Genomic DNA, 57,671 nt, shown 5'->3' on the forward strand with positions numbered 1-57,671 from the left:
ACCGGCGACAGCTACGACGGTTTCGACACCAAGGCCGCCGAAGAGCTCCGGCAGGACCAGTGCCTGCTGGGCGAGACGCTGCGGATGGGCGGGCCGGCCATGTTCGGCGTCGCGCAGGACGGGCTGAACCAGACTCCGGACAAGCTGCACACCGCGGCGAACCGGGAGTACTGGAACACCACTCCGCTGTCGACGGCGTTCCAGCAGGACCGGGACACCGCCGACAAGGAGGGCTCCGCGCTCTACGACCACATCCGGGACTTCCAGATCTCCGGGCTGCCCACGCCCAGCGGCTTCAAGTCGAAGGCCGACTTCGAATGGCCGCCCGGCACCAGCGGCGACGACCGACCGAACTTCTTCCAGCAGACCGGCATCTCCAAGTGGATCTGGGAGCAGTTCTGGAAGAGCGAGGGCGACTTCTACCATGACCTGACCCCGAAGGCCGACGAGACCGCGGTCAAGGCGGTCAAAGAACTGGGTGACCCGCTGTACGGCGGCGACCCCGACCCGAGCGCGCCCGACTGGAATCAGGAGTACGAGGAACACCAGGCCTACGACGGTCTGGTGAACTGGTCCATGGAGCCGACGGCCGCAGACAACGCGCGGCTCTTCCTGTCGTACGGCGGCTTCCCGCGCACCGCGCCCGAGCCCGGCAGCGTCGAATACCGCATCGCCGTGGAGGACCTGAAGACCCGGTTCGCCTCCTGTGCCTGGCGCACCCCGGTCGACCCGAACAAGGTGCTCGGCAAGGAGGTCGCCGCCGCGTCCGCCGAGTGGCAGCAGGAGATCGCCGCGCAGGCCACCCCGCGCAACCAGATCCTGACCGCCAACAAGAACGCCACCAAGGCCCTCGCCGCCGGCTCCAAGGCGCTGGGTGAACTCCTCGGGCTCTCCTGGCGGGCCGACCACCTGGTCCGCTGGCAGGACTACTGGTCGGCCGGCGGACCCGGCTGGATCGGCACCAGTCCCTTCGTCGTGCACGCCCACGGGGCGAGCGACAAGTGCCTGGACGTCGCGGGCGGCAAGAAGGACAACGGCACGCCCGTGCAGATCTACACCTGCAACGGCAGCGCCGGGCAGAAGTGGCAGATCGACGCCGACCGCCTGGTCAATCCCAACTCCGGCAAGTGCCTGACCGTCAAGGGCGGCGCGAGCGCCAACGGTACGGCGGTGCAGATCTCCACCTGTGGCACCGGGGCCTCGCAGAAGTGGGAGTACGGCACGCACGGCACCTCGCGGCTGTACAACCCGGGCACCGGCAACTGCCTCGACCTCGCCGACTACACCAACAGCCGGGACGGCCGGATGTGGGACTGCACGGGCAAGGCCCCGCAGCAGTTCGACATCGTCCCGTCCGGGCACCAGGGCACCGACGACCTCGACTACCCGACCAAGGCCCAGTTCGACAAGGCGGCCAAGGGCATCACGGACGCCCAGGCCGCGGCGAAGAAGCAGGTCGACCTGCTCAAGGCCCAGGCCACGGCGGCGAAGACGGCCGCCACCACGTCGGACACCGCGCTGACGGCGGCGTACGGCATCGCCGACAAGGCGGGTGCCCCGCGCGGCCGGGGGCTGCTCGTCGGGCAGCAGAAAGCGCAGGTCACCAAGGCGTCGTCGGCCGCGCTCGACGCCCTGGCCAAGGCCGGTGACACCGCCTACGCGGCCACCCGTGCCGCCGCCGGGGACAGCGCCACCATCGCCGCCCGTGCGCTGACACAGGCCGCGCAGTCGAAGGCCGCCTTCCGTACCGCGGCCGCGAACGAGGCCCGGGCCCAGGCGAAGGCCGCCGCCGACGCGGCCGCCGTACAGGCACAGACCGCCAAGGCCGCCCGCGACCTCGCGAAGGCCAAACTCGCCGAGACGCAGAAGGCCGAGGCCGACGCCAAGGCGGCGGCCGCCGACGCGCACGCCAAGCGGCTCGCGGCGGAGGCCGAGGCGGCGACGGCGAAGGCGGAGAAGGAGACCGCCACCGCCAAGCAGGCCGAGGCCGCGCAGCACAAGGAGAACGCGCAGGGCTACGCGAAGACCGCCGACGAGGCCAAGGGCCGGGCGGAGAACGCCGAGTCCACCGCCCGCGCCAAGCGCCAGGACGCCGAGGCCGCCCGGGACCGGGCCAAGGGCAAGCGGGACGACGCGTGGGACGCCGAGAGCCAGGCGAACGCCGCCCGTGCCAAGGCCGACGCCAAGGACGCCTACGCCGAGGCCCACGACGCGGACTCGGACGCCCAGGGGTCCCGGGCCGCCGCCGACGAGGCGGACGCAGCCGCCGACGACGCGGAGTCGGCCGCGCGCTCGGCCCGTTCGGAGGCGGACGCGGCGACCCAGGCCGCGGCCGACGCGGACGCCGCTGCCACGCGCGCGGAGGCCGCCGCCAAGAGGGCCCGCTCCGACGCGGACGCGGCCCAGGCCGCGAAGCTTCGGGCGGACGCGGCCGTCCGTACGGCGACCAGCGCCGCCGCCGACGCCATCAAGGCGTCCGAGGCCTCCGCCTCCGCCGCTCGGACCGCGGTCAAGCTGGCCGACGAGGCCGAGAAACACGCCGCCGACGCCATGAAGCAGGCCGACGCGGCGAAGGCCGAGGCCGCCAAGGCGGTCGCGGGCGCGGCGGACGCGGCCGGGCACGCCTACACCACCGCGCAGGCGGCGGAGGACGCCGGCAACGCGGCCCAGCAGGTGGCGGCTCCGGCGAACGACGCGATCCAGCTGGGCGCGCCGTACGTCACCACCGACTCGGCGGCGGGCCTGGCCGTGCTGTCGGGCCAGTCGTCCAAGACGATCGCCGAGCAGCAGCAGGCGGTCGCCGAGGCGCACGCGGCCAACGCGCAGAAGAACGCCGCCCAGGCGGCGAGCCTCGCTGCGGCGGCCACCGGTGACGCCAAGGCGGCGTACACGCTGGCCGCGGAGGCCGCCGGGTTCGCGGCGGACGCCCGCAGATCGGCGAAGGAGGCGCTGGGTTACGCCGCCGAGGCCGCCCAGTACGCGGCCGACGCGCAGGCTTCCCTCGCCCGTGCCAAGGAGTACGACCGCCAGGCCACCGAGGACGCGGCCGCTGCCGACCAGGCGGCCGACAGCGCCGAGAGCTACGCGGCCGACGCCCGCTCCTCCGCCGACCAGGCGGCCCTGGACGCGGAGGCCGCCCGCTCGGCCGCCGCGGAGGCCGAGCAGTCCGCCAAGGACGCCCGAGCCGCCGCCGACCGTGCGGACGCCGAGGCGACGGTGGCGGAACAGGCGGCGAAGGACGCGCAGAAGTACGCGGAGTCGGCGCAGGAAGCCGCCGAGCAGGCGGCCAACAAGGGGGCGAACGAGCAGGTCGCCAAGGGTGCGGCGACCGGCCAGGACAACACCTTCCTCGTCATCGACAAGATCACACTGACCGAGCAGCCGAAGCAGCTCAACGACTGCACCCTCACCGTCGACGGCTGCACGGTGCAGTTCGAGTTCCACTTCGACGCGATCGTCAGCTTCTACTACTGCGCCAACCCGGACGTACCCGCCACCGAGTCGGGCTGCCCGAAGGCGGACACCTTCTACCTCGGTTCACAGCCGCAGAAGGGACTGTCGAAGAAGATCACGTACCACTTCAGCTTCTGGGAGGTGGAGAAGGCCGGACTGCAGAGTCTGGGCCTGTTCGTCGCCAATCTCGCCTACGGCATCCTCGTCGAGGACTTCGTCGAGTGCTACCACAAGTTCACGCCCTCCGACGACGGAGGCGCCTCATCGGGATGTGCCTGGGCGGCCGCCACATTCATCCCCGGCGGGAAGATCGCCGAGGCGCTGAAGGCCACCAAGCTCGTCGAGGACGCGATCAAGACGGGACGGGGAGCGGAGAAGCTCCTCGGCGACCTGAAGAAGCTCTTCGGAGAGAAGCCGTCCGCCGCGGACCTGGCGGATCCCGACACCCTCGCGGGGATGGCGTTGCGTCTCTCGGAGCGCATGGCTGACCGGGCGAAGGCGGCGAACAGCGTCGACCTGGACCTGGTGCGCAAGCTGGAGGCGAGCGGTGCCAACTTCAACCGGGCGGACGTGGTGATGGCGGTGCGCTATCCGCGGCCCGGTGTGCCGGTGGCCTGGCTGGAGCTGGGCACCCACAAGTCGGGGCTCATCCACATCATCTTCCGGCACGCGGGGGAGTTCATCGAACACGGTGTAGCGTCCGAGGACATTCCCAAGCTTCTCAACAAGGCACTGAGCGAAGGCAAGATCGTGGGACAACAGGGAGCGGACGGCGGCCGGCCGATCTACGAGACCGTGTACAACGGCAGGACCCAGCGGGTGGCCATCACGGTGGGCAACAACGGGTTCATCGTGGGAGCGAACCCCGCATGACCTGGACCCCGGCTCCACGCCATCTGCTCGTCCGCGCGCAGGGCGATGACTCGCCGCTGTATCTCGCGGACGACGAGGGCGACGACGACCTCTCCCGGTTCACCCGCTCCGTTCCGCCGGACGACCCGGTGCTCGGGCTGACCGACTCCCTGGCCGACCGGCTGACGTCCTGGTCGCGGGCCCGGCCCGGGGCAGGGGCGTCCCGTCAGAACCTGCGCAGGCATGCGAAGCGGGGTCTGGAGGTCGCCCAGGCACTGGCCCGGTACCTCGGGCCGCAGTGGGTGGTGCGTTACTGGGACGACGCGTACGCCACCGACAAGTTCGTCTGCTGGGGGTGTCGGCGACTGCACTGGTCCCTGGACGAGCACGACACGCCGCCGTATCCGCTCCGCATCACCGTCGAGGGCGAGTACAAGTGGCACCCGCTCCGCGCGGGGGGGTTCGGGGACTTCGCTCCCGACGACCCCACCGCCGGACTCGACCTGTCCGACGAACTGGTCGCGGACCTGTACAAGTGGGCGGCCGACTTCAACGCCGGCATGGAGCAGTACCTCAACGACCGGGACGACGTTCGGGACGACGAGAGGCGCCGGGAACTGGACCTGCGGGGCCGTGACCTGGCAGCGCGAGTGGCACGGGAAGCGGGTCCGGCCAGGACCGTCACCTACGGGGGACTCGCCTAGCAGCTCCCCCCCCCCGGAGAGTGTGAGGGCCCGTACTCGACCGAGTACGGGCCCTCTGCGTACGCTCTTTGCCGAGGTCTCAGGAAACCGTCCGCCGCCCCGTGCTTGCCCGTTCCGTCATCCTCGGTGGCAGCAGGGTCGACTCCGGTACGGCGGTCCCGTGCAGCTTCTTCACCAGGAGCTGCACCGCCCGCGCGCCTAACTCCGCGGACGGCAGGGCGACCGAGGTGACCGGGACGCGGGCCGACTCGGCCACCTCGTCGGGGCAGATCGCGGTGACCGAAAGATCACCCGGCACTCGCAGCCCCAGCCGCTCGAAGGCGTCGACCAGCGGCTCAAGGAGGGCCTCGTTGTGGACGACCACACCCGTCAGCGCGGGCTGTTCGCGCAGCAGTCGCTCGGCGACCTCGCGGGCCGCGCCCGGCTCGCAGGGGTGGACGGTCGACGACATCCCGCTGCGGTCGGCGGCGTCCGTGAAGCCCTGGACCACCCGTTGGGCGAAGGCCGTGCGGCGCACGTACACCTCCGGAGGGGAACCGACCAGGGCCACCGACCGGTGACCCAGCCTCGCCAGATGCTCCACGCACGCCTCGGCCGCCGCCCTGAAGTCGAGGTCGACGCAGGTCAGGCCCTCCGAGGAGGCAGGGAGGCCGATCAGCACGGACGGCAGCTCCAGATTCCGCAGCAACGGCAGCCGGGGATCGTCCAGTTGGACGTCCATCACGATCAGCGCGTCGACCAGGGCCGTGTCCGGCACCCGCCCAAGGCCCTCCTCGCCCTCCTCCTGGGTCAGCAGCAGCACGTCGTGGTCGTGGCGCCGGGCCGTCGTCACCACCGACACCGCGAACTGCATCACGGTCGGGACGTGGATCCCCACCCGTAAGGGCACGACCAGCGCCAGCACGTTCGACCGTCGGCCGGCCAGGGCGCGGGCGCCCGCGTGCGGGCGGTAGCCCAGCTCGCGGATGGCGTCCTCCACCCGCTGCCGGGTCTCCTCGGAGATCGGACGCTTGCCGCTGAGGGCGTAGGAGACGGTGCTGGGGGAGACCCCGGCCCGCCGCGCGACATCCGTGATCTTCGCCATCAGCCCAGCTCCAGGGAGAGGAAGCCGGTCCCGGCCCGCGCCCGCGCCTCCCGGTCGCCCGCGACCAGCCCCCAGGGCGCCGAGGGGTCGGAGCAGGACGCCCGCAGCGTGTCTGCCTCGCGTACGACGGTGAAGGCGATCTCGCCGACCCGTACCGTGACCTGCTCGCCCCGCCCGAGACCGTGGGCCCGCAGGGTCACCCCGTCGGCGTGGTCGTAGTCGGGCCGGTCGTCCACCGCGCCGACCGGGAGCACCGCGCCCGGCCTGACCAGCAGCGGCACGCTGGTGAAGTCGTGCTTCTCGCGCACCCAGCGCGGCCCCGTCACCGTCTCGCCGGTCACGAAGTGGGTCCAGGTGCCGTCGGGGACGTAGTACGAGACCTCGCCCTCATCGCTGAACACCGGGGCCACCAGCAGGTCCGGGCCGAGCATGTACTGCCGCTCCAGATGCGCGCACCCGGGATCGTCCGGGAACTCCAGGACCATCGCCCGCATCACCGGCACGCCCTCGGCGTGGGCGGTGCGCGCGGCCTCGTAGAGGTAGGGCATGAGCCGCAGCTTGAGACGGGTGAAGTGCCGCAGTACGTCCACGGACTCCTCGTCGAACAGCCACGGCACCCGGTAGGAGGAGCTGCCGTGCAGGCGGCTGTGGGAGGAGAGCAGTCCGAAGGCCAGCCAGCGTTTGAAGAGGGCGGGCGTCGGGGTGCCCTCGAAGCCGCCGATGTCGTGGCTCCAGAAGCCGAAGCCGGACAGGCCGAGGGACAGGCCGCCCCGGAGCGACTCGGCCATCGACTCGTAGGTCGCCTCGCAGTCGCCGCCCCAGTGCACCGGGAACTGCTGGCTGCCCGCGGTCGCCGAGCGGGCGAAGACGACCGCCTCCTGCTCGCCGCGGTGCTTGCGCAGCACGTCGAAGACGGTCCGGTTGTAGAGGTAGGCGTAGTAGTTGTGCATCCGCTCCGGGTCGGAGCCGTCGGACCACTCCACGTCCAGCGGCACCCGCTCGCCGAAGTCGGTCTTGAAGCAGTCCACGCCCTGTGCGAGCAGCGCCTCCAGCTTGGACGCGTACCAGTCGCGGGCGGCGGGGCTGGTGAAGTCGACCAGGGCCATGCCGGGCTGCCACAGGTCCCACTGCCAGACGCTGCCGTCGGGACGCCTGAGCAGGTGACCGAGCGCCTTGCCCTCCGCGAACAGGGGGGACCGCTGGGCGATGTACGGGTTGATCCACGCGGAGACCCTCAGGCCCCGCGCGTGCAGCCGGGCGAGCATGCCCTCCGGGTCGGGGAAGACCCGCGGGTCCCACTGGAAGTCGCACCAGTTGAACTCACGCATCCAGAAGCAGTCGAAGTGGAAGACGGAGAGGGGCAGTTCGCGCTCCCGCATGCCCTCGATGAAGGACGTCACCGTCTCCTCGTCGTACGACGTCGTGAAGGACGTCGACAGCCACAGGCCGAAGGACCAGGCGGGCGGGAGGGCCGGGCGGCCGGTGAGGGCCGTGTACTTGCGGATGATCTCCTTGGGGGAGGGGCCGTAGATGACGTAGTACGTCAACTCCTGCGTCTCGGCGCTGAACTGCACCCTGGAGACCGCTTCCGAGCCGACCTCGAAGGAGACCTTGCCGGGGTGGTCGACGAAGACGCCGTAGCCCGCGTCGGTGAGGTAGAACGGGACGTTCTTGTAGGCCTGTTCGGTGGCCGTGCCGCCGTCGGCGTTCCAGATGTCGACGACCTGGCCGTTCTTGACCAGCGGCCCGAAGCGTTCACCGAGGCCGTAGACCGAGGTGCCCACGCCGAGGCCGAGCTGCTCGCGCAGGTAGTGGGCGCCCGACGCGTCCCGCATGATGCCCATGCCCTTGGGGCCGCTGCCGGTCAGCAGCCGGCCGTCCGCGAGGAAGTCGACCCGCCAGGTGTCCGTGCGGGCCACCCGGACCGACAGCGCGCCGGAGGTGAGGGTGGCGTGCTCCTCGTCGTACTCCGTGTGCGCCGTGAAGTCCTCCGTACGGACCTCGAACGCGGGGCCCTGCGGCTGCTCGCCCTCGAAGTGGGTGAAGGTGACGCCGATGACGTCGGGTATCGGGGCATGGGCGCTGATCGTCACGACCGGTCCCTTCAACAGGTCGCCGCGGCGGCGGATGGGCTGGGTCGGCGCGAGGATGTCCAGTCGGTCGTCCGACGCGCTGACCTCGTGGACCTGGGCCGGATGGGCCGCGGTCACGCCCTCGCGCAACAGCCAGTAGCCGTCGGTGAACTTCATCTGTGGGGGATCCTTACTTGACGGCACCCACGGCGATACCGCGGGTGAGGGTTCGCTGGAAGACGAGGAAGAACACGATCGCGGGGAGCACGCCGAGCAGGGCGGCCGCGTTGGTCATCGTGGCGTCCATCAGGCGCTGCCCCTGGAGGACGCCCAGGGCCACGGAGACCGTCTGGTTGTCGTTGGAGATCAGCATGACCAGGGGGAGCAGGAACTCGTTCCAGGTCCAGATGAAGAAGAAGACCAGCAGCACACCGAGGGTGGGGCGGCTGACGGGGACGACGATCCGCCACAGGACCTGCCACTTGTTCGCGCCGTCGATCCGGGCCGCTTCGAGGATCTCGCGGGGGAACTGGCCGAGGACGGAAGCGAGGAGATACGTGCCGAAGGCCGCCTGGATCACTGTGAACACGATGATCACGCTCAACCTCGTGTCGTAGAGGCCGACTTCCTTGCTCAGGTAGTAGACCGGGTAGACCAGCGCCTCCTGCGGCAGCATGTTCGCCAGGACGAAGAAGGCGAGCACCCAAGTGCGGCCCTTGATACGGCCGATGCCGATCGCGTAGGCGTTCAGGACCGAAAGGATCACGGCCAGCACCGCCACCGAGCCGCTGATCAGCACCGAGTTGACGAGCTTCCGGCCGAAGTCGACGCGCTCCCAGAAGTCCTTGACGCCGTCCGTGTAGAAGCCGTCGGGGAGGCTGAGGGGGCCGTTCTGGGCGTACTCCGCGGGGGACTTGAAGGCGTTGACCGTGACGATCAGGAACGGCACGACCATGAACAGGGCCGCGACGCACAGGGCGATCAGCACCGGGTAGCGGCGCAGGGCGGTCGTCATGCGTCGGTCCTCTCCTGGAGCCGCAGACCGATCAGGGAGAGCGCGAGAATGATCACTGTCAGCACGGTGGAGATCGCGGCGCCGTAGCCGACCTGAGTCTTCTCGAAGAACGTGGTGAAGGAGAAGTAGGAGGGCACGTCCGTGGCGCCGCCGGGCCCGCCCTTGGTCAGGACGTACACCGCGCCGAACACCTTGAGCGCGGCGATCGAGCACCAGGTGAGGACGACGTAGATCTCCGGGCGGATCTGCGGCAGCGTGATGTGCCAGAAGCGGCGCCACCAGCCGGCGCCGTCCAACTCGGCCGCCTCGTACAGCTGGGGGTCGACGCGTTGCAGGCCGGCCATGAAGACGACCAGCGGGAAGCCGAGTTGGACCCAGACCATGACGCCCATGACGCTGTAGAGGGCGAGGTCGGGGTCGCCGAGCCAGTCCTGCTGCCAGGAGCCGAGGCCGATCGCCTTGAGGAGGGCGTTGAGGGAGCCGTTGTCCGGGGCGAGGATCCAGCTCCAGACGATGCCGGCGACCGCGATCGGCAGGACCTGGGGGAGGTAGAAGCAGGCGCGCAGGACGGCGGCGATCCGGGTGCCGAAGTGCTTGCCGATGTGGTCGAACAGGGCGGCGGCCAGGACGAGTCCGAGTGCGGTGGGGATCACCGCCATCGCCACGACCATGAACAGGCTGTGCCGGAAGGACGCCCAGAACTCGGAATCGTCCATCAGCTCGCGGTAGTTGGCGAGACCGGACCACTGAGGGGAACCCACGCCCTGCCAGGCCGTGAAGCTCACGTACGTGTTCATCACGAACGGCAGGACGATGACCGCGAGGAACGCGAGGGCGCCCGGGAGGAGGAAGAGGGCGTAGGAGTCGCGGGGGCGGCCCGGGGGCCTTGGGGCGCTGCCTTTGCCGGCCGCCCGCGCACTCCGTTCGACGGTCACCGTCATTGCTTCGGCGCGCCCTTGTCGTAGGCCTCCTGCAGATCGCTGAGGTAGCCGTCCGGCTTGTCGCTGCCGGTGATCAGCTTCTGGGTCTCGGAGACGAGGACGTCGTAGAAGCCGGGGACCGGCCAGTCGGGGTAGAAGGCCAGGCCGTCGTTTTCGGAGAGGGTGTTGAAGTTCTCGATCAGGGTCTTCGACTGGGGGTCGGTGATGGCGGAGGCGTCGGCCGCGACCGGGACACCGCCGGAGTTGCCGAGCAGGTTCTGGATCTTCTCCGACATGGTGATGTCGATGAAGTCGTAGGCGAGGTCCTTGTTCTTCGAACCCTTCGGTACGACCCAGAGGTTGCCGCCGGAGCCCAGGGTGAGCTTCGAGTCGGGCCACCGGAAGGTGCCCCAGTCGAACTTGTTGTCCGTCTTGAAGCGGCCGTACCACCAGCTGCCGGAGAACAGGATCGGCGCCTTGCCCGAGGTGAAGGAGACCCCGGCGGCCTCCTCGTTCTGGCCGCTGGAGGACTTGCTGAAGTAGCCCTTCTTCACCCAGTCGGCGAAGGTGTCGGCGCCGTACGTCCAGGCCGCGTCGTGGAAGTCGGTCCTGCCCTTGTAGAGCTGGTACGAGTCGACCCAGGAGCGGTCGGCCTTGGAGAGGGCCAGCTGGTAGAGGTACTGCTGGGCGGGGTAGGCGGCGCCGCCGTTGGCGAGCGGGGTGACTCCCTCGGCGACGAACTTGTCCATGGCGGCGGTGAGTTCGGCGAAGGTCTTCGGTTCGGCGATGCCGTACTTCTTGAAGAGGTCCTTGTTGTAGTAGACCAGCGTGTACTCGGCGTAGTTCGGGACGCCGTACCACTTGCCGGAGCCCATCACGCCGTTGGTGTCGTAGAGGCTGGTCGTACGGACGCTCGGGCTGAGCTTCTTGTCCCAGCCGCGCTTGCCGGCCTCGGCGGTCAGGTCGGTCAGCAGGCCCTGCTTGGAGAGCAGGCCCGCGGTCGCGTTGCCCTTGTTGTACTCCATGATGTCGGGCGCGTCGGAGGAGTTGAGGACCATCGGGGCGGTCTTCTGGATCTGGTCGAAGCTCTTCTCCTCGAACTCCACCTTCACGCCCGGGTGCTGGGCCTCGAACTCCTTGATCGCCGCATTCCAGGCGATGCCCATCGCGCTGGTCGGGCCCTCGTAGTGCCAGAGCCTGAGCGTCTTCCCGTCCGAGGACCCGCTGTCCGAGTCCCCGCAGGAGGTCATCAGCAGCGATCCGGTCAGGATCACCGCTGTCGCCACCACACGCCTTCGTGCCGTCAACATCCCGTACCTCCGGGGAGTCGGATGGTGCTTCGGGCCGGGCCGCCACGCGGGGTCGTCTGCCGGTTCGACTGATTCGACCCTCGTCGAAGCGCTTCGACAAAGGAACGTATGTGGTGGCTTTCCAAGCCGTCAATGGGTTGTGCAGGATCAGGTGAAGCGATTCGACGATCTGGCCGAGACGAGTGCGATCATCAGGGCCACCGCGCCCGCCGTGGCCGGAACGCCGAACCCCGCCACCGGCGACATGTGCTCCGCCGTCCAGCCGCCGGCCGCGCTTCCGCAGGCGATCCCGCCGAGCAGGCCGGTCACCGCGAGGGTCATGCCCTCGTTGAGGCGGCCCGGCGGGGTGCGCCGCTGGACCAGGGTCATCCCGGTGACCATCGTCGGGGCGGTCGCCATCCCGGCGACCAGCAGCGCGGCCGCCACCGCCGGGAGGGAGCCGGTCAGGGAGGCGGCCAGCAGGGGCAGCGTCAGCAGGGCCGTCATGGCGGCGACGCACCACACGTACCGGTCCTCGGCGGGCCCCGTTCGCCGTGTCGCCCCGTACGCCAGCCCCGCCGCGCACGAACCGGCAGCCTGGAGCGCCAGCACGACCCCGGCCGCCGAGCGGTGGCCCTGCGCGTCGGCGAACGCGATGGTGACGACCTCCAAGGAGCCGAACACCGCGCCCAAGGCGAGGCAGACGGCGAGGAGGGGGCGGATACCGGGAGCGCGGAGGGGAGACCCGGCGGACCGGGACCGCCGGGCGAAGTCGGCGCGGGCCCGCGGCCCGTCGGCCTGACTGAGGGCCGACTCGGCCCGCGTGGAGCCCGCGGCCCGGGGCGGCGGCTCGGCATGCGCGAAGGTCGGCCGCCGGATCGGCGGCTCCGTCGAACGCTGTGCCGAGAACACCAGCACCCCCGTCACCAGCAGCACCACCCCGGCCAGCGTGCCGGCCTCCGGGAAGAGCGACCCGCACAGCAGGGCCGCCAGCACCGGGCCCAGCATGAAGCACGCCTCGTCCACGACCTGCTCGAAGGAGTTCGCGACATGCAGGGACTCCTCGTCGCCGTCGAGGAGATGGGCCCAGCGGGCCCGGGACATACCGCCGAGATTGGGGGTCGTGGCGGTGGCGGCGTACGACAGGAAGAGCGTCCAGTCCGGCGCTCCGAGGCGGACGCAGAGCAGCAGCGCGAGCGAGCCCAGCGCGCCGAGGACCGTGGCCGGTACGGCGATCTTGGCCTGTCCATGACGGTCGATGAGCCGCGCGGTCCACGGGGCGACCACCGCCGTCGCCGCCAGACCGGTTGCGGTGACGGCGCCGGCGAGGGCGTACGACCCACGTGTTCCGGCGATCATGACGACCGCGCTGACGCTGAACATGCCCATGGGCAGACGGGCGAGAAGGTTCCCGATGGTGAAGGCGCGGGCGCCGGGGGTGGCGAGAAGACGCCGGTAGGGGCCGGGGTCGCGGGCGGTGCGCGGGATGGGCGGGGTGCGCGGGCCTCGTGGGCTGAAGTCGGCGATGACGAGCGCGTCGGCGGTCGTGGTGAACATCGGTCGGTGCGGTTGCGGCATGCGCCTACCGTCGCGCGGGGACGATCAAGGGGTCCAACACCTTCTCCGCGCCAATTCACGCACCTGTGTTGTAAGTTCGCCGGATGCCCGCGCCCCGTCCGAGTCCCGGCCCCAGCCCCCACCACCTCGACCCCCGCCTCCTGCGCGCCTTCCTCGCCGTCGCCGACGAACTCCACTTCACGCGCGCCGCGGCCCGGCTCTACGTCGCCCAGCAGGCGCTCAGTCGTGATGTACGGCGGCTGGAGCGGGAGTTGGGTGCCGAGCTGTTCGTGCGGACGACCCGGCAGGTGACGCTGACCGCCGACGGCGAGCGGCTGGTGCCGTACGCCCGCCGTGCCCTGGACGCCCAGGACGAACTGCTCGCCGCCTTCACGCAGGCCCGCCCTCTCCTCGTGGACCTGAACTTCCCCGACCAGGCCACCGCCCGCCGTGTGCTGCTCCGGGCCCGTGAGATCGCCCCCGACCAGGAGCTGATGGCCCGCTATGAGAGCGGGCTGACCGGCGCGGCCGGCGAACTGCTGACCGGCCGCCTCGACGCCTCCTTCGGCCGGTTCGCCGGTCTGGACCCGGCGCTCAGGGCGGGTCTCGACCACCAGCCCGTGCGCTACGAGCCCATGGCGGTCGTCCTGCCCGAGGACCACCGGCTGGCCGCCCTTGAGCGGGTGCCGCTGGCCGCGCTGGAGGGCGAGACCGTCTACGCCGGGGCCGGAAATCCGCGTACTCCGGAATGGACCGATCTCGCTCGTCGGCTGTTCGAAGGACGGGGCATCGAAATCGCCCCGCCGGCCCCGCTCGCGGTCGGCGACGAGGAGTTCCGGCGGATCATGGCGAAGACCCGGAACCCGATTCTCGCGGTCGTGGATTTTCCGGCCATGCCCGCCACCGTGCTGCGTCCGCTGGTCGACCCGGTACCCCTGTCACCCGTGTCACTGGTGTGGCGGAGGGGTCTGGTGCACCCCGCTTTCGACGCCCTCCGGCGGGCAGCAATCGAACTGTCCGTCGAACATGGTTGGCTGCGGCAGCCTGCCGATGGATGGATTTCAGCCATCGATAAGTGCGATATGAACATCCACAATTGACACGCGGCAAACATGCCTCCTCCGCGTGCGCTACATTCGTGGCCTGAGCACGGTGTGGTAATGGGGGGCGCTCGGACCGGGTGGGGGCCTGGTTCAGCCGACGTGTGCTCAAGGTCGAAAGCGCGCCCAGAACAGCCCGTGGGGGGATGTGCGTGCGCGTGAAGAACGTGAAGAAGTGGCGAGAAGACGCCCAACCGGAATGGCCCGAGGCCGCATCAGGGACCCAGGACACACCTGTGGTCGGCGGTGCCACCCAGTCGTTTCCGGAAACCGCGGAAACCAGAGGGACCGGCGAAACCGGAGCAGTGGCCGAGGAGGCGGACCGGGACTTCCCGGGGGCCCCGAGAGCCGACCGCGGCCGTGACGACCTCCCGGAGCCGGCCGGCCGCAGAGCTGTCGTACGCGACCCGTGGGACGAGTCCGCCGGCGGTGCCGGTCAGACCCACGACCCGCACGAGGTGACCGTCCAGCTCGACGCGATCAGCCTGAACGGCGAGGGCCGCATCGATGGCGGCGGATCCGCGGGCGACAGCGGGTCCGAGGGCTCCGACGGCCCGGTCTTCGTCGACGAGTCGGGCCGCCGCAGCCGCCGCTTCCGCCGTATCGGCATGGCCGTCGGTCTGGCCTGCGCGGTCTACGCCGTCGTCATCGTGGTCACGCTGCTGTCCGGCAACTCCAACGCGCCCTGGCTCCCCGTGACCGGACCGAAGGACGACGCCCCGGCCGGCAAGGTCGACACCAGCCCGATGCCCGCCGAGTCGGCGCAACAGTCCGTCCCGGCCGGAATGACACCGGGGACCGTTCCGACGGTCAGCGGCGGGGTGACACCGGCGCCCGGGGTCAGCGGCAGCGCGCCCGGGGCCACCGTGAGCCCGGGCAGGCCGGGGGCGTCCGCCGATTCGTCGGCGACCGCCACGCAGCCGGGCGGCAACCCGTCGGTCAGCACCGATCCGTCGACGCAGCCGACGCAGTCGGTCAGCCCGCCGCCCAGCCCCTCCGTCGACCCGCCCGTCAGCAACACGCCCGGCCCCTCGGTCGGCCCGACCGAGACCACGGGCGCCGGCAGCGCCGGACCCGGCACCGTCGCCGACGGCCCGGCCAGCCCCTCGCCCATCGCGTCGGAGACCTCCGGCACCTCCGCTCCGGTGCCCTCCGACGCCCCGCTCTCCTCCCCGTCCCCGGAGAACATCCTCTGATGGCATCCCGCACCCGCCGTCCGGGCTCCGCACCAGGAGCCCCCGACGGCTCCAGGCGCCGCCTGCCCATGCGCCTGCTGCTGCCCGTGCTCGTCCTCGTCGCCCTGATGGCGATGCTGATGCTGCGCGGCTACGTCCACAGCGAGATACTCGCCGACCACCGCATCCGGGCCGAGGCCTCCACCGACAAGGTGCCGGAGAAGATCATCGACGGCGGCCCGGTGATCGACACCCGCAGCGGGCGCGCCACCAGCCTGAAGATGCCGGACCGTCGTATCGTCCTCACCTTCGACGACGGCCCCGACCCGACCTGGACCCCCAAGGTCCTGGACGTCCTCAAGAAGCACCACGCGCACGCGGTCTTCTTCGTCACCGGCACCATGACCTCCCGCTATCCGGACCTGGTCAAGCGCATGGTCGACGAGGGCCACGAGGTCGGGCTGCACACCTTCAACCACCCCGACCTGTCCTTCCAGTCGAAGAAGCGCATCGACTGGGAGCTCTCCCAGAACCAGCTCGCCCTGGCCGGCGCGGCCGGCATCCGCACCTCGCTGTTCCGCCCGCCGTACTCCTCCTTCGCCGACGCCATGGACAACAAGTCCTGGCCGGTCACCGAGTACATCGGCACCCGCGGCTACATCACCGTCGTCAACAACAGGGACAGCGAGGACTGGCGCAAGCCCGGCGTCCACGAGATCCTGCGCAACGCCACGCCGAAGAACGGCAAGGGCGCGATCGTGCTGATGCACGACTCCGGCGGCGACCGCCACCAGACGGTCCAGGCGCTCGACCGGTTCCTGCCGGAGATGGGCGACAAGGGCTACGCGTTCGACAACCTCACCGAGGCCCTCGACGCGCCCAGCGCGCACACCGCGGTCGCCGGGCCCGAGCTGTGGAAGGGCAAGGCGTGGATCTTCCTGGTCCAGGCCTCCGAGCACATCACCGACGTCCTCGTCGTCGGGCTCTCGATCATCGGCTCCCTGGTCATCGGCCGCTTCGTGCTGATGCTGCTGCTCTCGGGCATCCACGCCCGCCGGGTGCGCCGCAAGGACTTCCGCTGGGGAGAGCCGGTCGTCCAGCCGGTGTCGGTGCTGGTCCCGGCGTACAACGAGGCCAAGTGCATCGAGAACACCGTGCGTTCCCTGATGGCGAGCGAGCACCCGATCGAGGTGATCGTCATCGACGACGGCTCCAGCGACGGCACCGCGCGGATCGTCGAGGCGATGGGCCTGCCCAACGTCCGGGTGGTCCGCCAGCTCAACGCGGGCAAGCCGGCCGCCCTCAACCGCGGTCTGGCGAACGCCCGTTACGACATCATCGTGATGATGGACGGCGACACGGTCTTCGAGCCGTCCACCGTACGGGAGTTGGTACAGCCCTTCGGCGACCCGCGCGTCGGCGCCGTCGCCGGCAACGCCAAGGTCGGCAACCGGGACTCCCTGATCGGCGCCTGGCAGCACATCGAGTACGTGATGGGCTTCAACCTCGACCGCCGGATGTACGACATCCTGCGCTGCATGCCGACGATCCCGGGTGCGGTGGGGGCCTTCCGCCGGTCCGCTCTGGAACGCGTCGGCGGCATGAGCGACGACACGCTCGCCGAGGACACCGACATCACCATGGCCATGCACCGGGACGGCTGGCGCGTGGTGTACGCCGAGAAGGCGCGCGCCTGGACGGAGGCACCGGAGTCCGTCCAGCAGCTCTGGTCCCAGCGCTACCGGTGGTCGTACGGCACCATGCAGGCGATCTGGAAGCACCGGCGTGCGCTGGTCGAACGGGGCCCGTCGGGCCGCTTCGGCCGCGTCGGCCTGCCCCTGGTCTCGCTGTTCATGGTGGTGGCACCCCTCCTGGCCCCCCTGATCGACGTGTTCCTTCTCTACGGCGTCGTGTTCGGCCCGACCGAGAAGACGATCGTGGCCTGGCTGGGCGTCCTCGCGATCCAACTGGTGTGCGCGGCCTACGCGTTCCGCCTCGACCGCGAACGCATGACCCACCTGATCTCGCTGCCGTTGCAGCAGATCCTCTACCGGCAGCTCATGTACGTCGTGCTGCTCCAGTCCTGGATCACGGCCCTCACCGGGGGCCGACTGCGCTGGCAGAAGCTGCGCCGCACGGGAGTCGTCGAGGCACCGGGCGGGCCGGTGCCGAGGCAGCGGGCACGCAGTGAGAGCGACGAGCGGAGGCCGGTCGCATGACGCAGGAGTACACGGCGGGTCAGCGGCAACAGCACGAGGTGGCCGCCGCGCCCAAGGTACCCGGCCGGGACCGCTACCTGGACCTTCTCCGCTCCCTCGCCCTGGTCCGCGTCGTCCTCTACCACCTCTTCGGCTGGGCGTGGCTGACCGTGCTGTTCCCGTCGATGGGCGTGATGTTCGCGCTGGCGGGCTCACTGATGGCACGCTCGCTGAGCCGCCCGGCGCTGAGCGTGATCAGGGGCCGCATCCGCCGACTCCTGCCGCCGCTGTGGGCGTTCAGCGCGGTGGTGCTGCCGCTGATGTTCGTAGGCGGCTGGAACCTGTCCGAGGACCCCGACCACAGCGGCACTTGGGGCCTGCTGGAGCTGGTGAACTACGTCATCCCGATCGGCGCCCCGCCCTACCCCTGGGAGGTCGGCTTCCCGTCGGACCTGCTGGAGAGCACATGGGCGGACCAGGCGGTGGGCCCGCTGTGGTACCTCCGCGCGTATCTGTGGTTCGTGCTGGCGTCCCCGCTGCTGCTGTGGGCGTTCCGCAGGGTGCCGTGGGCGACACTGCTCGCTCCGCTGGCCTTGACGGCTGTGGTGGGCACGGGACTTGTGTCGATCCCCGGCGAACTGGGCAACGCGGTCACCGACTTCGCGGTCTACGGCAGCTGCTGGATCCTCGGTTTCGCGCACCACGAGGGTGTGCTGGCGAAGGTCCCGCGCTATCTCGCCGTCTCCGGATCGGTCCTGGTGATGGCCTTCGGCCTGTGGTGGGCGTCCGGCCACCTCGGCCCCGAGGGCTGGGACCTCAACGACATCCCGCTGGCCCAGGCGGCCTGGTCGTTCGGGTTCGTGGTGATCCTGCTCCAGTACTCACCGTCCTGGCAGGAACTCCCGGGCCGCCTCGCCCGCTGGGACAAGCTGGTGACCCTCTCCAACAACCGGGCCGTCACGATCTACCTCTGGCACAACCTGCTCATCATGGCCACGGTCCCGATCATCGACCTGGCCTACCGCCTCCCCTTCATGCAGAGCGACCGCGCGGTCGCCGCGCTCGACGCGACGGACACGCTGTGGATGTTCTTCCTGGTGTGGCCGTTGATCGGGCTCGCGATCCTGACCTTCGGATGGATCGAGGACCTGGCGGCGAAGAGGGGGGCGCGGTTGTGGCCGAACGGGGTGCGGCGGAGTCGGGTCGGGCCCAGGGCGACCGCCGGACACCGGCCCTGACGGATCCTGGTGTCGGCAGGTAGGCGCGCCCGTATGCTGGCCCCGTACCGCCTGTCGAGGTCGCACCGAGGCTGCCGGTCGGACGAGGAGGTGAAAGGGAATGGGCGTTGCCGTCGACCACACCGGGCCCTGGACCGTTGCCGACGTCCTGGCGCTGCCCGAAGACCGTACGACCCGCTACGAACTGCTGGGGGAGTCCCTCGTAATGTCCCCGGCACCCGGCATCCGGCACCAGCGAGCCTCGCTTCGGCTCGCCATGATCCTCCACGCGGCGGCCACAGCTGCCGAGGCGTCGGTCGAGGTGCTGGAGGCCATCAACGTCATCCTGCCCTCTGGTCTCGTTGTCCCCGACCTCGTGGTGACCGACGCCGGCGCGACCGCCGAGGACGGCGTCAGCGTCGATGCCGATGGTGTGCAGCTCGTGGTCGAGCTCGTGTCTCCCGGCAACCGCATGGTGGACCGCAAGTTCAAGCCGATGCTCTACGCAGAGGCCGCCATCCCGCACTTCTGGCGACTCGAGTTCGACCCCGCACCCACGCTCGTCGTCTACGAGCTGGACGGCGGCCAGTATGTGGAGCGGACCACCGCACTCGCGGGTGCGACCACTCATCTGGATGCCCCCTTCCCCGTTGCGGTCGATCCGGCCGGACTCTCTCGCCAGTAGGACGCGGGGGGCTGTAATTCGCTCCGTGACGCTCCTCACCCCGCTCACCATCGACCGCGCTTACGATGCCCTCGTCGCCGGCCCCGTGCGGTGACCGTTCCGCCGACATCGCCGTCGTAGCCAGCGGAGCAGGCCGGATCGCGGTCCTCCCGGGTGGCTGTTCGTAACACAAAGCCCCCAAGACCTCTCATCCCGTCATCCCCCGGGGTGAGAGCAAAGTTCCTTTCCGGTCACCCGGTGCCACAGGCAGGAAACGCGTCCTCCCTACCTTCGGGATCAGCCACTCGTAGCAGGACCTGAGCCCCGTCGCACCGTGGAGGCGTCATGACAGCCCCTAGTACAGCCCCCGCACCCCCGAGCAGGGGCGGCCGCTGGATCCAACACTGGGATCCGGAGAACGAGACCTTCTGGAAGGAGACCGGAGAGAAGATCGCCCGGCGCAACCTCTTCTTCTCCGTGCTCTCCGAGCACATCGGTTTCTCGATCTGGACCCTGTGGTCCGTGCTGGTGCTCTTCATGGGCCCGGAGTACGGGCTGACGCCGGCCGACAAGTTCCTGCTGACGTCGATGGTGACGCTGGTCGGCGCCGTCGTCCGGGTTCCTTACACCTTCGCCGTCGCCATCTTCGGTGGCCGGAACTGGACGATCATCTCGGCGAGCCTGCTGCTCGTCCCCTCGGTCGCCGCGTTCGCGGTGATGAAGCCGGGGACGTCCTTCGACACCTTCCTGTGGATCGGCCTGCTGGCCGGCATCGGCGGCGGCAACTTCGCCTCCTCCATGACCAACATCAACGCCTTCTTCCCGCTCAGGAAGAAGGGGTGGGCGCTCGGTCTCAACGCCGGCGGCGGCAACGTCGGTGTGGCCGCGATCCAGCTGGTGGCCCTGGCCGTCATCGGCGCGAACGGCGGTCCGCGGGTGCTGCTCGGGATCTACATCCCGCTCATTGTCGTCGCTGCCGTCCTCGGCGCGCTGTTCATGGACAACATCGAGAACGTCAAGAACGACACCGGTGCCGCCAAGGACGCCGCGAAGGACGCTCACACCTGGATCATGTCCTTCCTCTACGTCGGCACGTTCGGCTCGTTCATCGGCTACAGCTTCGCCTTCGGACAGGTGCTGACCAACCAGTTCGGGCGCACACCGCTGCAGGCCACGTACCTCACCTTCATCGGCCCGCTGCTCGGCTCGCTGATCCGCCCCGTGGGCGGGTGGCTCGCGGACAAGTACGGTGGCGCGAAGATCACCCTCTACAACTACGTCGCCATGGGCGCCGCCACGGCCGTCCTGGTCGTCGCCAGCATGCAGAAGTCGCTGCCGCTGTTCGTCGTCGCGTTCGTCGTCCTGTTCTCACTCACCGGGATCGGCAACGGATCCACGTTCAAGATGATCCCCGGCATCTTCCAGGCCAAGGCCCTGGCCAAGGGACTGGAGGGCGACGAGGCCGCCGCGTACGGCCGACGCCTCTCCGGCGCCTCCATGGGCCTCATCGGCGCGGTGGGCGCGCTCGGCGGAGTCGGCATCAACATGGCCTTCCGGCAGTCCTTCCTCAGCAACGGCTCCGGCACCGGCGCCTTCGTCACCTTCCTCGTCTACTACGCCCTCTGCTTCGGGGTGACCTGGGCCGTATACCTTCGCCGTACGGCCGCCAAGGGGCAGACCGCGGCCGCCGCGGAGACGAAGTCACAGCTCAGCTACGCCGAGGTGTGACGTAACACCGGCGACATGAACCGGAACCGAGCCTGTCACGAGCCGTTGGCAGGCTCGGTCGGCATGTAGGAACGACCGAGTACGACCATGTACTACGACTCGAGTGCGGGACGAGAGCCATGTACGACGAACAGCAGCCAGTAGAGCAGCACGGCCCCCTCGCGGGGTTCACCGTGGGAGTCACGGCAGCGCGCCGAGCAGACGAACTCGGTGCGCTGCTCCAGCGCCGCGGGGCCGCCGTACTGCACGCGCCCGCCCTGAGGATCGTGCCCCTCTCCGACGACAGCGAACTACTGGCGGCGACGAAGGACCTCATCGACCAGGCGCCGGACGTGGTCGTGGCCACCACGGCGATCGGGTTCCGGGGGTGGATAGAGGCCGCCGACGGGTGGGGGCTCGGTGAGCCGCTCCTCGACCGGCTGCGCGAGGTGGAACTCCTCGCGCGCGGGCCCAAGGTCAAGGGGTCCGTACGGGCCGCGGGGCTGACGGAGGACTGGTCGCCGTCGTCCGAGTCCATGGCCGAGGTGCTCGATCGGCTCCTTGAGGAGGGCGTCGAGGGCCGCCGGGTCGCCATCCAGTTGCACGGCGAACCGCTGCCGGGGTTCGTGGAGGCGCTCAAGGCCGGGGGCGCCGAGGTCGTGGGCGTGCCGGTGTACCGGTGGATGGCGCCGGAGGACCTCGGGCCGATGGACCGGTTGCTGGACGCCGCCGTATCGCGTGGGCTGGACGCTCTGACCTTCACGAGCGCGCCCGCGGCCGCGTCCCTGCTGTCGCGGGCCGAGGACCGGAGTCTGCTGCCCGAGCTGCTCGCCGCGCTGAACCACGATGTGCTGCCCGCGTGTGTCGGACCGGTGACCGCGGTGCCGTTGCAGGCGCGGGGTGTGGACACGGTCTCGCCCGAGCGGTTCCGGCTCGGGCCGCTCGTGCAGCTGCTGTGCAAGGAGCTTCCGGGCCGGGCCCGGTCGCTGCCCATCGCCGGCCACCGGGTGGAGATCCGGGGGCACGCGGTGCTGGTCGACGGTGCGCTGAAGCCGGTGCCGCCGGCGGGGATGTCGCTGCTGCGGGCCCTGTCCCGGCGCCCGGGCTGGGTGGTGTCCCGGGCGGAGCTGCTGCGGGCGCTGCCGGGGGCCGGCCGTGACGAGCACGCGGTGGAGACGGCGATGGCCCGCCTCCGTACGGCACTGGGGGCGCCGAAGCTGATCCAGACGGTGGTGAAGCGGGGCTACCGGCTGGCCCTGGACCCGGCGGCGGACGCGAAGTACTCCGACGTGTGAGTATCGCCCCCGCCGCCCCTACCCGTCCCATCCCCAGGGGCTGACGCCCCTTCGAGCCCACTCCCGGGGGGCTCCGCCCCCTGGACCCCCGCTCCTCAAACGCCGGAGGGGCTGATTTCGCCTGCCCGTACACCGGAGGGGCTGATTTCGCCTGCCCGTACAGCAGCACCGCCCGCACCACCCACGGGTCCTCCCGGTACGAGGGGTTCCGGCGGCGAGAGCGGGAAGGCACTGTTAGGGGGAGCCCCGACACAGTCCCGAAGCACCTCACCGACCCCTTCCGACCGGGGCACCCTAGGCGGTGACAGGCACATGGCACTGGGTACGGCCACGGTCGCGTACGAGCTGCGGTTCGACGCCGGACGGATCTGTCTCGACCTCCTCGCGACCACCCACCCCGAGGAACGCCTCGACTCGACGGAGGTGCTGTGCGCCTGGATCGTCGGCTCGGGTCTGGTGCCGGACGGGACGGACCTGACGCACGCGGGTCCTTCCTGGCTCGTGGGCTTTCGTGAACTGCGCGGACGGATAGGGAAGTTGGTGCGAGGAACCCCCGACCACGGCTACGACCTCGCGCTCACCCACGTCAACGACACCGCCCGCGCCGCGCCCCCGGCCCCGTGCGCGGTGTCCGCCGAAGACGGCACGCTGGTGCGGGAGTTGGACGGTCCGCCGGACTGCGCGGCACTGCTCGGGGCCATCGCCAGGGACGCCGTGGAACTGCTCACCGATCCCGTCGCGCGGGCGGCGATCAGAGAGTGCGAAGGGGACAACTGCCCCATCGTCTATCTCGATACGTCACGGGGACGCAGGAGGCGCTGGTGCTCCAGTGAGGTCTGTGGAAACCGGGAAAGAGTGGCCCGGCATCGTCGCCGGGCGGCACTCGCGCGCGCCTGACTGGTCGTTATGTCCCTTGTGTGGAGGGGCTGTCGAAGTGATTTCGATTACATGCCGTTTACCCGCTCCACCTCACGGATCGTGCTCGTGATCTTGTCTGTGTGGTGGAAATGTAAAGATCACGCGGCGGGAATGTGCGCGCATGTCCTGTCTCGTCACGTCACTCAGAAGAAAACTGTCGTCGCACTTTGAACACCCAACTCTCCGCTTCCGTACCCGTAGTCGAGCGACCGACTGGGGGAACCCCCGGACATCGGAGGTGGGCGTGCGCAAGGATTCCGTCGTGGCCAATGAACGTGGATCGAGGGCCCGACATCGCATGTCCCAGCCCTCGGAACCTGATGAGGAGCTGATGCGTGCCCTGTACAGAGAGCACGCCGGGCCTCTCCTTGCGTATGTCCTCCGGTTGGTTGCGGGAGACCGCCAGAGAGCCGAGGACGTGGTGCAGGAGACGCTCATCCGTGCCTGGAAGAACGCCGGACAGCTCAATCGAGCGACCGGATCGGTACGCCCCTGGCTGGTGACGGTCGCCCGGCGCATCGTCATCGACGGCCACCGCAGCCGGCAGGCCCGGCCGCAGGAGGTCGATCCGTCGCCGCTGGAGGTCATCCCCGCGGAGGACGAGATCGACAAGGCGCTGTGGTTGATGACGCTGTCGGACGCGCTCGACGACCTGACCCCGGCTCACCGGGAGGTGCTCGTCGAGACGTACTTCAAGGGGCGTACCGTCAACGAGGCGGCCGAGACCCTGGGCATCCCCAGCGGAACCGTCCGCTCGCGGGTCTTCTACGCCCTGCGGTCGATGAAGCTCGCACTGGAGGAGCGGGGGGTGACAGCGTGATGAGTGTTTACGGGGGTAACCAGGGATTCGGCACAGGTGGTTCGGGTATGTCTGGCTCCATGATGGGATCTCCGGTGCCGAACGAGCACGAGACCGTCGGCGCCTACGCACTCGGGATCCTCGACGACGCCGAGGCGACCGCCTTCGAGGTCCATCTCGCGACCTGCGAATGGTGCGCCCAGCAGCTCGACGAGCTGGCCGGCATGGAGCCGATGCTGGCCGCGCTCGCGGACCTGCCCGGCTCCGGCACCCCGGCGATCGGGGAGTCGCTCTCCGCCAAGCCCAGTCCACGGATCGTGAACAAACTCGTGGACGAGGTCGCGGAGCGCCGTGCGCACAAGCGGCGCCGCAGCTTCTACATGGTCGCGGCCGCGGCCGCGCTGATCATCGGCGGTCCGTTCGTGGCCATGGCGGCGAGCGGCGGCGACTCGGACGGCGGAGGAGCCAAGCAGGGCCAGGTCCTCGCGGCCACCCCCAAGGAACTCTTCGAGTCCATGACCGACAAGGTGACGGCGACCGACTCCTCGACCGGCGTCGGCGCGACCGTCGCCATGGCGCAGAAGGACTGGGGCACCTCGCTCGGTCTGGAGCTCAAGGGCGTCAAGGGACCACTCAAGTGCTCCCTGATCGCGGTGGGCACCAACGGTGAGCGCTGGACGGCCTCCACCTGGTCCGTCGGCAAGTGGGGCTACGGGATCCCGGACGGCAAGACCCCGGAATCCAAGCAGCCCCTCTACATCGGCGGTGCCGTCGCTCCGGCCCAGAACGAGATCGATCACTTCGAGATCGTGGACTCCGACGGCAACAAGCTCGTCCAGGTCGACGCGTAACTTCCCGCCGAGGCCCCCTTCGCGTACGGTTGACGGCTGCCCAGCACGTCAGAAGGGGGCCCGGTGGCCGCTCAGGCTCAACAATCCGCGGTCGGCTCGGTTCAGGACTCGGTTCGGGACCGGGAGATCAGCGTCGAACAGGAACATCTGGACCGGGTCTACCGGCGCCTTGAGGAGAAGATCCACGAGGCGGAGTTCCTGATGAACGACGCGGCCAAGCGCGGCCAGGTCGGTACGCCCGGCGCGCTCGCCGAGCGGGACGCCCAGGTCTTCCGGGCCGGCGTCCACCTCAACCGGCTCAACAACGAGTTCGAGGACTTCCTGTTCGGCCGGATCGATCTGCTCCTCGGCAAGGACGGCAAGAAGGGGCCCGACGGCGCCTACACCGCCGTGGAGCCCGCCGAAGGCGCGGTCCGTGAGGACAACTCCGCCGACATCGCGGAAACCCTGCATATCGGTCGGATCGGGGTCCTGGACTCCGAGTACGCACCGCTCGTCATCGACTGGCGGGCCCCGGCCGCCGCCCCCTTCTACAGGTCCACTCCAGTGGATCCCGGGCGTGTCGTACGGCGTCGGGTCATCCGCTCCAAGGGCCGCAAGGTCCTCGGTGTCGAGGACGACCTCATGCGTCCCGAGCTCAGGGCCTTCCTCGACGGCCATGAGCTGCCCGTCATCGGCGACGGCGCCCTCATGGCCGCGCTCGGCCAGGCCCGCAGCCACACCATGCGGGACATCGTCGCCTCCATCCAGGCCGAACAGGACCTGGTCATCCGCGCCCCCGCCGCGTCCGTGACCTACGTCGAGGGCGGGCCCGGCACCGGCAAGACCGCGGTCGCCCTGCACCGGGCCGCGTACCTCCTCTACCAGGACCGGCGCCGCTACGCGGGCGGCATCCTCATCGTCTCGCCCACACCCCTGCTGGTCGCCTACACCGAGGGCGTCCTGCCCTCCCTCGGCGAGGAGGGCCAGGTCGCCATCCGGGCGATCGGCTCCCTGGTCGACGGCGTCGAGGCAACCCTGTACGACTCCCCGTCGGTGGCCCGCGCCAAGGGGTCGTACCGGATGCTGAAGGTGCTGCGGAAGGCGGCGCGGGGGGCGCTGGAGCTGGGTGACGGCTCCGGACACGGCAGGGCAGTCGGTTCCGGCCAGCCAGACTCCGGGCAACTCGCCTTCGGGGACGCCGGTGAGTCCGACCGCGGTGCCGGTGCGGAGAACGGCGCCGGTACCGCCGTATCCCCGAAGTCCCCCGGGGGAACCCCCGCCCGCCTGCGCGTCGTCGCCTTCGGGCGGCGGCTGGAGCTGGAGGCGGACGAGCTGGAAGGTATCCGGCGGACCGCCCTCGGCGGCACCGCGCCCGTCAACCTGCTGCGGCCCCGGGCCCGCAAGCTGCTCCTGGACGCCCTGTGGGCGCGGTCCGGGGCGGGCACCCGGCACACCGATCCGGAGCTGGCCGCCGAGCTGCGGTCGTCGTTCGACGAGGACATCGTGTCGGAGGACAGCTTCATCGAGTTCCTCGACGCCTGGTGGCCCGAGCTGACCCCGAAGGCCGTTCTCGCCGCCATGGCCGACGAGCGGCGGCTCGGCCGCTGGGCCCGCCGCATCCTCAACCCCGGCGAGGTCCGCAGAGTCGCCCGCTCGCTCCGACGGGACGGCCTGTCCGTGCACGACATCGCCATGCTCGACGAGCTCCAGGCGGTCCTCGGCGCCCCGGCCCGCCCCAAGAAGCGTCGCGACCTGGACCCGCTCGACCATCTCACCGGCCTGGAGGAGCTGATGCCGGTCCGCGAGGAGTCCCAGCGCGAGCGCGCCGAGCGGCTCGCCCAGGAGCGTGTCGAGTACGCCCACGTCATCGTCGACGAGGCCCAGGACCTCACCCCGATGCAGTGGCGCATGGTCGGCCGCCGCGGCCGGCACGCCACCTGGACGGTCGTCGGCGACCCGGCCCAGTCCTCCTGGTCCGACCCCGACGAGGCGGCCGAGGCCCGCGACGAGGCCCTCGGCACCCGCCCCCGCCGCCGCTTCCAGCTCACGGTGAACTACCGCAACCCCTCCGAGATCGCCGACCTCGCGGCCAAGGTGCTGGCGCTCGCCATGCCCGGCTCGACGGCCCCTTCGGCCGTACGGTCCACCGGCGTCCAACCCCGCTTCACCGTCGTGGGGAAGGCCCTCGGTGAGACCGTGAGGGACGAGGCCGCCCGCCTCCTCGACCTCGTGGACGGCACGGTGGGCGTCGTGGTCGCCATGAACCGCCGGGAAGAAGCCGCCCGCTGGCTCACCGGACTCGGCGACCGCGTGGTGGCGCTCGGCAGCCTGGAGGCCAAGGGCCTGGAGTACGACGCGACCATCGTCGTCTCCCCGGCCGAGATCGCCGACGAGTCACCGGCCGGACTGCGGGTGCTCTACGTCGCCCTCACCCGGGCGACCCAGCAGTTGACGGTCGTCTCGGCGGACCGGGACCAGCCGGACGGGGACGGGATTCCCGATCTGCTGAGAGATTGAACTCGCGGTACGGGAATGGTCTTTCGGGATCCGTTTGTTAGCCTGGATGTGACACCGGCCCGATCCAAGCCCCCGGGCCCAACCTTCGTCGCTACGAGCGACCACTTGCCGCGAGGCGAGCATGGCGGGCCGGTGTCACCTAGCCGTCGAAAGGCCCACGTACATGTGACGTGGGCCTCTTTCGTCATGAACAAAACTTTCGCAACCCGGAGCGGCTAACGCCTACCCGGCAGTAGGTGCGACCATCGGACGGCATCCAGCGTCACAGGTGGCTGCGCCTTCCCGGGGGACAACCCCCGGACCCCCAGCAGAAAAGACACGTCGGCGGGGATGGGCGGAGTGGACACCGCGCGGCAAACCTGAGTGAAAGCAGAGGAAGTCGGCCATGGCAACGGCGCCCAGCGTCTCCTACTCGATTACGGTCCGGCTGGAGGTGCCCGCGAGCGGAACCGCGGTCTCCCAGATCACCACGGCCGTAGAGTCCCACGGAGGCTCGGTGACGGGCCTCGACGTGACCGCGTCCGGCCACGAGAAGCTCCGCATCGACGTCACCATCGCCGCGTCCTCCACCGCGCACGCCGACGAGATCGTCCAGCAGCTGCGCGGCATCGAGGGCGTCACGCTCGGCAAGGTGTCCGACCGTACGTTCCTGATGCACCTCGGCGGCAAGATCGAGATGGCGTCCAAGCACCCCATCCGTAACCGTGACGACCTCTCGATGATCTACACCCCGGGTGTGGCCCGCGTCTGCATGGCGATCGCCGAGAACCCCGAGGACGCCCGCCGCCTCACCATCAAGCGCAACTCCGTTGCGGTCGTGACGGACGGCTCGGCCGTGCTGGGCCTGGGCAACATCGGCCCCAAGGCCGCCCTCCCGGTCATGGAGGGCAAGGCGGCCCTCTTCAAGAGGTTCGCCGGAATCGACGCCTGGCCGCTGTGCCTGGACACCCAGGACACCGACGCGATCGTCGAGATCGTCAAGGCGATCGCCCCCGGGTTCGCCGGCATCAACCTGGAGGACATCTCCGCCCCCCGCTGCTTCGAGATCGAGGCCCGGCTGCGTGAGGCCCTCGACATCCCCGTCTTCCACGACGACCAGCACGGCACCGCGATCGTCGTCCTCGCCGCCCTGACGAACGCACTTCGCGTCACCGGCAAGGCAATTGAGAACATCCGGGTCGTCATGTCCGGCGCCGGCGCGGCCGGTACTGCCATCCTCAAGCTGCTGCTCGCGGCCGGCCTCAAGAACGCCGTCGTCGCCGACATCCACGGTGTCGTGCACGCGGGCCGCGAGGACCTGTGCGACGCCGCCGCTGACTCGCCACTGCGCTGGATCGCCGACAACACCAACCCCGAGGGCCTGACGGGGACATTGAAGGAGGCCGTGCGCGGCGCCGACGTCTTCATCGGCGTCTCGGCCCCGAACGTCCTGGACGGCGACGACGTGGCCGCCATGGCCGAGGGCGCGATCGTGTTCGCGCTCGCGAATCCCGACCCCGAGGTGGACCCGGGGGTCGCCCGTCAGACGGCGGCCGTCGTGGCCACCGGCCGCTCCGACTTCCCGAACCAGATCAACAACGTACTGGTCTTCCCGGGTGTCTTCCGCGGTCTGCTGGACGCCCAGTCCCGCACCGTCAACACCGAGATGATGCTCGCGGCCGCGAAGGCCCTCGCGGACGTCGTCACCGAGGACGAGCTGAACCCGAACTACATCATCCCCAGCGTCTTCAACGACAAGGTCGCGGGCGCGGTCGCCGGGGCGGTGCGGGACGCGGCGAAGGCCGCCGGGGCGACGGCCTAGGGCCTGCCTCTACAGTGAGCGTCGGCTGTTGGCTGTGAGGATCGCCACGGTGGTCCTCCGGCCCGGCCCGGCGCGTCGCGGAACCGGGCGCTTCGCGCCACCCTCTAGGGTGGCGCCACGCCCAGGCCTCTGTTCGTGTGACCCCCTAGGGTGTTCATACGAGTCCTACGGGTGCCGGATTGGCTTTCCCGCAGCAGGTAGGGGCAGGATGCGTCCCTGGGCGCGAGCGCATCGGCTTCGCTGTGCCTCGTGTGCGGCCCCGCCGCGAGGCACACCCCAACGGCAAGAAGAACACGGGAGTAACAACATGAACCGCAGTGAGCTGGTGGCCGCGCTGGCCGACCGCGCCGAGGTGACCCGCAAGGACGCCGACGCCGTTCTGGCCGCGTTCGCCGAGACCGTCGGCGAGATCGTCGCCAAGGGTGACGAGAAGGTCACCATCCCCGGCTTCCTGACCTTCGAGCGCACCCACCGGGCCGCTCGCACCGCGCGCAACCCGCAGACCGGCGACCCGATCCAGATCCCGGCCGGCTACAGCGTCAAGGTTTCGGCGGGCTCCAAGCTCAAGGAAGCCGCCAAGGGCAAGTAAGCGCTCCGCTTCGAGCGCCGGGTAACTGCGGGCCGCTCTTCGGCTGTCGGGCCGTCCGTGGCTGGTCGCGCAGTTCCCCGCGCCCCTTGAGGGGCGCTCAGCACAACGCCGATGGGGCGGTCACCCGGAAACGGGTGACCGCCCCATCGGCGTACGTGTGTCAGCCGAGTGCCTTGCCCGGGAGTTCCACCTTCGCTCCCAGCTCCACGAGTTTCTCCATGCTGTGCCTGTCCGGGGGATGCCCCCCGGACCCCCAGCAGGGGGTTGTTCCCCGGGCCGGGGTGACGAGGCTGTGGTCAGCCGAGTGCCTTGCCCGGCAGTTCCACCTTCGCTCCCAGCTCCACGAGCTTCTCCATGAAGTTCTCGTAGCCGCGGTTGATGAGGTCGATGCCGTGGACCCGCGAGGTGCCCTGGGCCGCGAGGGCCGCGATGAGGTACGAGAAACCGCCGCGGAGGTCCGGGATGACCAGGTCGGCGCCCTGGAGGCGGGTCGGGCCCGAGACGACCGCCGAGTGCAGGAAGTTGCGCTGGCCGAAGCGGCAGTTCGAGCCGCCCAGGCACTCACGGTACAGCTGGATGTGAGCACCCATCTGGTTCAGCGCGGAGGTGAAGCCGAGACGGGACTCGTACACCGTCTCGTGGATGATCGACAGGCCCGTGGCCTGGGTGAGGGCGACCACCAGAGGCTGTTGCCAGTCCGTCTGGAAGCCCGGATGCACGTCGGTTTCGAGCGCGATGGACTTCAACTGCCCGCCGGGGTGCCAGAACCGGATGCCCTCGTCGTCGATCTCGAAGGCACCGCCCACCTTCCGGTAGGTGTTCAGGAACGTCATCATCGAGCGCTGCTGGGCGCCGCGGACGTAGATGTTGCCCTCGGTCGCCAGCGCGGCGGACGCCCAGGAGGCGGCCTCCAGACGGTCCGGCAGGGCGCGGTGGTTGTAGCCGCCGAGCCGGTCCACGCCGGTGACGCGGATGGTCCGGTCGGTGTCCATCGCGATGATGGCGCCCATCTTCTGCAGGACGCAGATCAGGTCCTCGATCTCCGGCTCGACGGCCGCGTTCGAGAGCTCGGTGACACCTTCGGCGAGGACGGCGGTGAGCAGCACCTGCTCGGTCGCGCCGACGGACGGGTACGGCAGCCGGATCTTCGTACCGCGCAGCCGCCGCGGCGCCTCCAGGAACTGCCCGTCCGCGCGCTTCTCGATCGTGGCGCCGAACTGCCGCAGCACCTCGAAGTGGAAGTCGATGGGCCGGCCGCCGATGTCGCAGCCGCCGAGACCGGGGATGAAGGCGTGCCCGAGCCGGTGCAGCAGCGGACCGCACAGGAGGATCGGGATACGGCTGGAACCCGCGTGGGCATCGATGTCAGCGACGTTGGCGCTCTCGACGTGGGTCGGGTCCATCACCAGCTCGCCCGGTTCCTCACCCGGTCGGACCGTCACGCCGTGCAGTTGCAGCAGTCCGCGTACGACCCGCACGTCACGGATGTCCGGAACGTTGCGCAGTCGGCTCGGCTCGCTGCCCAGCAGGGCGGCGACCATGGCCTTGGGTACGAGGTTCTTCGCACCGCGGACACGGATCTCGCCCTCCAGCGGGGTTCCGCCGTGGACAAGCAGTACGTCGTCAGAGCCGTTGACGGTCATGTATCTCGCGTTCCGATGAGTCGGGCAGGGGCCAGAAGGGAAAGGGTAATCGCCGCCTACCCCCCTTCTGTAAGCCCAAGTGCCACCCAGCCACGTCATAGCTCTGTCACAACACGAACTGCTAATCGTCGGGCACGTGGGGTCACGGGCGCCTGGCGTGCGCTTACGGCGCATCGTTGCGCTCTGAGCTGCATCCACTGCGGTAGAGGCATTGCCTCCCCACGCGGAGGGAAGATGCGGGATCATGTCTGGCATGACCGAGGTGTCCTCGCTCACAGGGCGGTTGCTCGTGGCAACGCCCGCCCTGGCGGACCCGAACTTCGACCGTGCGGTGGTGCTCCTTCTCGACCACGACGAGGAGGGCTCCCTCGGTGTCGTCCTCAACCGGCCCACGCCGGTGGACGTCGGCGACATCCTGGAGGGCTGGGCCGACCTCGCGGGCGAGCCGGGAGTCGTCTTCCAGGGCGGCCCGGTCTCCCTGGACTCGGCCCTGGGGGTCGCCGTCATTCCCGGCGGCGGGGCCGTCGACGGGGCTCCGCTGGGCTGGCGCAGAGTGCACGGCGCGATCGGACTGGTCGACCTGGAGGCCCCGCCCGAGCTGCTCGCCTCGGCCCTCGGCAGCCTGCGCATCTTCGCCGGTTACGCCGGCTGGGGCCCCGGCCAGCTGGAGGACGAACTGATGGAGGGTGCCTGGTACGTCGTCGAGTCGGAGCCCGGCGACGTCTACTCCCCGTCCCCGGAGAGACTCTGGCGCGAGGTGCTGCGCCGCCAGCGCAACGAACTGGCGATGGTGGCCACGTACCCGGACGACCCTTCGCTCAACTGATGCATGTGACCTTCAGTACCCTTGGCCGTATGAGCACTCTTGAGCCCGAGCGCGGGACTGGTACGGGGACCCTCGTAGAGCCGACGCCGCAGGTGTCCCACGGCGACGGCGACCACGAGCGCTTCGCCCACTACGTCCAGAAGGACAAGATCATGGCGAGCGCCCTCGACGGGACCCCCGTCGTGGCGCTCTGCGGCAAGGTGTGGGTGCCCGGCCGCGATCCCAAGAAGTACCCGGTGTGCCCCATGTGCAAGGAGATCTACGAGTCCATGGGCTCCGGGGACGACGAGGGCGGCGACAAGTAGGCCCGCTGCCCGGCTGAGCTTCACGAGGCCCCTGAGGTGCGTTCCGCGCGCCTCAGGGGCCTTTTCGCACGCCTTTCGCATGACCTCGCGTGCCCATCGCGTGTCACGAAGTGGTTGAGACCTCTTGTGGGCGTGTTCATGCAACCCATAATCTCCGTTGCGTTGAGCGAAACCGTCATTGCATATGGTGCAACGCGCCCGGAGGATCACTCCATGAAGCTCTCCCCCCGCTTTCCCGCCCTGCTCCTCGCCGCCCTGGTCGTCACGGCCTGCGCGCCCCAGACCTCCTCCAACTCCTCCTCCGACGAGGACGACAAGACCGGCACCCTGCGCGTCTGGCTCTTCCAGGAAGTCGGCAACAAGCCGAAGGAGAAGGTCGTCGACTCCGTCGTCACCGCCTTCGAGAAGGCCCACAAGGGCACCAAGGTCGACGTGGAGTACATCCCGGTCGAGACCCGTGCCCAGCGCGTCAAGGCCGCTTTCAACGACCCGTCCTCCGCGCCCGACGTGATGGAGTACGGCAACACCGACACCGCCGGCTATGTGAAGGACGGCGGACTCCTCGACATCACCGAGGAGTTCGGCGACTGGAGCGAGGCGAAGGACACCGACCCCACGGCGAGGACCTCGGTCACCGTGGACGGGAAGGTGTACGGCTCGCCCTTCTACGTCGGCGTCCGGGCGCTGTACTACCGGACCGACGTCTTCAGGGAACTCGGCCTCGAAGTCCCGAAGACGATGGCCGAGCTGGCCGTCACCGCCCGCAAGATCCGCGCCGCGAAGCCCGAGTTGTACGGCCTCGTCGTCGGCGGCGCCTACACGTACGGTGCGATGCCCTTCATCTGGGCCAACGGCGGCGAACTCGCCGTCGGCAAGGGAGGTTCGTACGCCTCGGCGATCTCCGATGCGGGCGCGCAGAAGGGCATCAAGGAGTACACCTCGCTGTTCACCGACGACAACTGTCCTGCCGCCAAGTGCGCCGGCATGGGCGGCAACGACACGATCACCGCGTTCGCGGCCGGCAAGGCGGGCATGGCGATCGGGGGTGACTTCAGCCATACGGCGGTGGAGGCCGGGAAGGTCAAGGGCGCGTACGCGGTGGTGCCGCTGCCGGGCGTCTCCGCCGGGTCGATCGCTCCCGCGTTCGCGGGCGGCAACAACATCGGGGTGCTGAAGAGCACGGGGCACCGGACGCTGGCCGTTCAGCTGATGGAGCAGCTCACGTCCAAGAAGACGCAGGCGTCGATGTTCGACGCGATGGGATTTCTGCCGACGTTCGGGGACGTCCGTGACCAGGTCGCCGCGAAGAAGCCGTATGTGAAGCCGTTCGCGCAGACCCTGGCCGCAGGGACGAAGTTCGTGCCCGCCTCGCCGGGGTGGTCGCAGATCGACTCGTCGCTGGTGCTGCCGACGATGTTCCAGGAGGTCATCAGCGGTAAGAAGGATGTGGCCGCGGCCTCTTCGGAGGCCGCGAAGAAGATGGACGACGCGTTCGGGTCCGTGGGATGACGGCGCCTGCCGACTCGGGGCGTGTGGAGCGTTTGCGGGTGCCGGTGGTTCGTGGCCGGTCGCGCAGTTCCCCGCGCCCCTTGGGGGGTTCGGGCGCACCTTGGCTGTATCTGGCCCCGGCTCTCGTCGTCCTCGGCGGGCTGCTCGTCTACCCCATCTATCAGCTCGGGCTGATCTCGTTCTTCCAGTACACCCAGGCCCAGGTCAGCGGTGGTGAGCCGACCACCTTCGAGGGGTTCGGAAACTACTCCGCGCTGTTCTCCGACCCGGAGTTCTGGCGAGTGCTGCTGGCCACCGTGCTGTTCGCGGCGGCCTGCGTCGGGTCGACGCTGGCCGTGGGGTGTGCGCTGGCCGTGCTGCTCACGCGCGTGCGTGCCGTGCCGCGGCTGGCGTTGATGCTGGCCGCACTCGGGGCATGGGCGACGCCCGCGGTCACCGGGTCCACCGTGTGGCTGCTTCTCTTCGACCCCGACTTCGGGCCGGTCAACCGTCTCCTCGGGCTCGGCGACCACTCCTGGACGTACGGGCGGCTCAGTGCCTTCTTCCTCGTCCTGCTCGAAGTCGTCTGGTGCTCCTTCCCGTTCGTGATGGTCACGGTCTACGCCGGGATCCGCGCCGTGCCGGCCGAGGTGCTGGAGGCCGCCTCGCTGGACGGGGCCTCGCAGTGGCGGATCTGGCGGTCGGTGCTCGCGCCGATGCTGCGGCCGATCCTGACCGTCGTCACCATTCAGTCGGTCATCTGGGACTTCAAGGTGTTCACGCAGATCTACGTCATGACGAACGGGGGCGGCATCGCGGGCCAGAACCTCGTCCTGAACGTCTACGCCTACCAGCAGGCGTTCGCCTCCTCGCAGTACAGCCTCGGCTCGGCGATCGGAATCGTCATGCTGCTGATCCTGCTCGCCGTGACACTGGTCTACCTGCGGCTGCTGCGCCGACAGGGGGCGGAACTGTGAATCTTCTACGGCGCCCCTGGCGGCTGGCCGCGGAGGCCTCGGCGTTGCTCATCGCCCTGGTCGTGGCCTTCCCCCTCTACTGGATGGTGCTCAGCGCCTTCAAACCGGCCGGAGAGATCGAGTCGACCGAGCCCCGGCCCTGGACGCTCGCGCCTTCGCTGGATTCCTTCCGGCGTGTGTTCGGGCAGCAGGATTTCGGTCGGTATTTCGTCAACAGCCTTGTCGTGGCGTGCAGCGTGGTGATCGTCTCGGCGCTGATCGCGTTTCTCGCGGCGACCGCCGTGACACGATTCCGCTTCCGCTTCCGGACCACCCTGCTGATCATGTTTCTGGTGGCCCAGATGGTGCCGGTGGAGGCACTCACCATCCCCTTGTTCTTCCAGATGCGGGACTTCGGTTTGCTGAACACGCTGGGTTCGCTGATCCTGCCCCACATCGCGTTCTCGCTGCCCTTCGCGATCTGGATGCTGCGGGGGTTCGTGAAGGCCGTACCGGAGGCTTTGGAGGAGGCCGCGTACATCGACGGGGCGAGTCGCGCGCGATTCCTGTGGCAGATTCTGTTCCCGCTCGTCCTGCCCGGTCTGGTGGCCACGAGCGTGTTCTCCTTCATCTCGTCCTGGAACGATTTCCTCTTCGCCAAGTCGTTCATCATCAGCGACACTTCGCAGTCGACGCTGCCGATGGCCCTGCTGGTCTTCTACAAGCCGGACGAGCCGGACTGGGGCGGGGTCATGGCCGCGTCGACGGTGATGACGATTCCGGTGCTGGTGTTCTTCGTACTCGTACAGCGACGCCTGGTCTCGGGGCTGGGTGGAGCGGTAAAGGACTGACGTGGGTGAACTGATTCCGAAGCCGGTCGACGTCAAGGGGCCGATGCGTGGTCCCGTCCTTCTCGAGCGGGACACGATCCTGTGGGCCGCCCCGGGCACGGAGGACACGGCGCGGTGGCTGCGCTCCACCGTCGGTGCAGCCCTCGGCCTGCCGCTCGCGGCCGGACCCGAAGACGCCCCCAACTCCGTACGGCTGAACCTGGACGAGGCGCTGGCCCCCGAGGCCTACCGGCTCTCGGCTCTCCCCGATCGAGGCGTGGAAATCCGGGGCGGCGATCCCGCCGGGGTCTTCTGGGGCGCCCAGACGCTGCGTCAACTGCTCGGCCCCGACGCCTTTCGGCGTGCTCCCGTACGCCCGGACGTCACCCGCCTGATCCCGCACCAGACCATCGAGGACGCCCCGCGATTCCGCTGGCGCGGCCTCATGCTCGACGTGGCCCGGCACTTCATGCCCAAGGACGGGGTGCTGCGCTACCTGGATCTGATGGCCGCGCACAAACTGAACGTCTTCCACTTCCACTTGACGGACGACCAGGGCTGGCGGATCGAGATCAAGAAGTACCCCCGGCTCACCGAGGTGGGCTCATGGCGGGCGCGTACCAAATTCGGCCACCGGGCCTCGCCGCTGTGGGCGGAGAAGCCGCACGGTGGCTACTACACCCAGGACGACATCCGGGAGATCGTCGCCTACGCCGCCGAGCGGCATATCACCGTCGTCCCCGAAATCGACCTGCCGGGACACTCGCAGGCCGCCATCGCCGCGTACCCGGAACTCGGCAACACCGACGTCATCGACACGACCTCCCTCTCGGTCTGGGACAGCTGGGGCATCTCCGCAAACGTACTCGCCCCCACTGACAACACCCTGCGGTTCTACGAGGGGGTGTTCGAGGAACTCCTGGAGCTGTTCCCCTCGGAGTTCATTCATGTCGGGGGTGACGAATGCCTCAAGGACCAGTGGCGGCGGTCGCCCACCGCACAGGCCCGCATCAAGGAACTCGGCCTCGCCGACGAGGACGGACTGCAGTCGTGGTTCATCGGTCACTTCGACAGGTGGCTGACCGCGCGCGGGCGCAGGCTCATCGGCTGGGACGAGATCCTGGAGGGCGGGCTCGCCGAAGGGGCCGCCGTGTCCTCATGGCGCGGTTACGAGGGCGGGATCGCCGCCGCACGCTCCGGCCACGACGTCGTGATGTGCCCGGAGCAGCATGTGTACCTGGACCACCGTCAGGACGCCGGTGAGGACGAGCCGGTGCCGATCGGCTACGTCCGCACCCTGGAGGACGTGTATCGCTTCGAACCCGTTCCATCGCAGCTGACTTCGGAGGAGACCACCCATGTCCTCGGCACGCAGGCCAACCTGTGGACCGAGGTGATGGAGGATCACGCGCGCGTGGACTATCAGGCGTTCCCGCGGCTCGCGGCCTTCGCCGAGGTCGCCTGGAGCGCTCTGCCCGCCTCCGCGGAACGGGACTTCGCGGACTTCGGGCGGCGGATGTCCGCCCACTACGGGGTGCTCGACGCTTTGGGCGTCGGCTACCGGCCGCCCACGGGGCCGCTGCCGTGGCAGAAGCGGCCCGGGGTGCTGGGTCGCCCGATCGAGGGGGCGCCCCCGAACAGGTAGGGGAAAAAGACCTCAAGAGTCACTGAACAGTGTCAATCGGTATGTGCCGGTGATGCCGTCCGAAAACGGACCATCTCCCTGATGGGGCGGGCGAAAGCCTCCGAACGCCTCCTAGTGGACCCCTGTCTTCGGGTGCCCCGAAGATGTGCCAGAGTTGCCACGTCCGCCCTGTCAGCACGTACCGTACGGCAGCAACAGGCGGGACCAGCAGGACCAGGTGGGGCAGCGGGAAGGGGCAGCCGGTTTGACCACGCAAGCACCACAGGCGGCGCAGACCGTCACGCTGCCCACGACGCTGGACGAGGCTGTGGCGGTCCTCACGGCCATGCCCGCGGCCGTGCCCGTCGCGGGCGGCACCGACCTGATGGCCGCCGTCAACTCCGGGCAGCTCAGGCCCGCCGCCCTGGTCGGGCTCGGCCGGATCAGCGAGATCCGCAGCTGGCAGTACCAGGACGGACACGCCCTGCTCGGCGCGGGACTCACGCACGCTCGCATGGGCCGCCCCGACTTCGCCGCCCTCATCCCGGCGCTCGCGGCCGCCGCCCGTGCCGCGGGGCCGCCGCAGATCCGCAACGCGGGAACCCTGGGCGGCAACATCGCCTCGGCGGCCCCCACGGGGGACGCACTGCCCGTGCTCGCCGCTCTGGAGGCGACGCTGATCATCGCGGGCCCGGACGGAGCCCGCCGGGAGATGCCCGTCTCACATCTGCTGGCCGGCATGGAGATGCTGCGCGCCGGCGAACTCATCGGCTTCGTGCGCGTGCCGCTGCTGCACGCCCCGCAGGTCTTCCTGAAGGTGACAGGGCGTACCGGCCCGGGCCGCGCGATGGCCTCCGTCGCGCTGGTCCTCGACCCGGCCCGGCGCGGAGTCAGGTGCGCCGTCGGTGCCATCGCGCCGATGCCCCTGCGGCCGCTGGACGCCGAGCAGTGGGTCGCCCGGCTCATCGACTGGGACAACAACCGCGCGATCGTCCCGGAGGCCCTGGAGGCCTTCGGCGAGTACGTCGCAGCGGCCTGCATCCCCGACCCGGCACCGGCCGCGGACGGCTCCGTGCCGCAGCACCCGCCCGCCGTACTGCACCTGCGGCGCACCGTCGCCGCACTGGCCCGACGAGCACTGGGGAGGGCACTTTCGTGACCGACGACCAGCACGGAGAGGGCACGCCCCGGGCCGCGGGCCGCTGGGACCCGCTCCCTCAGGGTGATTACGACGACGGCGCGACCGCCTTCGTGAAACTCCCCGAAGGGGGCATCGACGCCCTCCTGGCCTCCGCTGACAGCCCGCTCGCCGCACGCGGTCAGGGCTATGTGCCGCCGCAGATCACGGCCGCGCCGGGCGACGGCGACGGAACCGACCCGGCGGGCACGGGCGCGTGGGGCGCACCGGCCGAGGGTGGCGGCTGGCCCGACCCGAACGCGGTGCAGCCGGGGCAGACCGGCCAGTTCACGTACAACCCCGCCGCCACCCAGCAGTGGCACGTCGAGGACACCGCGCCCGCGCCGGGCCACGACGTCACCGGCCAGTGGTCCATCCCCGTCGCCGGCGGCGACCTACCCGACGAATCAGGCGAGTTCACCACCTCCTCCCTGGTCGAGCAGTGGGGCGGCACCCCACCCGCGACCCTCCCGGGCGGAGCGGCCGCGCCCTGGGCGACCCAGCCGGCGCAGCCGTGGGGGGACCAGACCCAGGGCGGCGCCGGAGCGGGACCCGAACACGGGGAACCGGCCGAGGAACGGCACGCGCACGTGCCGCACGGCGGCGGTGCCTTCGGTGACGGGCGCGAGGGCGTCTTCGCCGACGGGCACGGAGAGGCGGACGGTGACGGCCATGGTGGGCGGGCCGGCGACGGCCACGCGCACGTGCCCGCCGACGACGGGCCCGGCGGACCGACCGGTGACGCGCACGCCGCGGCGGACGAGGACGCGCGGCCGCAGCCGGCCGCCCACCCGCACGCCGAGCAGAGCGAGGCGGCCCATGACTCCGCCGACCTTTACGCGGACACCCCCTCCACAGCCGCCTCACGGCCCACTCCCGGCTCCCGCGAGGCGCCGATGGCCCCTGAGGGCTCCGAGGACGCCCGAGGGGCCGTAGAAGCCTCTGACGGCCCCGCCGAGCCCGGCACGGAGCATGCCTCGCCCGCCGACGAGGACGAACGGGGGCGGGATGCCGCCGAGGAGGACGCCGACGACCGGGCCCCCGCGCACCCAGGCGAGGAACACCCCCTCGCCTCCTACGTCCTGCGCGTCAACGGCGTCGACCGCCCCGTCACCGACGCCTGGATCGGCGAGTCGCTGCTCTACGTGCTGCGCGAGCGGCTCGGGCTCGCCGGCGCCAAGGACGGCTGCTCGCAGGGCGAGTGCGGGGCGTGCAACGTCCAGGTCGACGGACGGCTCGTCGCCTCCTGCCTGGTGCCCGCCGTGACCGCCGCCGGCAGCGAGGTCCGTACCGTCGAGGGCCTCGCCGAGGACGGCCGGCCCTCCGACGTGCAGCGCGCGCTCGCCCGGTGCGGCGCCGTGCAGTGCGGCTTCTGCGTGCCCGGCATGGCGATGACCGTGCACGACCTGCTGGAGGGCAACCCCGCGCCCACCGAGCTGGAGACCCGCCAGGCGCTGTGCGGCAACCTCTGCCGCTGCTCCGGCTACCGGGGCGTCGTCGACGCCGTCAAGGAGGTCGTCGTCGAGCGCGAGGCGCACGCGGCGGGCGACGCTGAGAAGGACGTCGACGAGGCACGTATTCCGCACCAGGCGGGCCCCGGTGCCGGAGGCGTCAACCCGTCGGCGTTCGAGGCTCCGGGGTCCCCCGGAGCCCATGAGCAGGCGTACGGACAGGGACAGGACGGAGGCCAGGCGTGAGCAACGAAGCCGCCACCGCGACCACCGCCGCGGAGGCAGCACCCGCCCCCGAGCCGCTTCCGCACGGCATCGGCGTCTCCCTGCCGGCCGCCGACGCGCGCGCGAAGACCGAGGGCACCTTCCCGTACGCGGCCGACCTGTGGGCCGAGGGCCTGCTGTGGGCCGCCGTCCTGCGCTCGCCCCACGCGCACGCGCGCATCGTGTCCATCGACACCTCCCACGCGCGCGATATGCCCGGAGTCCGCGCGGTCGTCACCCACGAGGACATCCCCGGCAGCCCGGTGCACGGCCGCGGCAAGGCCGACCGCCCGGTCTTCGCCTCCGAGGTCGTACGCCACCACGGCGAGCCCATCGCGGCCGTCGCCGCCGACCACCCCGACACCGCGCGCATGGCCGCGGCCGCCGTCATCGTCGAGTACGAGGTGCTGGACCCGGTCACCGACCCGGAGCAGGCCTTCGAGGCCGAGCCCCTGCACCCCGACGGCAACCTGGTCCGCCACATCCCGCTGCACCACGGCGACCCGGACGCGGTCGGCGAGATCATCGTCGAGGGCCAGTACCGCATCGGCCGCCAGGACCCCGCTCCCATCGGCGCCGAGGCCGGTCTCGCCGTGCCCCGCCCCGACGGCGGCGTGGAGCTCTACCTCGCCTCCACCGACCCGCACTCCGACCGCGACACCGCCGCCGCCTGCTACGGCCTGGAGCCCGAGCGCGTCAAGGTCGTCGTCACCGGCGTCCCCGGCGCCACCGCCGACCGCGAGGACCAGGGCTTCCAACTCCCGCTCGGCCTCCTCGCGCTCAAGACCGGCTGCCCGGTGAAACTGACGGCCACGCGCGAGGAGTCCTTCCTGGGCCATGTGCACCGTCATCCCACGCTGCTGAGATACCGCCACCACGCCGACGCCGAGGGCAAGCTGGTCAAGGTCGAGGCGCAGATCCTGCTCGACGGCGGCGCCTACGCCGACACCTCCTCGGAGGCCCTGGCCGCCGCAGTGGGCTTCGCCTGCGGGCCGTACGTCGTCCCGAACGCCTTCATCGAGGGCTGGGCCGTCCGCACCAACAACCCACCCTCCGGCCATGTCCGAGGCGAGGGCGCGATGCAGGTCTGCGCCGCCTACGAGGCGCAGATGGACAAGCTGGCCAAGAGGCTGGGCATCGACCCGGCGGAGCTGCGCCTGCGGAACGTACTGGCGACGGGGGACGTTCTCCCGACGGGCCAGACGGTGACCTGCCCGGCCCCGGTCGCCGAACTGCTCCAGGCGGTACGGGACTTCCCGCTGCCCGCCCTCCCCAAGGACACCCCCGAGGACGAGTGGCTGCTGCCCGGCGGCCCCGAGGGCGCGGGCGAACCGGGCGCGATCCGCCGGGGCGTCGGCTACGGCCTCGGCATGGTGCACATGCTCGGCACGGAGGGCGCCGACGAGGTCTCCACGGCGACCGTACGGGTCCAGGACGGCGTCGCGACGGTGCTCTGCGCGGCCGTCGAGACCGGCCAGGGCTTCACCACGCTGGCCCGCCAGATCGTCCAGGAGACCCTCGGCATCGACGAGGTGCACGTCGCCCCGGTCGACACGGACCAGCCCCCGGCGGGCGCGGGCGCCCGAGGCCGTCACACCTGGGTGTCGGGCGGCGCGGTGGAACGCGCGGCCAAGATGGTCCGCACGCAACTGCTCCAGCCCCTGGCGCACAAGTTCGGCATGTCCACCGAACTGCTCCAGATCACCGACGGCAAGATCACCTCGTACGACGGCGTCCTGTCGACGACCGTCACCGAGGCCATGGACGGCAAGGAACTGTGGGCCACCGCGCAGTGCCGCCCGCACCCGACGGAGCCGTTGAACGAGGCCGGCCAGGGTGACGCGTTCGTCGGCATGGCCTTCTGCGCGATCCGCGCGGTCGTCGATGTCGACATCGAACTCGGCTCGGTCCGCGTGGTGGAGCTGGCGCTGGCCCAGGACGTCGGCCGGATCCTCAACCCCGCCCAGCTGGAGGCCCGTATCGAAGCGGGCGTCACCCAGGGCGTCGGGATTGCGCTCACGGAGAACCTGCGCACCGGGCGGGGGCTGATCCGTCATCCCGACCTCACCGGGTACGCGCTGCCGACGGCCCTGGACGCGCCGGACATCCGGATCGTCAAGCTCGTCGAGGAACGGGACGTGGTCGCGCCGTTCGGCGCGAAGGCGGCCAGCGCGGTGCCGGTGGTGACGTCACCGGCGGCCGTCGCCTCGGCCGTACGGGCCGCGACGGGCCGCCCCGTGAACCGGCTGCCGATCCGCCCGCAGGCCGCGGTGGTGACGGACCGATGAGCGCTCCGGGCCAGGAGCCCCGCGAGTACGAACCGCCGCCGGGCCTCGGCAAGTTGGCGCTGTGGATCCTGCTGTTCGTGGTGGCGGCGACCGTGGTCGTGGTGGGCGGGGTCTACTTCGCGTGATGCGCGGAGTCGTGCTGGTCACCGGGGTGATGGCGGCCGGGAAGTCGACGGTCGCACAGGCGCTGGCCGAGCGGTTGCCGCGGGCTGCACACGTGCGTGGGGACGTGTTCCGGCGGATGATCGTGTCGGGGCGCGAGGAGTACGTACCCGCGGCCTCGGGAGAGGCTTTCGCTCAACTGCGGTTGCGTTACCGGCTGTCGGCGGCGACGGCGGACGCGTACGCGGAGGCCGGGTTCACGGCCGTCGTGCAGGATGTGGTGCTGGGCGAGGACCTGTCGGCGTACATCGCTCTGCTCCGGACCCGCCCGCTGTACGTCGTGGTCCTGGCGCCGGACGCCGAGACGATCACCGCCCGGGAGGCGGGCCGGGCCAAGAGGGGGTACGGCGACGCGGCCTGGACGATCCCCGCGCTGGACGAGGCGCTGCGGGAGTCGACTCCGCGGATCGGCCTGTGGCTGGACACCTCTGCACTGACCCCCACACAGACGGTGGAGGCGATCCTCGCGGGGCGGGAACGCGCGAGGGTGCCCTGACGTCTCCTTCAAATGGGGGCGTTGTCAGTGGTGGCGCGTAGTGTTTCGAGCAGTGGGGGACGAGCGCAGACCCGGCGGGTTCGCCGTGCCGTGCCCGGCCAGGGGACTGCGTACGAAGAACACGGGGGAGCCATGAGCACGACCGAAGCCGCCGTAGCGGCGATCAGACTGACTGAGGACGAACTGCACCCGTACATCACGCATGCCACGACCCGCCGCTGGCTCATCGGCCCCGGACTGCCCGGCGCCAGCGACCTGTTCACCTTCGAGGAGCTGCGCCGTGAGGGTCTGCGGACGGTGGCGGACTCCACGGCCGACCCGGGCGGCCGGCTCAGCGAGGAGCTGCGCGACCAGCTGGTGATCGGCGGACTCACGGATCTGCAGGGCAGGGAGAGGGAGTCGGTCCTGCTCGACGGCGTCACGGGCGAGGTCTCCACGACGGCGTTCTTCCACGCCCGCCCCGACCTGATGGACCGCATCCCCCTGGCCCCCTCCCTCCCCACCCTGGTGCGTTTCACGGCGGCCACGGACGAACTGACGGAGGTGCGCGGCCAGTTCGCCGCGTATGCCGGCCGCTTCGGCCCTACGGCGGTGGAGGAGGCGACGCGTCAGCTGCTGGCCGTGTTCGAGGAGGGCACGGGCGGCGAGGTGCCGACGTTCTGGAAGATCGCGGCCCTGATCCGTCCCCTGGCCCTGGTGGCGGGCCCGGGCACGGACTCCGGCCTGGCCCTGGACCTCCCGCCCCGACTCCTGGACCAGGAGTTCGGCCGCAACCGGGTCGCCCGCTTCGAGGACATCGACTTCCCGGCCACGCTCACCCACGCCCCCACCCGCCGTTTCCTCGCGGAGACGGGCCTGCCCGAGGACGGCGTCCTCTTCCACACCGACCCGGACGCCCCGCTCCCGACCCTCGCGGAGCACCGGGCCGACCGACTGGTGACCCTCCCGCCTCGGGCCGACCACCTGATCGTCCTGGGCCACCTGATCGAGGACAACACCCTGGTGGTCGACGGCGCGACGGGCGCGGTCCTGAACTGGAGCGAGCGCGAGGCGACCCTCCACCCCCTCAACACCGACATCTCCACCCTCGCCTTCACCCTCTGGCTGCTGCACCGGGAACGCCGGATGGACGAGTCGCTGTCCCACGAGCTGACGAACACGCTGTACGCCCAGGTGGCCAAGACGATGATCCGGGCCCTCTCCACCATCGACCCCACGGGCACGACGACGGACGCCGACTGGCACTACTGGACGGAGCTGTTCCAGGACGAGGCGGGCGGGGTGCTCTGACCGCCTTCGCGCCGCAGGGTCGCCGAGAGGTGATGCTGCAGGGGCTGGCCGACCGCCGCGAGATCGTGGAGGAAGGTGAGCGTGTCCTCGTCGGCCAGGGCGTAGCGGCGGCGGGTGGCGGTCACTTCCTTGGCCGTCGGCGTGAGGGCCACGGTGTGCGTGGAGAGCTCGACCGCGCCCTCCGCCACCTGGCCGACCAGGACTTCCGTGATACCGGTGGGCTGAGTGACCAGCGCCTCCACCCGCCCGCCCGGCTGAATCCGCCACCACCCGCTCTCCCGGGCCGCCGGACGCAACGGCGCTCCGTCGCCGTCGAGCAGCCAGGCCCGGGCCTCGTACCGGAGGAAGGGGCGACCGTCGTGGCTGAAGGAGACCTCCTGCGCATACGCGAAGTCGCCGTCGAGCGTCGGATACCCACCGCGGCCCCGCCCCCGCCACACTCCCAGAAACCCGAGCACGGGCTCGAGCAGCGGGTGCGGAGCAGGCACCCCATCCGCCCGGAGGGACTCGGGAAAAGGCTGCCCCGATGCGCTCTCGGACACGTCCACACTCCTCACTCCGACCACTGCCACCCGCAAGCCTAGGACGCCGCACAGCCGAAGGGGCGGCACCTCTGAGGGTGCCGCCCCTTCACCTTGCCTGGCCGTCCAGCGGAGGCCGTGGCGGGAATCGAACCCGCGTAACTCGCTTTGCAGGCGAGTCCCTGAGCCACTCGGGCACACGGCCGTCGCCGAGTTCGGTCGTGTTTCCCTGCCGTGGCGGGAATCGGACCCGCGTAACTCCCCGCGAGCGGAGCTCGCTGATGGATGCAGCGCAGGCGAGTCCCTGAACCACTCGGGCACACGGCCGGGTCGGTGTGGAGCGGGGGCTCCTGCCGAGCTCGGTGTAATGACCGTAGGGCGGGGGTGGGGAAGGGCTCAAGGGGAGTGTGGGGGCTGCAATGGGACTGCCATACGGCGTTCATGAACGGGTGGGGTGCGGCTGTGGGTGTACGTCCAAGGTCTCAGGTCGAGGCAGGCTTTTGACAGGAGTCAAGGTGGGTGACGGGTCTTACTCTGGCGGTCATGGCAGCCCTTGAATCGCGTGATGCCGATGTCGCCGACGACCTTGAAGCCCCGTCCGAGGGGGTGTTGGGGCGGTCCTATCGGGCGCTCAGTGTCGGGATCGTGTCCGTTGTGGTGCTGATCGCGTTCGAGGCGACCGCTGTCGGGACCGCGATGCCCGTCGCCGCGCGGGAGTTGGACGGGGTCGGCCTCTACGCCTTCGCGTTCTCCGGGTACTTCACCACCAGCCTGTTCGGGATGGTGCTGTCCGGACAGTGGGCGGATCGGCGGGGGCCGCTCGGGGCGTTGACGGCCGGGATCGGTGCGTTCGCCGCCGGGTTGGTGGTGTCGGGGACCGCCGCGGCGATGTGGCTGTTCATTCTGGGACGGGCCGTACAGGGGTTCGGGGGTGGGCTCGTCATCGTCGCCCTGTATGTCGTGGTCGGGCGGGCCTATCCGGAACGGTTGCGGCCCGCGATCATGGCGGCGTTCGCGGCCGGGTGGGTCGTGCCGTCCATCGTGGGGCCGCTCGCCGCCGGCGCGGTGACCGAGCATCTCGGGTGGCGGTGGGTGTTCGTCGGGATTCCGGTGCTGGTTGTCTTTCCGCTGGCGCTTGCACTGCCGCAGATACGGCGGCGGGCCGGAGGGCCGGTCGACGGCAGCCGCGGGCGGGCGTCCTTCGACCGGCGGCGCATCCGGCTCGCCCTCGCGATCTCCCTCGGCGCGGGGCTCCTCCAGTACGCCGCCCAGGATCTGCGTCTCCTCTCCCTGCTGCCCGGCATCGCAGGGGCCGCGCTGCTCGTGCCCGCCGTGCTCGGGCTGTTGCCGCGCGGCACGTACCGGGCGGCGCGCGGGCTGCCCTCCGTCGTGCTGTTGCGCGGGGTCGCCGCGGGGGCCTTCGTCGCCGCCGAGTCCTTCGTGCCGTTGATGCTGGTCACCCAGCGGGGGCTGTCGCCGACGCTCGCCGGGTTCTCGCTGGCCGCGGGCGGGGGTACGTGGGCGCTGGGGTCGTGGGTGCAGTCGCGGGCGCGGGTGGAGCCGTACCGGGAACGGCTGATGACCGTGGGGATGGTGCTGGTCGCTGCCGCGATCGCCGGTGCGCCGAGTGTGCTGATCGATTCCGTGCCCGTCTGGATCGTCGCCGTGGCCTGGGGGTTCGGCTGTTTCGGGATGGGGCTGGTGATCGCCTCCACCAGTGTGCTGCTGCTCCAGCTCTCCGCCCCCGAGGAGGCCGGTACCAACTCCGCGGCCCTTCAGATCTCCGACGGCCTCTCGAACGCCGTTCTGCTGGCGGCGGGTGGGGCGGCCTTCGCGGCGCTGGGTGGGGGTGCGGTGAGTCATGCGGCGACGGGGGCGTCCGGCGCCGGGCATCCGGCTGCCTTCGCCGTGGTGTTTCTGCCGATGGCGGGGGTGGCGTTGGTGGGGGCGTGGGTGACCACGCGGCTGCGGGCCACGCCTTAGGTGGTACCAGTTTGACCCCGGCCGGTGGTACCGTTTTGGTATGGCCATGAACCTGCGTCTCCGCGACGACCAGACCGAAGCGCTGAAGCTGCGAGCCGAGGAGGAGGGCACGAGCATGCACGCCATACTGCTGAGGGCCGTAGACGACTATCTGGCCCGGACCGCGCACGAGACGCTGGTCCGTAAGGCCGCCAAGGAGCAGACCGCCAAGTGGGCCGAGCTGCTGGAGCGGCTCAAGTGACGTATGTCTATCTGTCCGCCGAGGACGTCCTGGCCATCGCCGAGCACGCTGTCGATGACCAGGACGTCGTCGTACGTGATGTGGGTCTGCTGGAGTCGGCCGTGCATCGACCCTCCGCCGCGATGTTCGGGCAGGAGGCCTACACCGACCTGTGCGACAAGGCGGCGGCGCTCTTGCAGTCGCTGGCGATCAACCATCCCTTTCTTGACGGGAACAAGCGCACGGCGTGGGTGTCCTGCGTGGTCTTCCTGGCGATGAACGAGGTGCAGCTGCGCCCGGACATCGACGCGGCCGAGCGCCTGGTCATCGCTGTGTCGACCGGCAGCCTGGACGAAGTCAAGGCCATCTCGGAGGTGCTGCGGGCTCTGGCCGAGTAGCGATGTGACCTCGGTCCCACCCAAGGGCGCCCCGGCCCCGTTCGCGCGTTGACCCGACCGGGCCGCCGGTAGGGTGACCCGGTCGTCATACACAGCCGAAGACACCGCCGAGCCGCTCGACCCCGACGGAGACCGTGACTACCACCGCCGCCTCCTCCTCCCATCACCTTTCCCCCGCCTTCCCCGGCCGGGCCCCCTGGGGTACCGCCAGCAGGCTGCGCGCCTGGCAGCAGGGGGCGTTGGACAAGTACGTCCAGGAGCAGCCGCGTGACTTCCTGGCCGTCGCGACCCCGGGCGCGGGCAAGACGACCTTCGCCCTCACCCTCGCCTCCTGGCTGCTGCACCATCACGTCGTGCAGCAGGTGACCGTCGTCGCGCCGACCGAGCACCTGAAGAAGCAGTGGGCGGAAGCGGCCGCGCGGATAGGTATCAAGCTCGACCCCGAGTACAGCGCCGGGCCGCTCGGCAAGGACTACCACGGCGTAGCCGTCACCTACGCGGGTGTCGGTGTACGGCCCATGCTGCACCGCAACCGCGTCGAGCAGCGCAAGACCCTCGTCATCCTCGACGAGATCCACCACGCCGGTGACTCCAAGTCCTGGGGCGAGGCGTGTCTTGAGGCCTTCGAGCCCGCCACCCGCCGGCTCGCGCTCACCGGTACGCCCTTCCGGTCCGACACCAACCCCATCCCCTTCGTGACGTACGAGGAGGGGAACGACGGGATTCGCAGGTCGGCCGCCGACTACACCTACGGGTACGGCAACGCGCTGGCCGACCACGTCGTCCGGCCCGTCATCTTCCTGTCCTACAGCGGGCAGATGCGATGGCGCACCAAGGCAGGCGACGAGATCGCCGCCCGGCTCGGCGAACCCATGACCAAGGACGCGATCAGCCAGGCCTGGCGTACCGCGCTCGACCCGCGCGGTGAGTGGATGCCCAGCGTGCTGCGCGCCGCCGACCAGCGGCTCTCCGAGGTCCGCAAGGCCATCCCGGACGCCGGTGCCCTCGTCATCGCCTCGGACCAGGACTCCGCGCGCGCGTACGCCAAGCTGATCCGTGAGATCACCGGCAGCAAGGCGACCCTGGTCCTGTCCGACGACGCCGGCGCGTCCAAGCGGATCGACGACTTCAGCGAGAGCAACGACCGGTGGATGGTCGCCGTCCGCATGGTGTCGGAGGGCGTCGACGTCCCCCGGCTCGCGGTTGGGGTCTACGCGACCACCATCTCGACGCCTCTCTTCTTCGCCCAGGCCGTCGGCCGTTTCGTACGGTCCCGCAGGCGCGGTGAGACCGCGTCCGTGTTCCTCCCGACCGTCCCGGACCTCCTGACCTTCGCCAACGAGATGGAGGTCGAGCGCGACCACGCCCTCGACAAGCCGAAGAAGGAGGGCGAGGACGACCCGTACGCCGAGTCCGAGAAGGAGATGGAGGAGGCGAACAAGGAGGAGGACGAGGACACCGGCGAGCAGGAACAGTTCGCCTTCGAGGCGCTGGAGTCCGACGCCGTCTTCGACCGCGTCCTCTACGACGGTGCCGAGTTCGGTATGCAGGCGCACCCGGGGAGCGAGGAGGAGCAGGACTACCTCGGCATCCCGGGCCTTCTCGAACCCGACCAGGTGCAGATGCTCCTCCAGAAGCGGCAGGCCCGGCAGATCGCGCACAGCCGCAAGAAACCGGACGCCGAGGCGGACCTCCTCGAACTGCCCGCCGAGCGGCGGCCCGTCGTCTCGCACAAGGAGATGATGGAGCTGCGCAAGCAGCTGAACACCATGGTCAGCGCGTACGTCCACCAGAGCGGCAAGCCGCACGGGGTGATCCACACCGAGCTGCGGCGGGTGTGCGGGGGGCCGCCGAGCGCCGAGGCCACGGCGGGGCAGCTGCGGCAGCGGATCGCCAAGGTGCAGGAGTGGGCGACCCGGATGCGGTGACGCCGCGCCGGCTTGAGCCGTGATCATCTGTCGCACTTCGGCCGCGGGCCTTCTGCGCTGGTCGCGGTTCCCCGCGCCCCCGGAGGGCGCTTCACTTGCCGCAAATCCACACATACCCGAGTGGTCCGTACCGGGCAGTGCCCGGATTCTGGACGGAGCCTTCCGCTGAGCGAACCCCCTTCGCTACTGTCCCGCTACGCACACGCCCCGTGGCAGCGCCGCCGCGGAGCGCAGCCGTGAAGCGACCCGGCCCGGAAACAGACCGGGCCGCCGGCCGATCGGCGGCCTCTGGAGCGCGTCATCGACGGGACTCGGTGACGCACCGCCGCTCGGAGGTTGCCGACCTCACCACTTGGAGGAGTGGGCGTCGTGACCGCGGAGACCTCTCAGACGCTTGACCGGGGACTGCGTGTCCTCAAGCTCCTGGCCGACACGGACCACGGGCTCACCGTCACCGAGCTATCCAACAAACTGGGCGTGAACCGGACCGTCGTATACCGGTTGCTGGCCACGCTGGAGCAGCATGCACTCGTACGGCGTGATCTGGGCGGGCGTGCCCGGGTGGGCCTTGGGGTGCTGCGGCTGGGGCGGCAGGTCCATCCGCTGGTGCGGGAAGCCGCGTTGCCCGCGCTGCGATCGCTCGCGGAGGACATCGGGGCGACGGCTCATCTGACGTTGGCGGACGGCGCGGACGCGCTGGCCGTGGCCGTTGTGGAGCCCACGTGGACGGACTATCACGTGGCGTATCGGGCGGGGTTCCGGCATCCCCTGGACCGGGGAGCCGCGGGGCGGGCGATTCTCGCCGCTCGGCAGCAGGGGTTCGGGGAGCCGGGGTACATGCTGACGCACGGAGAGCTGGAGGCGGGGGCGAGCGGTGCGGCTGCTCCTCTGCTCGGGGTCAGCGGGGTCGAGGGCAGTGTCGGGGTCGTGATGCTGGCCGACGCGGTGCCGGAACGGGTCGGGCTGCGAGTGGTGGACGCGGCGCGGGAGGTCGCGGAGGCGTTGCGCTGAGCGGTGCGGGTGGGCAGGGGCCGGGGGGCGGGGCCGAGCTGCTTTCGGAGACGCTACGGCGATGCGCGGTTCGTCGGCGGGACCTGTACGGGGCTGACCGGCTCGTGGCCGGAAGTGACCGCCGCGTTAGATTGATCCCGTGCTCTCTCGCCTCACGCGCCCCCAGGCCGTCGCCGTCTGTGCCCTGCCCGTCGTGGCACTGGTCGCCACGGCCCTCTTCGCGCCGCTGCCGTTCTCGCTGGCGCAGCCCGGGATGACGGCGAACGTCCTCGGCGACAACAAGGGCACATTGGTGATCACGATCTCCGGCGCGAAGGTCCGTACGACCAGCGGTCAGCTGCGGATGACGACCATCGAGGCGACCGGGCCCGACACGCATGTCTCGCTCGGCGACGTCTTCGACAGCTGGTTCCGCACGGATCGTGCCGTCATGCCCCATGACGCGGTCTACCCGAGCGGGCAGAGCGACAAGGAGATCGAGCAGCACAACATCGAGCAGATGCAGGAGTCCCAGGACGCGGCGAGCGAGGCGGCGCTGAACTATCTGAAGCTGAGCGACAAGACCGTCAAGGTCACGCTCAAGCTCGCGGATGTGGGCGGGCCGAGCGCGGGGCTGCTGTTCTCGCTGGGGGTCGTCGACAAGCTCGACGGCGACGGGAACGGCGGTGACCTCACCGGCGGTCGCACCATCGCCGGGACCGGCACGATCGACGCGGACGGGACGGTCGGCGCGGTGGGGGGCGTGGCCCTGAAGACGCAGGCCGCGAAGCGGGACGGGGCGACGGTGTTCCTGGTCCCCAAGGCGGAGTGCTCCGACGCGAAGGCGGAACTGCCGAAGGGGCTGCGGTTGATTCCGGTGACTTCGCTGAAGGGGGCGGTGGGGGCGTTGCGGGCGCTGGAGAACGGTAAGGGGTCCGTGCCCAGCTGCTAGTGCGCGGCGCCGCCGACCTACTATGCAACGCCTTCTTTGTAACCCGCTACTTCACGAACCCCTCCGCCTTCATCCAGTCCAGCGCCACCTGATGCGGATCCTCCCCGGCGACATCCACCTCCGCGTTCAGCTCCTGCGCCACCGTGTTGGTCAGCCTCTTCGTGACCGGGGCCAGGACCTCCGCGATCGCCGGCCACTTCTTCAGGGACTTGGAGTTGATCTCGGGGGCCGCGTTGTAGTTGGGGAAGAACTTCCGGTCGTCCCGCATCACCGCCAGGTTCATGGACTTGATGCGGCCGTCGGTCGTGAAGACCTCCCCGTACCGGCAACTGCCCTTAGCCACCTGCGTGTAGATGATCCCGGTGTCCATCTGGGTGATGTTCTTCGCCGGGACGCTCATCCCGTACGCCTTCTCCATGCCCGGCAGCCCGTCGGCCCGGTTGGCGAACTCACTCTCCACGCAGAGCGTCACCGCACCGGGGTCCTTCTTCGCCAGCGCCGCCACGTCCGACAGCGTCCGGGTTCCGTACTTCTTGAAGTTGGACTGGTTCATGGCCAGCGCGTAGGTGTTGTTCAGGGGAGCCTTCGGCAGCCACGTGAGCCCGTTCTTGAGGTCCGCCTTCCGTACCGCCTCCCACTGCTCCTGCGGGTCCGCGATGGGCTCCGCGTTGCCCTGGTACGTGATCCACGCCGTGCCCGTGTACTCGTACATCCCGTCCGCGTCACCGGACTTGACCGCCTCCCGCGCCCCGACCGACCCCTGGATCCCGGTCCGGTCGAGCACGTCCGCCCCGGCCGCCTCGAAGGCGATCCCCATGATCGCCCCGAGGATCAGCTGCTCGGTGAACTCCTTGGACGTGACGGTGAGATCGGCGCCCTTGAGCGGCTCACCGCGGCCGATCGATCCCGGCTGCACGTCGTCGGCCATCGGGGACCCGCTGGTCAGCCCGCAGCCTGCCAGCAGCGCCAGCGAGACGGCCGCCGTCAGACACCTGCGCCTCACCTCCCCACCTCCAACCCCCGCGGTCTGAGCAGCAGTTCGGCGAGCGAGGCCAGCCAGTCGACCAGCAGGGCCAGGGACACCGTGAGGATCGAGCCCAGCATCAGTACGGGCATCCGCTGGTTGGTGATGCCGGTCGTGATCAGGACGCCCAGGCCGCCGCCCCCGCCGAAGGTGGCCAGGGTCGCCGTGCCGACGTTCAGGACCAGGGCCGTACGCACGCCCGCGAGGATCAGCGGTACGGCCAACGGGAGTTCGACACGGGTCAGCGCCCCCAACGGGGACATGCCGATACCGCGTGCCGCCTCCAGCAGGGTCGGGTCGTTCGCCTTCAGGCCCGCGATCGTGTTCGACAGGACCGGCAGGACGGCGTAGACGATGATGCCGATCAGGGCCGCTTTCGTGCCCGTGCCCAGCCAGATCACCAGCAGGGCCAGCAGGCCGATCGCCGGGGTCGCCTGACCCATGTTGGCGACCGCCATCACCACCGGGCTCGCCCTGCGGAAGGCCCTGCGGGTCAGCATGATCCCCAGCGGGATCGCGATGATCAGCACGAAGAACGTCGAGACCACCGTCAGCTGCACGTGCTGCCACAGGGCCTTGGACACCTGCCCGTTCGACAGCGCGTTCTCGGAGATCGAGTCCAGGTCGGCCTGCGCGAACCACAGCCAGGTCGCGAGCAGGACGGCAATGAGGAACGCGGGCAGGAACGTCAGCTTCTGCCAGGTCACGTGCCTCTCGGGCGGGGCCGGCGGGGGAGGGGCCGCCGTCTCCTCCCGTTCCGGAGTCTCGGAAGTCGTCACGCCTTCCGCTCCCCTCCGTAGGCACCTTCCTGCTCGGCGTGCGTCTGGGCGGCCCGCGTCTCCTCCAGCTCGTGCCGGTGCTCCATGGCTTCGAGACGGTCGGCCTCAAGGAGGTCGTGCACGGAGTTCATGAGCGTCTCCACGTCGACGACCCCCGTGTACTCACCGCGCCGCCCGGTCACCGGGACCCGGCCCGCGTTGTCCGTCAGCACCGCCTCCAGCGCGTCCCGCAGCGTCGCGTCCCTGGTCACCGTGTCGTTGACCAGCGTCCCGGCCCGTGCCAGCGACCCCTTCGCGCGCATCATGTCGCCGCGTCTGAGCCACTTGTACGGCCGTCCCCGCTTGTCGAGCAGCAGGATCTCGCTGGTCCCGCTTCCCCGGAGCTTGTTGAAGATCTCCTGGAGGGGGTCGTCGATCGTCACCGTCGGATAGGCGGTGATCTCCACATCCCGTACGCGGGTGAGGTTCAGCCGCTTCAGCGCCGCCCCGGCCCCGACGAACCCGGACACGAAGTCGTCGGCCGGGTTGGTCAGGATCGCCTCGGGGGTGTCGAACTGGGCGATGTGCGAGCGTTCGCGCAGGACGGCGATCCGGTCACCGAGCTTGATCGCCTCGTCGAAGTCGTGCGTGACGAAGACGATCGTCTTGTGCAGCTCGTGCTGGAGCCTGATCAGCTCGTCCTGGAGATGGTCACGGGTGATCGGGTCGACCGCGCCGAACGGCTCGTCCATCAGCAGTACGGGGGGATCGGCCGCCAGCGCCCTCGCCACACCCACCCGTTGCTGCTGACCGCCGGAGAGCTGGCGGGGGTAACGGTCGTGGAACTCCCCGGGGTCCAGCCCGACGAGGTCGAGCAGCTCCTCCACCCGGTCCCGGATCCGGGTCTTCCCCCAGCCGATCATCTTCGGCACCAGCGCGATGTTCTGCGCGACCGTCATGTGCGGGAAGAGCCCGGCCGACTGGATCGCATAGCCCACCTTGCGGCGCAGCTTGACCGGATCGATGTCGGTCACGTCCTCACCGTTGATCCGGATGCGTCCGCCCGTCGGCTCGATCAACCTGTTGATCATCTTGAGCGTTGTGGACTTACCGCATCCGGATGGACCCACGAAGATGACGATCTCGCCCGCCTTGATCTCCATGTTGACGTTGTCGACGGAGGGTTGAGGATTGCCGGGATACTGCTTGGTCAGGTTCTCCAACTCGATGGACGCCCCCGACGCCCTGCTCTCAGACACGGATCCCCCTCGGAATGGTCAGCCGTCCGATCAGGACGTACGCGGCGTCGAACAGCAAAGCGAGAACGACGATCCCGAGCGTGCCCGCGAGCACCTGGTTGAGCGCGTTCTTGCTGCCCAGGGAGGCGATCCCCCGGAAGATCTCGTTGCCGAGCCCGGGCCCGGAGGCGTAGGCGGCGATCGCGGCGATGCCCATCAGCATCTGGGTCGAGACCCGGATGCCGGTCAGGATCGGCGGCCAGGCGAGCGGCAGCTCGATCCGCAGCAGCCGTGTCACCCGGGACATCCCGATGCCCCTGGCCGCGTCCACCAGGGACGGGTCGACCCCGCGCAGGCCCACGATCGCGTTGCGCACGATCGGCAGCAGCCCGTACAGCGTCAGCGCGATCACCGTGGGCGGCACACCGAGGCCCACGAGCGGGATGAGCAGACCGATCATGGCCAGCGACGGAATGGTCAGGATGGTCGAGGTGGCCGTCGTGGCGAGGTTGCCCGCCCATTCGCTCCGGTAGGTCACGACCCCGATCAGCACCCCGATCAGCGTCGCCACGACCATGCACTGGAAGACGGCGCTCGCGTGTTGGTAGGCGTCCGTGAGCAACTGCTGATGGCTGTTGCCGAGATACTCCCAGAAGCTCACGCGCGCTCCCCCAAGGCTCGGATCGGTCAGGTCTCCCGGTCTCCCGCCGCCTGCTCCACCAGCGGGATGATCCGCAGCGGAACGGGGTTCTCCATGACGATCGCGGTGGCGGCCCGGACGATCCCATCGAAACCGACAACCCGGTCGATCACACGTTGGAGATCGGCGTTGGAGCGGGCCACCAGCCGGCACAGCATGTCCCCGCTGCCGGTGGTGGTGTGCAGCTCAAGCACCTCCGGGACGGTCGCCAAGTGCGCCCGTACGTCCGGCCCTTGCCCCTGCCGGATCTGCAGCGTGGCGAACGCCGTCACCGGGTAGCCGAGCGCCGCCGGATCGACCTGCGGACCGAATCCCCGGATGACTCCGTTCGACTGAAGCCGGTCGAGCCGTGCCTGCACGGTCCCCCGGGCCACTCCCAGCCGCCGGGACATCTCAAGGACCCCGATCCGCGGCTCCCGCGCAAGGAGCACGATGATCCGTCCGTCCAGCTCGTCGATCTCCACGGCTGCCTCCCGGAGAGGTGGTCATCCTGTACAGAAAGGCCGCCGAGACGACCGTACGACTGAACACATTGCCCAGTGATTACGGTAACTATTGCGCACCTTGCAGAGCGGAGCGAGGCTTTCGGCATGACGCAGACCACACACCACACTCCCGACACCGCCCGGCAGGCCGACCCCTTCCCGGTCAAGGGAATGGACGCGGTCGTCTTCGCCGTCGGCAACGCCAAGCAGGCGGCGCACTACTACTCGACCGCCTTCGGCATGCGGCTCACGGCGTACTCCGGACCGGAGAACGGCAGCCGCGAGACCGCCTCGTACGTGCTCACCAACGGCTCCGCCCGTTTCGTCTTCACCTCGGTCATCAAGCCCGCCACCCCCTGGGGCCACTTCCTCGCCCAGCACGTGGCCGAGCACGGCGACGGTGTGATCGACCTCGCCATCGAGGTCCCGGACGCCCGCCGCGCGTACGCCTACGCCGTCGAGCACGGCGCTCGCTCGCTGGCCGAGCCGTACGAGCTGAAGGACGAGCACGGCACGGTCGTCCTCGCCGCGATCGCCACCTACGGCGAGACCCGCCACACCCTGGTCGAGCGCACGGGCTACGACGGCCCGTACCTTCCCGGCTTCGCCGAGGCCGCCCCGATCGTCGAGCCGCCCGCGCACCGCACCTTCCAGGCCGTCGACCACTGCGTGGGCAACGTCGAGCTCGGCCGGATGAACGAGTGGGTCGGCTTCTACAACAAGGTCATGGGCTTCACGAACATGAAGGAGTTCGTGGGCGACGACATCGCCACCGAGTACAGCGCCCTGATGTCGAAGGTCGTCGCCGACGGCACGCTCAAGGTGAAGTTCCCGATCAACGAGCCCGCCGTCGCCAAGAAGAAGTCCCAGATCGACGAGTACCTGGAGTTCTACGGCGGTGCGGGCGTCCAGCACATCGCGCTCAACACCAACGACATCGTGCAGACCGTGAAGACCATGCGCGCGGCGGGAGTTCAGTTCCTGAACACCCCGGACTCCTACTACGACACCCTCGGCGAGTGGGTCGGCGACACCCGCGTACCGGTCGACACGCTCCGGGAGTTGAAGATCCTCGCCGACCGCGACGAGGACGGCTATCTGCTGCAGGTCTTCACCAAGCCGGTCCAGGACAAGCCGACCGTGTTCTTCGAACTCATCGAACGGCACGGCTCGATGGGCTTCGGGAAGGGCAATTTCAAGGCACTGTTCGAGGCCATCGAACGAGAGCAGGAGAAGAGGGGTAATCTCTAGCCCCCAAACGATCTAGGGCGTGTGTCGGAAGTCCCTTCGTCCGCCCGAAGGGCGGGCCCTGCGGCGTCTGGTGCGTGCTCTCGGCGTGCGGGGTGGAAGTCCTCGTACTGGACGTACTTGGGCTTTCGCCCCGTGCGGCGAGTGGGGGTGCCCCCTCTGGGGGAGCGTGCCAGGCGTCGCGGGGCAGAAGGGACTTCCGACACACGCCCGAGGGGGGGACCGTGACCGAGCGCTTCGACCTGGCCGTGCCGGCCGTCCGCTGGCTGTGGAAGAAGGCGCTGCACGAGGGCACGGTCCTTCAGTCCTTCGCCTTCGACGAGACGCACCAGCACCTCTACGTCCTCCAACTCGCCGCGGGTGGCGCCGAGTCGGGCGATCTGTGCCTGAACCGGCTCGACTACGACGGCATGTTGCTCGGGCGGATGCATCTCAAGGGCTTCGGGCACGGCGTCAGCATGGGTGTGCAGAACGCCGCCGACGGCAACGTCTGGATCTGGACCGAGGCCGCCGCGAAGGAAGGCTACGGCCAGGGCGTCACCCGCTTCCGCTTCTTCGACGGCGCCACCCGCACCGGCGAGGATGTCGCCATCCGCAAGCCGATCGCCGGGTCCACCAACAACCAGCCATCGGTGTGCATGACGTCCAAGCGCATAGCCATCCGCTA

Annotated in this window: 48 protein-coding genes and 2 tRNA genes (2 of these 50 cut by a window edge); 35 read left to right on the forward strand and 15 right to left on the reverse strand. The window is 70.1% G+C overall.

Annotated features, from left to right (window positions below; all coding sequences use genetic code 11):
• Both ACI2L1_RS21745 and ACI2L1_RS21750 read left to right on the forward strand, forming a co-directional pair.
• A protein-coding gene (locus ACI2L1_RS21745; RefSeq protein WP_404740980.1) for a ricin-type beta-trefoil lectin domain protein crosses the window boundary here: on the forward strand, positions 1 to 4,326 show its 3' portion. It extends 159 nt beyond the left edge of the window; only the last 4,326 of its 4,485 coding nucleotides appear in the window; its start codon lies beyond the left edge, outside the window; it ends in the stop codon at positions 4,324 to 4,326.
• Entirely contained in the window at positions 4,323 to 5,009 is a 687-nt protein-coding gene (locus ACI2L1_RS21750) for a hypothetical protein (RefSeq protein ID WP_404740981.1), read from the forward strand. Before ACI2L1_RS21745 ends, ACI2L1_RS21750 begins: the two co-directional genes overlap by 4 nt.
• A gap of 79 nt (positions 5,010 to 5,088) precedes the next feature.
• Here the strand turns inward: ACI2L1_RS21750 and ACI2L1_RS21755 are convergent, their stop codons facing one another.
• The 6 genes from ACI2L1_RS21755 to ACI2L1_RS21780 all read right to left on the reverse strand — a co-directional run bounded on the left by ACI2L1_RS21755 (position 5,089) and on the right by ACI2L1_RS21780 (position 12,967).
• Positions 5,089 to 6,093, reverse strand: a complete 1,005-nt coding sequence (locus tag ACI2L1_RS21755) for a LacI family DNA-binding transcriptional regulator (RefSeq protein WP_404740982.1) — start codon at positions 6,091 to 6,093, stop codon at positions 5,089 to 5,091.
• Positions 6,093 to 8,342 carry an alpha-xylosidase gene (gene yicI / locus ACI2L1_RS21760; RefSeq protein WP_404740983.1) on the reverse strand — a complete coding sequence of 750 codons (2,250 nt, stop codon included), beginning with the start codon at positions 8,340 to 8,342 and terminating at the stop codon, positions 6,093 to 6,095. The genes ACI2L1_RS21755 and yicI overlap by 1 nt, the downstream gene beginning before the upstream one ends.
• 13 nt (positions 8,343 to 8,355) lie before the next feature.
• Positions 8,356 to 9,180 carry a carbohydrate ABC transporter permease gene (locus ACI2L1_RS21765; RefSeq protein WP_404740984.1) on the reverse strand — a complete coding sequence of 275 codons (825 nt, stop codon included), beginning with the start codon at positions 9,178 to 9,180 and terminating at the stop codon, positions 8,356 to 8,358.
• Positions 9,177 to 10,121: a carbohydrate ABC transporter permease gene (locus ACI2L1_RS21770; RefSeq protein WP_404740985.1), complete on the reverse strand. Its 945-nt coding sequence runs from the start codon at positions 10,119 to 10,121 to the stop codon at positions 9,177 to 9,179. Before ACI2L1_RS21770 ends, ACI2L1_RS21765 begins: the two co-directional genes overlap by 4 nt.
• On the reverse strand, positions 10,118 to 11,410 hold the full coding sequence (locus ACI2L1_RS21775; protein WP_404740986.1) for an extracellular solute-binding protein: 1,293 nt from the start codon (positions 11,408 to 11,410) through the stop codon (positions 10,118 to 10,120). Before ACI2L1_RS21775 ends, ACI2L1_RS21770 begins: the two co-directional genes overlap by 4 nt.
• A gap of 147 nt (positions 11,411 to 11,557) precedes the next feature.
• Positions 11,558 to 12,967 carry an MFS transporter gene (locus tag ACI2L1_RS21780; RefSeq protein ID WP_404740987.1) on the reverse strand — a complete coding sequence of 470 codons (1,410 nt, stop codon included), beginning with the start codon at positions 12,965 to 12,967 and terminating at the stop codon, positions 11,558 to 11,560.
• Positions 12,968 to 13,050: 83 nt separating this feature from the next.
• Here ACI2L1_RS21780 and ACI2L1_RS21785 point away from each other — a divergent pair, with 83 nt between their 5' ends.
• The 13 genes from ACI2L1_RS21785 (at position 13,051) to ACI2L1_RS21845 (ending at position 29,759) form a co-directional block, all read left to right on the forward strand.
• Complete coding sequence (locus ACI2L1_RS21785) at positions 13,051 to 14,046, forward strand: LysR family transcriptional regulator (RefSeq protein WP_404740988.1); 996 nt, start codon at positions 13,051 to 13,053, stop codon at positions 14,044 to 14,046.
• 305 nt (positions 14,047 to 14,351) lie between these two features.
• Positions 14,352 to 15,242 (forward strand): hypothetical protein, encoded by an 891-nt coding sequence (locus tag ACI2L1_RS21790; RefSeq protein ID WP_404740989.1) that lies wholly within the window; start codon positions 14,352 to 14,354, stop codon positions 15,240 to 15,242.
• On the forward strand, positions 15,242 to 17,440 hold the full coding sequence (locus ACI2L1_RS21795) for a glycosyltransferase (RefSeq protein ID WP_404740990.1): 2,199 nt from the start codon (positions 15,242 to 15,244) through the stop codon (positions 17,438 to 17,440). The genes ACI2L1_RS21790 and ACI2L1_RS21795 overlap by 1 nt, the downstream gene beginning before the upstream one ends.
• On the forward strand, positions 17,437 to 18,657 hold the full coding sequence (locus ACI2L1_RS21800) for an acyltransferase (RefSeq protein ID WP_404740991.1): 1,221 nt from the start codon (positions 17,437 to 17,439) through the stop codon (positions 18,655 to 18,657). Before ACI2L1_RS21795 ends, ACI2L1_RS21800 begins: the two co-directional genes overlap by 4 nt.
• A gap of 100 nt (positions 18,658 to 18,757) precedes the next feature.
• On the forward strand, positions 18,758 to 19,321 hold the full coding sequence (locus tag ACI2L1_RS21805) for a Uma2 family endonuclease (protein WP_404740992.1): 564 nt from the start codon (positions 18,758 to 18,760) through the stop codon (positions 19,319 to 19,321).
• 324 nt (positions 19,322 to 19,645) lie between these two features.
• Positions 19,646 to 21,028, forward strand: a complete 1,383-nt coding sequence (locus tag ACI2L1_RS21810; protein ID WP_404740993.1) for a nitrate/nitrite transporter — start codon at positions 19,646 to 19,648, stop codon at positions 21,026 to 21,028.
• Between the two features lie 119 nt (positions 21,029 to 21,147).
• The gene (locus ACI2L1_RS21815) at positions 21,148 to 22,302 is read left to right on the forward strand and encodes a uroporphyrinogen-III synthase (RefSeq protein ID WP_404740994.1); all 1,155 of its coding nucleotides are present in this window, start codon (positions 21,148 to 21,150) and stop codon (positions 22,300 to 22,302) included.
• A 312-nt stretch (positions 22,303 to 22,614) separates the two neighbouring features.
• Positions 22,615 to 23,199: a CGNR zinc finger domain-containing protein gene (locus ACI2L1_RS21820; RefSeq protein WP_404740995.1), complete on the forward strand. Its 585-nt coding sequence runs from the start codon at positions 22,615 to 22,617 to the stop codon at positions 23,197 to 23,199.
• Positions 23,200 to 23,518: 319 nt separating this feature from the next.
• Positions 23,519 to 24,040: a sigma-70 family RNA polymerase sigma factor gene (locus ACI2L1_RS21825; protein ID WP_010039908.1), complete on the forward strand. Its 522-nt coding sequence runs from the start codon at positions 23,519 to 23,521 to the stop codon at positions 24,038 to 24,040.
• A gap of 47 nt (positions 24,041 to 24,087) precedes the next feature.
• On the forward strand, positions 24,088 to 24,870 hold the full coding sequence (locus ACI2L1_RS21830) for an anti-sigma factor family protein (RefSeq protein ID WP_404740996.1): 783 nt from the start codon (positions 24,088 to 24,090) through the stop codon (positions 24,868 to 24,870).
• A 63-nt stretch (positions 24,871 to 24,933) separates the two neighbouring features.
• Positions 24,934 to 27,369: a HelD family protein gene (locus ACI2L1_RS21835; RefSeq protein WP_404740997.1), complete on the forward strand. Its 2,436-nt coding sequence runs from the start codon at positions 24,934 to 24,936 to the stop codon at positions 27,367 to 27,369.
• Between the two features lie 385 nt (positions 27,370 to 27,754).
• Positions 27,755 to 29,170, forward strand: coding sequence for an NAD-dependent malic enzyme (locus ACI2L1_RS21840; protein ID WP_404740998.1), 1,416 nt, complete (start codon positions 27,755 to 27,757; stop codon positions 29,168 to 29,170).
• Between the two features lie 307 nt (positions 29,171 to 29,477).
• Positions 29,478 to 29,759: an HU family DNA-binding protein gene (locus ACI2L1_RS21845; protein ID WP_007382399.1), complete on the forward strand. Its 282-nt coding sequence runs from the start codon at positions 29,478 to 29,480 to the stop codon at positions 29,757 to 29,759.
• Positions 29,760 to 30,055: 296 nt separating this feature from the next.
• Here ACI2L1_RS21845 and murA read toward each other — a convergent pair whose 3' ends face one another.
• On the reverse strand, positions 30,056 to 31,402 hold the full coding sequence (gene murA / locus ACI2L1_RS21850; RefSeq protein ID WP_164433380.1) for a UDP-N-acetylglucosamine 1-carboxyvinyltransferase: 1,347 nt from the start codon (positions 31,400 to 31,402) through the stop codon (positions 30,056 to 30,058).
• A gap of 253 nt (positions 31,403 to 31,655) precedes the next feature.
• Between murA and ACI2L1_RS21855 the strand changes: the two genes are divergently transcribed.
• From ACI2L1_RS21855 to ACI2L1_RS21910, 12 genes are all read left to right on the forward strand, one after another.
• On the forward strand, positions 31,656 to 32,228 hold the full coding sequence (locus ACI2L1_RS21855) for a YqgE/AlgH family protein (protein WP_404740999.1): 573 nt from the start codon (positions 31,656 to 31,658) through the stop codon (positions 32,226 to 32,228).
• 29 nt (positions 32,229 to 32,257) lie between these two features.
• A complete protein-coding gene (locus tag ACI2L1_RS21860; RefSeq protein ID WP_404741000.1) occupies positions 32,258 to 32,533 on the forward strand; it encodes a DUF3039 domain-containing protein in 276 nt (91 codons plus the stop codon).
• A 213-nt stretch (positions 32,534 to 32,746) separates the two neighbouring features.
• Positions 32,747 to 34,042 (forward strand): extracellular solute-binding protein, encoded by a 1,296-nt coding sequence (locus tag ACI2L1_RS21865; protein WP_404741001.1) that lies wholly within the window; start codon positions 32,747 to 32,749, stop codon positions 34,040 to 34,042.
• Positions 34,039 to 34,998, forward strand: a complete 960-nt coding sequence (locus tag ACI2L1_RS21870; protein ID WP_404741002.1) for a carbohydrate ABC transporter permease — start codon at positions 34,039 to 34,041, stop codon at positions 34,996 to 34,998. The genes ACI2L1_RS21865 and ACI2L1_RS21870 overlap by 4 nt, the downstream gene beginning before the upstream one ends.
• A complete protein-coding gene (locus ACI2L1_RS21875) occupies positions 34,995 to 35,828 on the forward strand; it encodes a carbohydrate ABC transporter permease (protein WP_404741003.1) in 834 nt (277 codons plus the stop codon). Before ACI2L1_RS21870 ends, ACI2L1_RS21875 begins: the two co-directional genes overlap by 4 nt.
• A 1-nt stretch (position 35,829) precedes the next feature.
• Complete coding sequence (locus ACI2L1_RS21880; RefSeq protein WP_404741004.1) at positions 35,830 to 37,452, forward strand: beta-N-acetylhexosaminidase; 1,623 nt, start codon at positions 35,830 to 35,832, stop codon at positions 37,450 to 37,452.
• 244 nt (positions 37,453 to 37,696) lie between these two features.
• Positions 37,697 to 38,590 carry an FAD binding domain-containing protein gene (locus ACI2L1_RS21885; protein ID WP_404741005.1) on the forward strand — a complete coding sequence of 298 codons (894 nt, stop codon included), beginning with the start codon at positions 37,697 to 37,699 and terminating at the stop codon, positions 38,588 to 38,590.
• A complete protein-coding gene (locus ACI2L1_RS21890; RefSeq protein ID WP_404741006.1) occupies positions 38,587 to 40,305 on the forward strand; it encodes a 2Fe-2S iron-sulfur cluster-binding protein in 1,719 nt (572 codons plus the stop codon). Before ACI2L1_RS21885 ends, ACI2L1_RS21890 begins: the two co-directional genes overlap by 4 nt.
• Positions 40,302 to 42,611, forward strand: coding sequence for a xanthine dehydrogenase family protein molybdopterin-binding subunit (locus ACI2L1_RS21895; RefSeq protein ID WP_404741007.1), 2,310 nt, complete (start codon positions 40,302 to 40,304; stop codon positions 42,609 to 42,611). The genes ACI2L1_RS21890 and ACI2L1_RS21895 overlap by 4 nt, the downstream gene beginning before the upstream one ends.
• Positions 42,608 to 42,736, forward strand: a complete 129-nt coding sequence (locus tag ACI2L1_RS21900; protein ID WP_404741008.1) for a hypothetical protein — start codon at positions 42,608 to 42,610, stop codon at positions 42,734 to 42,736. Before ACI2L1_RS21895 ends, ACI2L1_RS21900 begins: the two co-directional genes overlap by 4 nt.
• Positions 42,736 to 43,269: an AAA family ATPase gene (locus ACI2L1_RS21905; protein ID WP_404741009.1), complete on the forward strand. Its 534-nt coding sequence runs from the start codon at positions 42,736 to 42,738 to the stop codon at positions 43,267 to 43,269. Before ACI2L1_RS21900 ends, ACI2L1_RS21905 begins: the two co-directional genes overlap by 1 nt.
• A 132-nt stretch (positions 43,270 to 43,401) precedes the next feature.
• Entirely contained in the window at positions 43,402 to 44,559 is a 1,158-nt protein-coding gene (locus ACI2L1_RS21910; protein ID WP_404741010.1) for an SUKH-4 family immunity protein, read from the forward strand.
• On the opposite strand, the gene ACI2L1_RS21915 is transcribed toward ACI2L1_RS21910, so the two are convergent.
• From ACI2L1_RS21915 to ACI2L1_RS21925, 3 genes are all read right to left on the reverse strand, one after another.
• On the reverse strand, positions 44,514 to 45,101 hold the full coding sequence (locus ACI2L1_RS21915; RefSeq protein ID WP_404741011.1) for an FABP family protein: 588 nt from the start codon (positions 45,099 to 45,101) through the stop codon (positions 44,514 to 44,516). The genes ACI2L1_RS21910 and ACI2L1_RS21915 overlap by 46 nt on opposite strands.
• Before the next feature lie 112 nt (positions 45,102 to 45,213).
• A tRNA-Cys gene (locus tag ACI2L1_RS21920) sits at positions 45,214 to 45,285 on the reverse strand.
• Between the two features lie 24 nt (positions 45,286 to 45,309).
• Positions 45,310 to 45,408, reverse strand: a tRNA-OTHER gene (locus ACI2L1_RS21925).
• Between the two features lie 215 nt (positions 45,409 to 45,623).
• On the opposite strand from ACI2L1_RS21925, the gene ACI2L1_RS21930 reads away from it, so the two are divergent.
• From ACI2L1_RS21930 to ACI2L1_RS21955, 6 genes are all read left to right on the forward strand, one after another.
• Entirely contained in the window at positions 45,624 to 47,063 is a 1,440-nt protein-coding gene (locus ACI2L1_RS21930; protein ID WP_404741012.1) for an MFS transporter, read from the forward strand.
• 40 nt (positions 47,064 to 47,103) lie between these two features.
• A complete protein-coding gene (locus tag ACI2L1_RS21935) occupies positions 47,104 to 47,304 on the forward strand; it encodes a CopG family transcriptional regulator (protein ID WP_404741013.1) in 201 nt (66 codons plus the stop codon).
• Complete coding sequence (locus tag ACI2L1_RS21940; protein ID WP_404741014.1) at positions 47,301 to 47,681, forward strand: type II toxin-antitoxin system death-on-curing family toxin; 381 nt, start codon at positions 47,301 to 47,303, stop codon at positions 47,679 to 47,681. Before ACI2L1_RS21935 ends, ACI2L1_RS21940 begins: the two co-directional genes overlap by 4 nt.
• Before the next feature lie 134 nt (positions 47,682 to 47,815).
• Positions 47,816 to 49,609 (forward strand): DEAD/DEAH box helicase, encoded by a 1,794-nt coding sequence (locus tag ACI2L1_RS21945; RefSeq protein ID WP_404741015.1) that lies wholly within the window; start codon positions 47,816 to 47,818, stop codon positions 49,607 to 49,609.
• 369 nt (positions 49,610 to 49,978) lie between these two features.
• Positions 49,979 to 50,620: an IclR family transcriptional regulator gene (locus ACI2L1_RS21950; protein ID WP_404741016.1), complete on the forward strand. Its 642-nt coding sequence runs from the start codon at positions 49,979 to 49,981 to the stop codon at positions 50,618 to 50,620.
• 139 nt (positions 50,621 to 50,759) lie between these two features.
• Entirely contained in the window at positions 50,760 to 51,551 is a 792-nt protein-coding gene (locus ACI2L1_RS21955) for a S16 family serine protease (protein WP_404741017.1), read from the forward strand.
• A gap of 46 nt (positions 51,552 to 51,597) precedes the next feature.
• Here ACI2L1_RS21955 and ACI2L1_RS21960 read toward each other — a convergent pair whose 3' ends face one another.
• Genes ACI2L1_RS21960 through ACI2L1_RS21980 form a run of 5 tightly spaced genes read right to left on the reverse strand, consistent with a single transcriptional unit; the run spans position 51,598 to position 55,735 of the window.
• Entirely contained in the window at positions 51,598 to 52,554 is a 957-nt protein-coding gene (locus tag ACI2L1_RS21960) for a glycine betaine ABC transporter substrate-binding protein (protein WP_404741018.1), read from the reverse strand.
• Positions 52,551 to 53,354: an ABC transporter permease gene (locus ACI2L1_RS21965; RefSeq protein WP_404741019.1), complete on the reverse strand. Its 804-nt coding sequence runs from the start codon at positions 53,352 to 53,354 to the stop codon at positions 52,551 to 52,553. The genes ACI2L1_RS21960 and ACI2L1_RS21965 overlap by 4 nt, the downstream gene beginning before the upstream one ends.
• Complete coding sequence (locus ACI2L1_RS21970; protein WP_404741020.1) at positions 53,351 to 54,592, reverse strand: betaine/proline/choline family ABC transporter ATP-binding protein; 1,242 nt, start codon at positions 54,590 to 54,592, stop codon at positions 53,351 to 53,353. The genes ACI2L1_RS21965 and ACI2L1_RS21970 overlap by 4 nt, the downstream gene beginning before the upstream one ends.
• Complete coding sequence (locus ACI2L1_RS21975; protein WP_404741021.1) at positions 54,585 to 55,232, reverse strand: ABC transporter permease; 648 nt, start codon at positions 55,230 to 55,232, stop codon at positions 54,585 to 54,587. Before ACI2L1_RS21975 ends, ACI2L1_RS21970 begins: the two co-directional genes overlap by 8 nt.
• A gap of 26 nt (positions 55,233 to 55,258) precedes the next feature.
• A complete protein-coding gene (locus ACI2L1_RS21980) occupies positions 55,259 to 55,735 on the reverse strand; it encodes an Lrp/AsnC family transcriptional regulator (RefSeq protein WP_404741022.1) in 477 nt (158 codons plus the stop codon).
• A 126-nt stretch (positions 55,736 to 55,861) separates the two neighbouring features.
• Between ACI2L1_RS21980 and hppD the strand changes: the two genes are divergently transcribed.
• Both hppD and ACI2L1_RS21990 read left to right on the forward strand, forming a co-directional pair.
• Positions 55,862 to 57,007: a 4-hydroxyphenylpyruvate dioxygenase gene (gene hppD / locus ACI2L1_RS21985; RefSeq protein WP_404741023.1), complete on the forward strand. Its 1,146-nt coding sequence runs from the start codon at positions 55,862 to 55,864 to the stop codon at positions 57,005 to 57,007.
• A gap of 221 nt (positions 57,008 to 57,228) precedes the next feature.
• Positions 57,229 to 57,671: the 5' portion of a Teichoic acid biosynthesis protein C (Precursor) gene (locus ACI2L1_RS21990; protein WP_404741024.1), read on the forward strand. Its footprint extends 415 nt past the window's final position; the window shows 443 of its 858 coding nt (coding positions 1–443); it begins with the start codon at positions 57,229 to 57,231; its stop codon lies beyond the right edge, outside the window.

The organism is Streptomyces sp. NPDC019531, from assembly GCF_044903305.1.
Lineage (GTDB): Bacteria > Actinomycetota > Actinomycetes > Streptomycetales > Streptomycetaceae > Streptomyces.

What these genes read in the sequence shown, in the direction of transcription:
- ACI2L1_RS21750 (WP_404740981.1), top strand. Translation starts at nt 4,323, where the DNA reads ATGACCTGGACCCCGGCTCCACGCCATCTGCTCGTCCGCGCGCAGGGC.
- ACI2L1_RS21755 (WP_404740982.1), bottom strand. Translation starts at nt 6,093, where the DNA reads ATGGCGAAGATCACGGATGTCGCGCGGCGGGCCGGGGTCTCCCCCAGC.
- yicI (WP_404740983.1), bottom strand. Translation starts at nt 8,342, where the DNA reads ATGAAGTTCACCGACGGCTACTGGCTGTTGCGCGAGGGCGTGACCGCG.
- ACI2L1_RS21765 (WP_404740984.1), bottom strand. Translation starts at nt 9,180, where the DNA reads ATGACGACCGCCCTGCGCCGCTACCCGGTGCTGATCGCCCTGTGCGTC.
- ACI2L1_RS21770 (WP_404740985.1), bottom strand. Translation starts at nt 10,121, where the DNA reads ATGACGGTGACCGTCGAACGGAGTGCGCGGGCGGCCGGCAAAGGCAGC.
- ACI2L1_RS21775 (WP_404740986.1), bottom strand. Translation starts at nt 11,410, where the DNA reads ATGTTGACGGCACGAAGGCGTGTGGTGGCGACAGCGGTGATCCTGACC.
- ACI2L1_RS21780 (WP_404740987.1), bottom strand. Translation starts at nt 12,967, where the DNA reads ATGCCGCAACCGCACCGACCGATGTTCACCACGACCGCCGACGCGCTC.
- ACI2L1_RS21785 (WP_404740988.1), top strand. Translation starts at nt 13,051, where the DNA reads ATGCCCGCGCCCCGTCCGAGTCCCGGCCCCAGCCCCCACCACCTCGAC.
- ACI2L1_RS21795 (WP_404740990.1), top strand. Translation starts at nt 15,242, where the DNA reads ATGGCATCCCGCACCCGCCGTCCGGGCTCCGCACCAGGAGCCCCCGAC.
- ACI2L1_RS21800 (WP_404740991.1), top strand. Translation starts at nt 17,437, where the DNA reads ATGACGCAGGAGTACACGGCGGGTCAGCGGCAACAGCACGAGGTGGCC.
- ACI2L1_RS21805 (WP_404740992.1), top strand. Translation starts at nt 18,758, where the DNA reads ATGGGCGTTGCCGTCGACCACACCGGGCCCTGGACCGTTGCCGACGTC.
- ACI2L1_RS21810 (WP_404740993.1), top strand. Translation starts at nt 19,646, where the DNA reads ATGACAGCCCCTAGTACAGCCCCCGCACCCCCGAGCAGGGGCGGCCGC.
- ACI2L1_RS21815 (WP_404740994.1), top strand. Translation starts at nt 21,148, where the DNA reads ATGTACGACGAACAGCAGCCAGTAGAGCAGCACGGCCCCCTCGCGGGG.
- ACI2L1_RS21820 (WP_404740995.1), top strand. Translation starts at nt 22,615, where the DNA reads ATGGCACTGGGTACGGCCACGGTCGCGTACGAGCTGCGGTTCGACGCC.
- ACI2L1_RS21825 (WP_010039908.1), top strand. Translation starts at nt 23,519, where the DNA reads ATGTCCCAGCCCTCGGAACCTGATGAGGAGCTGATGCGTGCCCTGTAC.
- ACI2L1_RS21830 (WP_404740996.1), top strand. Translation starts at nt 24,088, where the DNA reads ATGTCTGGCTCCATGATGGGATCTCCGGTGCCGAACGAGCACGAGACC.
- ACI2L1_RS21840 (WP_404740998.1), top strand. Translation starts at nt 27,755, where the DNA reads ATGGCAACGGCGCCCAGCGTCTCCTACTCGATTACGGTCCGGCTGGAG.
- ACI2L1_RS21845 (WP_007382399.1), top strand. Translation starts at nt 29,478, where the DNA reads ATGAACCGCAGTGAGCTGGTGGCCGCGCTGGCCGACCGCGCCGAGGTG.
- murA (WP_164433380.1), bottom strand. Translation starts at nt 31,402, where the DNA reads ATGACCGTCAACGGCTCTGACGACGTACTGCTTGTCCACGGCGGAACC.
- ACI2L1_RS21855 (WP_404740999.1), top strand. Translation starts at nt 31,656, where the DNA reads ATGACCGAGGTGTCCTCGCTCACAGGGCGGTTGCTCGTGGCAACGCCC.
- ACI2L1_RS21860 (WP_404741000.1), top strand. Translation starts at nt 32,258, where the DNA reads ATGAGCACTCTTGAGCCCGAGCGCGGGACTGGTACGGGGACCCTCGTA.
- ACI2L1_RS21865 (WP_404741001.1), top strand. Translation starts at nt 32,747, where the DNA reads ATGAAGCTCTCCCCCCGCTTTCCCGCCCTGCTCCTCGCCGCCCTGGTC.
- ACI2L1_RS21870 (WP_404741002.1), top strand. Translation starts at nt 34,039, where the DNA reads ATGACGGCGCCTGCCGACTCGGGGCGTGTGGAGCGTTTGCGGGTGCCG.
- ACI2L1_RS21900 (WP_404741008.1), top strand. Translation starts at nt 42,608, where the DNA reads ATGAGCGCTCCGGGCCAGGAGCCCCGCGAGTACGAACCGCCGCCGGGC.
- ACI2L1_RS21905 (WP_404741009.1), top strand. Translation starts at nt 42,736, where the DNA reads ATGCGCGGAGTCGTGCTGGTCACCGGGGTGATGGCGGCCGGGAAGTCG.
- ACI2L1_RS21910 (WP_404741010.1), top strand. Translation starts at nt 43,402, where the DNA reads ATGAGCACGACCGAAGCCGCCGTAGCGGCGATCAGACTGACTGAGGAC.
- ACI2L1_RS21930 (WP_404741012.1), top strand. Translation starts at nt 45,624, where the DNA reads ATGGCAGCCCTTGAATCGCGTGATGCCGATGTCGCCGACGACCTTGAA.
- ACI2L1_RS21935 (WP_404741013.1), top strand. Translation starts at nt 47,104, where the DNA reads ATGGCCATGAACCTGCGTCTCCGCGACGACCAGACCGAAGCGCTGAAG.
- hppD (WP_404741023.1), top strand. Translation starts at nt 55,862, where the DNA reads ATGACGCAGACCACACACCACACTCCCGACACCGCCCGGCAGGCCGAC.